Source organism: Streptomyces sp. NPDC055506, assembly GCF_053643595.1.
Window position 1 is genome coordinate 1 of record NZ_JBSHKH010000008.1, and the last position, 56947, is coordinate 56947.

Annotated in this window: 48 protein-coding genes (1 of these 48 cut by a window edge); 33 read left to right on the forward strand and 15 right to left on the reverse strand. The window is 71.4% G+C overall.

Annotated elements, in window-relative coordinates:
• Positions 1-296 precede the first annotated feature (296 nt).
• Positions 297-1616, forward strand: coding sequence for a hypothetical protein (locus tag ACWIF2_RS05135; protein WP_454358682.1), 1320 nt, complete (start codon positions 297-299; stop codon positions 1614-1616).
• Positions 1617-1704: 88 nt separating this feature from the next.
• Positions 1705-2910 (forward strand): metallophosphoesterase, encoded by a 1206-nt coding sequence (locus ACWIF2_RS05140; RefSeq protein ID WP_454358683.1) that lies wholly within the window; start codon positions 1705-1707, stop codon positions 2908-2910.
• A gap of 58 nt (positions 2911-2968) precedes the next feature.
• On the opposite strand, the gene ACWIF2_RS05145 is transcribed toward ACWIF2_RS05140, so the two are convergent.
• The gene (locus ACWIF2_RS05145) at positions 2969-4726 is read right to left on the reverse strand and encodes a lysyl oxidase family protein (RefSeq protein ID WP_454358684.1); all 1758 of its coding nucleotides are present in this window, start codon (positions 4724-4726) and stop codon (positions 2969-2971) included.
• 494 nt (positions 4727-5220) lie between these two features.
• Here ACWIF2_RS05145 and ACWIF2_RS05150 point away from each other — a divergent pair, with 494 nt between their 5' ends.
• Genes ACWIF2_RS05150 through ACWIF2_RS05165 form a run of 4 tightly spaced genes read left to right on the forward strand, consistent with a single transcriptional unit; the run spans position 5221 to position 8916 of the window.
• Positions 5221-6087: an ABC transporter permease gene (locus ACWIF2_RS05150; RefSeq protein ID WP_454358685.1), complete on the forward strand. Its 867-nt coding sequence runs from the start codon at positions 5221-5223 to the stop codon at positions 6085-6087.
• A 59-nt stretch (positions 6088-6146) separates the two neighbouring features.
• Positions 6147-7199 carry a taurine ABC transporter substrate-binding protein gene (locus ACWIF2_RS05155; RefSeq protein WP_454358686.1) on the forward strand — a complete coding sequence of 351 codons (1053 nt, stop codon included), beginning with the start codon at positions 6147-6149 and terminating at the stop codon, positions 7197-7199.
• On the forward strand, positions 7186-8004 hold the full coding sequence (locus ACWIF2_RS05160; RefSeq protein WP_454358687.1) for an ABC transporter ATP-binding protein: 819 nt from the start codon (positions 7186-7188) through the stop codon (positions 8002-8004). The genes ACWIF2_RS05155 and ACWIF2_RS05160 overlap by 14 nt, the downstream gene beginning before the upstream one ends.
• Positions 8005-8031: 27 nt before the next feature.
• Positions 8032-8916, forward strand: a complete 885-nt coding sequence (locus tag ACWIF2_RS05165; protein ID WP_454358688.1) for a TauD/TfdA dioxygenase family protein — start codon at positions 8032-8034, stop codon at positions 8914-8916.
• A gap of 72 nt (positions 8917-8988) precedes the next feature.
• On the opposite strand, the gene ACWIF2_RS05170 is transcribed toward ACWIF2_RS05165, so the two are convergent.
• Positions 8989-10263, reverse strand: a complete 1275-nt coding sequence (locus ACWIF2_RS05170) for a sulfite oxidase (protein ID WP_454358689.1) — start codon at positions 10261-10263, stop codon at positions 8989-8991.
• Between the two features lie 490 nt (positions 10264-10753).
• Between ACWIF2_RS05170 and ACWIF2_RS05175 the strand changes: the two genes are divergently transcribed.
• The 3 genes from ACWIF2_RS05175 to ACWIF2_RS05185 are packed head-to-tail and all read left to right on the forward strand — an operon-like array spanning position 10754 to position 13159.
• The gene (locus ACWIF2_RS05175) at positions 10754-11569 is read left to right on the forward strand and encodes a DUF1684 domain-containing protein (RefSeq protein WP_454358690.1); all 816 of its coding nucleotides are present in this window, start codon (positions 10754-10756) and stop codon (positions 11567-11569) included.
• Entirely contained in the window at positions 11566-12633 is a 1068-nt protein-coding gene (locus ACWIF2_RS05180) for an LLM class flavin-dependent oxidoreductase (RefSeq protein ID WP_454358691.1), read from the forward strand. Before ACWIF2_RS05175 ends, ACWIF2_RS05180 begins: the two co-directional genes overlap by 4 nt.
• 4 nt (positions 12634-12637) lie before the next feature.
• Positions 12638-13159: an AAA family ATPase gene (locus ACWIF2_RS05185; RefSeq protein ID WP_454358692.1), complete on the forward strand. Its 522-nt coding sequence runs from the start codon at positions 12638-12640 to the stop codon at positions 13157-13159.
• Here ACWIF2_RS05185 and ACWIF2_RS05190 read toward each other — a convergent pair.
• Positions 13112-13918 carry a GNAT family N-acetyltransferase gene (locus tag ACWIF2_RS05190; protein ID WP_454358693.1) on the reverse strand — a complete coding sequence of 269 codons (807 nt, stop codon included), beginning with the start codon at positions 13916-13918 and terminating at the stop codon, positions 13112-13114. The genes ACWIF2_RS05185 and ACWIF2_RS05190 overlap by 48 nt on opposite strands.
• Before the next feature lie 483 nt (positions 13919-14401).
• Between ACWIF2_RS05190 and ACWIF2_RS05195 the strand changes: the two genes are divergently transcribed.
• From ACWIF2_RS05195 to ACWIF2_RS05225, 7 genes are read left to right on the forward strand one after another with little or no spacing between them, the layout of a single operon-like run.
• The gene (locus tag ACWIF2_RS05195) at positions 14402-15418 is read left to right on the forward strand and encodes an ABC transporter substrate-binding protein (protein ID WP_454358694.1); all 1017 of its coding nucleotides are present in this window, start codon (positions 14402-14404) and stop codon (positions 15416-15418) included.
• Positions 15419-15423: 5 nt separating this feature from the next.
• On the forward strand, positions 15424-16266 hold the full coding sequence (locus ACWIF2_RS05200) for an ABC transporter ATP-binding protein (protein WP_454358695.1): 843 nt from the start codon (positions 15424-15426) through the stop codon (positions 16264-16266).
• A complete protein-coding gene (locus ACWIF2_RS05205; protein WP_454358696.1) occupies positions 16263-17222 on the forward strand; it encodes an ABC transporter permease in 960 nt (319 codons plus the stop codon). Before ACWIF2_RS05200 ends, ACWIF2_RS05205 begins: the two co-directional genes overlap by 4 nt.
• Before the next feature lie 49 nt (positions 17223-17271).
• Positions 17272-18627 (forward strand): LLM class flavin-dependent oxidoreductase, encoded by a 1356-nt coding sequence (locus ACWIF2_RS05210; RefSeq protein WP_454358697.1) that lies wholly within the window; start codon positions 17272-17274, stop codon positions 18625-18627.
• Positions 18624-20228, forward strand: coding sequence for an FAD-binding protein (locus tag ACWIF2_RS05215; RefSeq protein WP_454358698.1), 1605 nt, complete (start codon positions 18624-18626; stop codon positions 20226-20228). The genes ACWIF2_RS05210 and ACWIF2_RS05215 overlap by 4 nt, the downstream gene beginning before the upstream one ends.
• Complete coding sequence (locus ACWIF2_RS05220) at positions 20225-20593, forward strand: 4Fe-4S dicluster domain-containing protein (protein ID WP_454358699.1); 369 nt, start codon at positions 20225-20227, stop codon at positions 20591-20593. The genes ACWIF2_RS05215 and ACWIF2_RS05220 overlap by 4 nt, the downstream gene beginning before the upstream one ends.
• A gap of 54 nt (positions 20594-20647) precedes the next feature.
• The gene (locus ACWIF2_RS05225) at positions 20648-21553 is read left to right on the forward strand and encodes a TauD/TfdA dioxygenase family protein (protein WP_454358700.1); all 906 of its coding nucleotides are present in this window, start codon (positions 20648-20650) and stop codon (positions 21551-21553) included.
• A 31-nt stretch (positions 21554-21584) separates the two neighbouring features.
• On the opposite strand, the gene ACWIF2_RS05230 is transcribed toward ACWIF2_RS05225, so the two are convergent.
• The gene (locus tag ACWIF2_RS05230) at positions 21585-26813 is read right to left on the reverse strand and encodes a family 43 glycosylhydrolase (protein WP_454358701.1); all 5229 of its coding nucleotides are present in this window, start codon (positions 26811-26813) and stop codon (positions 21585-21587) included.
• A 211-nt stretch (positions 26814-27024) separates the two neighbouring features.
• Entirely contained in the window at positions 27025-27270 is a 246-nt protein-coding gene (locus ACWIF2_RS05235; RefSeq protein WP_454358702.1) for a nuclear transport factor 2 family protein, read from the reverse strand.
• Positions 27271-27389: 119 nt separating this feature from the next.
• Here ACWIF2_RS05235 and ACWIF2_RS05240 point away from each other — a divergent pair, with 119 nt between their 5' ends.
• The 7 genes from ACWIF2_RS05240 to ACWIF2_RS05270 all read left to right on the forward strand — a co-directional run bounded on the left by ACWIF2_RS05240 (position 27390) and on the right by ACWIF2_RS05270 (position 35324).
• Positions 27390-27476 (forward strand): putative leader peptide, encoded by an 87-nt coding sequence (locus ACWIF2_RS05240; RefSeq protein WP_454358795.1) that lies wholly within the window; start codon positions 27390-27392, stop codon positions 27474-27476.
• Between the two features lie 167 nt (positions 27477-27643).
• Positions 27644-28840, forward strand: coding sequence for an acyl-CoA dehydrogenase family protein (locus ACWIF2_RS05245; protein ID WP_454358703.1), 1197 nt, complete (start codon positions 27644-27646; stop codon positions 28838-28840).
• A gap of 14 nt (positions 28841-28854) precedes the next feature.
• Positions 28855-30486 (forward strand): ABC transporter substrate-binding protein, encoded by a 1632-nt coding sequence (locus ACWIF2_RS05250; RefSeq protein WP_454358704.1) that lies wholly within the window; start codon positions 28855-28857, stop codon positions 30484-30486.
• A complete protein-coding gene (locus ACWIF2_RS05255; RefSeq protein ID WP_454358705.1) occupies positions 30483-31436 on the forward strand; it encodes an ABC transporter permease in 954 nt (317 codons plus the stop codon). The genes ACWIF2_RS05250 and ACWIF2_RS05255 overlap by 4 nt, the downstream gene beginning before the upstream one ends.
• Before the next feature lie 2 nt (positions 31437-31438).
• On the forward strand, positions 31439-32287 hold the full coding sequence (locus tag ACWIF2_RS05260; protein WP_454358706.1) for an ABC transporter permease: 849 nt from the start codon (positions 31439-31441) through the stop codon (positions 32285-32287).
• Positions 32287-33936 (forward strand): dipeptide ABC transporter ATP-binding protein, encoded by a 1650-nt coding sequence (locus ACWIF2_RS05265; protein ID WP_454358707.1) that lies wholly within the window; start codon positions 32287-32289, stop codon positions 33934-33936. The genes ACWIF2_RS05260 and ACWIF2_RS05265 overlap by 1 nt, the downstream gene beginning before the upstream one ends.
• Positions 33933-35324 carry an LLM class flavin-dependent oxidoreductase gene (locus ACWIF2_RS05270; protein ID WP_454358708.1) on the forward strand — a complete coding sequence of 464 codons (1392 nt, stop codon included), beginning with the start codon at positions 33933-33935 and terminating at the stop codon, positions 35322-35324. The genes ACWIF2_RS05265 and ACWIF2_RS05270 overlap by 4 nt, the downstream gene beginning before the upstream one ends.
• Before the next feature lie 292 nt (positions 35325-35616).
• Here the strand turns inward: ACWIF2_RS05270 and ACWIF2_RS05275 are convergent, their stop codons facing one another.
• The gene (locus ACWIF2_RS05275) at positions 35617-36027 is read right to left on the reverse strand and encodes an MmpS family transport accessory protein (RefSeq protein ID WP_454358709.1); all 411 of its coding nucleotides are present in this window, start codon (positions 36025-36027) and stop codon (positions 35617-35619) included.
• Between the two features lie 141 nt (positions 36028-36168).
• Here ACWIF2_RS05275 and ACWIF2_RS05280 point away from each other — a divergent pair, with 141 nt between their 5' ends.
• On the forward strand, positions 36169-37356 hold the full coding sequence (locus ACWIF2_RS05280) for a polyamine ABC transporter substrate-binding protein (RefSeq protein ID WP_454358710.1): 1188 nt from the start codon (positions 36169-36171) through the stop codon (positions 37354-37356).
• A 36-nt stretch (positions 37357-37392) separates the two neighbouring features.
• On the opposite strand, the gene ACWIF2_RS05285 is transcribed toward ACWIF2_RS05280, so the two are convergent.
• Complete coding sequence (locus ACWIF2_RS05285) at positions 37393-37956, reverse strand: cysteine hydrolase family protein (protein WP_454358711.1); 564 nt, start codon at positions 37954-37956, stop codon at positions 37393-37395.
• 456 nt (positions 37957-38412) lie between these two features.
• Positions 38413-40875 (reverse strand): SpoIIE family protein phosphatase, encoded by a 2463-nt coding sequence (locus tag ACWIF2_RS05290; protein ID WP_454358712.1) that lies wholly within the window; start codon positions 40873-40875, stop codon positions 38413-38415.
• Positions 40876-41120: 245 nt separating this feature from the next.
• Here ACWIF2_RS05290 and ACWIF2_RS05295 point away from each other — a divergent pair, with 245 nt between their 5' ends.
• The 6 genes from ACWIF2_RS05295 to ACWIF2_RS05320 all read left to right on the forward strand — a co-directional run bounded on the left by ACWIF2_RS05295 (position 41121) and on the right by ACWIF2_RS05320 (position 47901).
• Positions 41121-42470, forward strand: a complete 1350-nt coding sequence (locus ACWIF2_RS05295) for an MFS transporter (RefSeq protein WP_454358713.1) — start codon at positions 41121-41123, stop codon at positions 42468-42470.
• Positions 42471-42492: 22 nt separating this feature from the next.
• The gene (locus tag ACWIF2_RS05300; RefSeq protein ID WP_382487643.1) at positions 42493-43152 is read left to right on the forward strand and encodes a response regulator transcription factor; all 660 of its coding nucleotides are present in this window, start codon (positions 42493-42495) and stop codon (positions 43150-43152) included.
• Positions 43153-43179: 27 nt separating this feature from the next.
• Entirely contained in the window at positions 43180-44571 is a 1392-nt protein-coding gene (locus tag ACWIF2_RS05305; protein WP_454358714.1) for a sensor histidine kinase, read from the forward strand.
• Positions 44568-45572, forward strand: a complete 1005-nt coding sequence (locus ACWIF2_RS05310; RefSeq protein WP_454358715.1) for a TAXI family TRAP transporter solute-binding subunit — start codon at positions 44568-44570, stop codon at positions 45570-45572. The genes ACWIF2_RS05305 and ACWIF2_RS05310 overlap by 4 nt, the downstream gene beginning before the upstream one ends.
• Positions 45573-45627: 55 nt before the next feature.
• A complete protein-coding gene (locus ACWIF2_RS05315) occupies positions 45628-46572 on the forward strand; it encodes an RNA polymerase sigma-70 factor (RefSeq protein WP_454358716.1) in 945 nt (314 codons plus the stop codon).
• 102 nt (positions 46573-46674) lie between these two features.
• On the forward strand, positions 46675-47901 hold the full coding sequence (locus ACWIF2_RS05320) for an NAD(P)/FAD-dependent oxidoreductase (protein WP_454358717.1): 1227 nt from the start codon (positions 46675-46677) through the stop codon (positions 47899-47901).
• A gap of 22 nt (positions 47902-47923) precedes the next feature.
• Here ACWIF2_RS05320 and ACWIF2_RS05325 read toward each other — a convergent pair whose 3' ends face one another.
• Complete coding sequence (locus tag ACWIF2_RS05325) at positions 47924-48355, reverse strand: TetR/AcrR family transcriptional regulator C-terminal domain-containing protein (RefSeq protein ID WP_454358718.1); 432 nt, start codon at positions 48353-48355, stop codon at positions 47924-47926.
• Positions 48356-48712: 357 nt separating this feature from the next.
• Entirely contained in the window at positions 48713-50086 is a 1374-nt protein-coding gene (locus ACWIF2_RS05330) for a hypothetical protein (RefSeq protein ID WP_454358719.1), read from the reverse strand.
• An 81-nt stretch (positions 50087-50167) separates the two neighbouring features.
• Between ACWIF2_RS05330 and ACWIF2_RS05335 the strand changes: the two genes are divergently transcribed.
• Positions 50168-51400 (forward strand): molybdopterin-dependent oxidoreductase, encoded by a 1233-nt coding sequence (locus ACWIF2_RS05335; RefSeq protein WP_454358720.1) that lies wholly within the window; start codon positions 50168-50170, stop codon positions 51398-51400.
• A 316-nt stretch (positions 51401-51716) separates the two neighbouring features.
• On the opposite strand, the gene ACWIF2_RS05340 is transcribed toward ACWIF2_RS05335, so the two are convergent.
• The 3 genes from ACWIF2_RS05340 to ACWIF2_RS05350 are packed head-to-tail and all read right to left on the reverse strand — an operon-like array spanning position 51717 to position 53781.
• Complete coding sequence (locus tag ACWIF2_RS05340) at positions 51717-52490, reverse strand: class I SAM-dependent methyltransferase (RefSeq protein WP_454358721.1); 774 nt, start codon at positions 52488-52490, stop codon at positions 51717-51719.
• Entirely contained in the window at positions 52487-53104 is a 618-nt protein-coding gene (locus ACWIF2_RS05345) for a TIGR04282 family arsenosugar biosynthesis glycosyltransferase (protein ID WP_454358722.1), read from the reverse strand. The genes ACWIF2_RS05340 and ACWIF2_RS05345 overlap by 4 nt, the downstream gene beginning before the upstream one ends.
• Positions 53101-53781: a glycosyltransferase family 2 protein gene (locus ACWIF2_RS05350; protein WP_454358723.1), complete on the reverse strand. Its 681-nt coding sequence runs from the start codon at positions 53779-53781 to the stop codon at positions 53101-53103. Before ACWIF2_RS05350 ends, ACWIF2_RS05345 begins: the two co-directional genes overlap by 4 nt.
• Before the next feature lie 122 nt (positions 53782-53903).
• Here ACWIF2_RS05350 and ACWIF2_RS05355 point away from each other — a divergent pair, with 122 nt between their 5' ends.
• Positions 53904-54635, forward strand: a complete 732-nt coding sequence (locus tag ACWIF2_RS05355) for a response regulator transcription factor (protein WP_454358724.1) — start codon at positions 53904-53906, stop codon at positions 54633-54635.
• Positions 54632-55744, forward strand: coding sequence for a sensor histidine kinase (locus tag ACWIF2_RS05360; RefSeq protein ID WP_454358725.1), 1113 nt, complete (start codon positions 54632-54634; stop codon positions 55742-55744). The genes ACWIF2_RS05355 and ACWIF2_RS05360 overlap by 4 nt, the downstream gene beginning before the upstream one ends.
• 63 nt (positions 55745-55807) lie before the next feature.
• Here ACWIF2_RS05360 and ACWIF2_RS05365 read toward each other — a convergent pair whose 3' ends face one another.
• Entirely contained in the window at positions 55808-56809 is a 1002-nt protein-coding gene (locus ACWIF2_RS05365; RefSeq protein ID WP_454358726.1) for an NAD-dependent epimerase/dehydratase family protein, read from the reverse strand.
• A 104-nt stretch (positions 56810-56913) separates the two neighbouring features.
• Positions 56914-56947, reverse strand: the end of a protein-coding gene (locus ACWIF2_RS05370; RefSeq protein ID WP_454358727.1) for a glyoxalase. The gene runs 593 nt beyond the window's last position; the window shows 34 of its 627 coding nt (coding positions 594-627); the start codon falls outside the window, past its right edge; it ends in the stop codon at positions 56914-56916.

Consider the following 56947-nt stretch of genomic DNA (forward strand, 5'->3'; position numbering starts at 1 on the left):
GTCCCGGGGCCGGCCGCACATCGCCGCCGCGCGGACTCCGGTCCGTGCGGCGGCGATCGCGTGTTCCCACCGGGGTCGGAGGACGAGGCTCCTGACACAGTCGCGCCACGCCGGCGGGTCGCCTTGGCCAGCAGCAGGGCGGTGCAGGCGGGGTATATGGGGCCAGCGATCTCGAAGCGGCCCTGGCCGCCTTGCGTGAAGCCGTGCACACCACTCCGCCGGGACACCCCTCTGAGAGTGTCCCCCTGCGCAACCTGGGCGCCGCCTTCGCCACCCGGTGCATACGGGGCAAACGGATGCCGGACCTCGACGAGGCCGTGCGGCTCCTGAGACGGTCGATCCCACTCGCACCAGCCGACCACCCGGAACGCGCCCGATACCTGGTCAGCCTCGGTGGCGCGCGGGGGAAATGGTACGCGGTCACGCACAGGCCCGAGGACGCGGCCAAGGCGGCGGACGTGCTGAGCGAAGCCGCCCTGATGGGTTCGGCGGCCGCCTCCTGCCGCATCGACGCCGCGGCCAGATGGTGTTCCCTGGCCGCCGAACGTGAGGACTGGCCGACCGCGGTGCATGCCGCCGAGACGGCGGTCGGTCTGCTCTCACTGCTCGCGTGGCGTGGAGCGGAACAGGCGGACAGCCAGCACCACCTGAGAGACTTCACCGGCCAAGCACGCTTCGCCGCGTCCTGCGCTCTGCAGTCCGACAGCCCGGCACGCGCGGTGGAACTGGCCGAGCAGGGACGCGGCGTGATGTGGTCCCGCCTCCTGGACACGCGGGCCGACCTCAGCGCGCTGCGAGCGACCGCACCCGGCCTCGCGGCCCGGCTCGATCATCTCCGCACGCTTCTCGACGCGCCCGCCCAGCCTTCATCCCTTCCGTCTCCCCGACGGCCTCGTGGGGAGACGGCACCACCGGACCGTTCCGCGCTGGCCCGGGAATGGGACGACCTGGTCGAGCAGGTCCGGCAGATCGACGGGTTCACGGATTTCCTCGAGCGGCACGGTATCGACCGGCTGCTCGCCCTGGGAGACGAAGGCCCCGTCGTCCTGGTCAACATCTCCTCACTGCGCTGCGATGCGCTGATCGTCACCGAGGGGCGGTTGCGCGTCACGCCGCTGCCGAGAGTCACGGAGAATGAGCTGGTCGAGCAGGCCAACAGATGCCTGGTCCGCGAGCGGAGCGACGTGGGCCAGCTTGCGCAGCCCTGGGCCGTGACAGTCGGCGTGCTGCTCCTGCTTGCGCTGCTCGCGGGTCTTGCGGGGGCACTTCTGCTGGTGCGGGCGGCTCACGGCCGGCCGACCGTCGTGCCCATGAGCGCGGTGAAGAGCCGCGCGGTCGCCGATCACCTGGAGGCCCGCTCCGCCGCCGCGCTCAGACGCGGCATCGCGCTCACACTCCTCTGCGTCGGACTGCTCGTCACCGCTGTCGCAACGACCTGGTACGGGCCGCCGCATGAGGGTCCCGCGATCCGTGTCGACTCGCCTTCCGGCTCCGTCTGTGGCTCGGTGGTGCGCCTCGACGCGGGCACGATGGTCCTCGACACCAAGATGGGCGAGGTGAAGGTCGTACTCGACCACGCGTCAGCCCTCAGCCCGGTCAAGGCGTGTCCGCCCTGACGCCTCTCCCCGTGAACGCCCGGTCCGGCCGGCCCCAGGGCGACCGGATACAGTGCGCGAGACGGCAGCCTGGTCAGAGGGGGGAAGCGTGACCGACACCAGCAATACCCGACCCACCGACGGCGACGCGCAAGCTCCGCGAGAGAGCCGACTGCACCGCCTGATGCGCTACCTCCCCCTGATCGCTCCCGTCCTTCTGTGGACCGTGCCTTGCTGGGTGCTCCTGTACACCGGCCAGCACTGGCCGCTGCCCGTCACGCTGGCCGGCACCGCCCTGTTCGTCCTCGGCCTCGTCGGTATGCCGCTCGCGATGGTGCGCGGCCACGGCCGACGCCAGCAGGACCGGGCGGCGATCCTCGGTGACACCCTGCTGGGCACGAGCTGGGTTCTGTTCACCTGGTCCGTGCTGCTCGGCGTCTTCCTGCGGCTCGCCCTGACCGTGGCCGGCGTCGGCGAGAGCCAGGACCGGGCCCGGATCGTCACCTGGGCCGCCCTCGGCGTGACCGCCGCGCTGCTCGCCTGGGGGTACACCGAGGCCCGCCGCGTGCCACGGGTGCGCCGACTGGACGTGCGACTCCCACGGCTGGGTGCCGGGTTGGACGGCACCCGCGTCGTCCTCATCACCGACACCCACTACGGCCCGCTCGACCGCGCCCGCTGGTCGGCACGGGTGTGCGAGACGGTGAACACCCTGGACGCCGACCTGGTCTGCCACACCGGCGACATCGCGGACGGCACGGCCGAACGCCGCCGCGCCCAGGCCGCCCCACTCGGAACCGTGCGGGCCACCAGGGCCCGGGTCTACGTCACCGGCAACCACGAGTACTACAGCGAGGCCCAGGGCTGGGTCGACCTGATGGACGAGCTGGGCTGGGAACCGCTGCGCAACCGCCATCTGCTGCTCGAACGCGGAGGCGACACCCTCGTGGTCGCAGGCGTGGACGACGTCACCGCCGAGTCCTCCGGCCTGGCAGGCCACCGCGCCCACCTCGCCGGAGCCCTGCACGGCGCCGACCCCGACCACCCCGTCCTGCTCTTGGCGCACCAGCCCAAGTTCATCGACCGGGCAGCAGCCGCCGGCATCGACCTCCAGCTCTCCGGCCACACCCACGGCGGCCAGATCTGGCCCTTCCACCACCTCGTCCGCATCGACCAGCCCGCCCTCGCCGGCCTCAGCCACCACGGCCCCCGCACCCTGCTCTACACCAGCCGCGGCACCGGCTTCTGGGGCCCGCCGTTCCGCGTCTTCGCCCCCAGCGAGATCACCCTGCTCGTGCTCAGAGAATGCCGCTGACGGCCGTGTCCCCGCCCAGATCCCGGGCGGGGCCACGGCCATCAGTCGCGGGGCGGGGTCAGTTGGCGTTCACGAGGTCGTGCGCCGGCACGGTGACCGTCCGCTTGCCCGGCGTGCCGCCGAGCACGATCTTCCGCAGGGCACTGTTGTTGTCGAGGTTGGTTTCCTTCAGCCGCTTCTCCGGGTTGGCCAGTACCTGGATGTAGTAGGTGCCGTTGGGCACGCCGGTGATGTCGAAGGACTGGCCCGGCAGGTCCTGGGTGTAAGTGTCACCGGAGCCGACGTCCAGCACCTCGCGGACGGAGATCGAGTTCTCCTCACCGCAGGCGGTGGCCAGGTCGGTGTTGTACGGGTGCCAGTTGGCGTTCTTCACCGTGTAGTCGATGGCGTCGGTGTTGGCCAGGCAGAACGCTTCCTTGCCGCTGCGCACGGCCTCCTTCTTGTCGGCCTTCAGCAGCCGGTAACTGGCGAAGTCGGTGAAGTGCCAGTGCACATGCCCCGGGCGCGGGTCCCACTCCATGGTGCCGGTCGGGGTGTAGCCGACCTGCTTGCCCTTGGCGTCGTAGAAGTACTGGAAGGCGTCCATCTTGGCCTTGCCGGGCGAGCGGAACCCGTCCACCACGAGCTGCGCCGGGCCGGCGTTCCAGACGTTGGCGCTGAACGCCAGGTAGTCCTTGCCCGGGACGTCCTCGCCGCCGTCGCCGATGGTGATGCCGTAGGCCGGCAGCGAGCGCAGGTCCGGCTTGGGGACGTCCGGGACGGAGGGCTTACCGGCGGGCCGCTTCGACAGCGGTTCGAGGGCGGGCGCCTGGCGCGAGCCGTCGGTCTGGCCGCCGCTGTCCCTGGCCTGCGGAGACTGCGCGGACATCTGCTTCTTCTTCAACGCCCACGGCAGGGCCGGCGGCGCGGCCTTCAGCGGACCGTGGCCCACGTTGTACGAAGGACCCGCACCGCTCGTCACCGGCGCGGCGGCCTCAGCGGGCGTCGGGGCATGCCCGGGCCCGTGACCGGCGTGCGCGGTCGGCGCCTGGTGTCCGGCAGCGTGCCCGGCGTGCTCGCCGGCCGTCGCGGAGCGGGGCGCAGCCTCGGTGGCGCTCTCCGGGTCCTCGTCGCTTCGTTCCACCACGGTCACCTTGACCGTGGCCGGTTTGTCGGCGATACCGAACAGGTCGCGGTACTTCTTGGCAACACCGACCTTGGCCGTGTACGTACCGGCCGGCAGCTGGACCGGCTCGGTGTAGGAGCCCGCGTAGGTGTTGGCCGCCCAGCCCTTTTCGACGCCCCACACGGAGCCGAGAGTGAAGGGGTTGGTGGAGCAGCTCTCCGGATACTTGGAGGTGGAGGGTGCGTCGGGCCGTACTCGGCCGCTGGCGTTGTTCGGGCAGAAACTCTCGCTGCGGGTGAGGACCTTCTTGCCGGCTTTGTCGGTGAGGGTGATCTCCGAGAAGCCGGGCAGCCCGGAGAAGTCCTTCACCGTGCCCGCGGGCAGCTTCTTCGCCTTGGCCTTTCCGGCCTCGTACACGGTCTGGGTGACAGTCACCGGGTCCTTGTAGGACTTCCGGGTCACCTTGAGCTCCAGCGGCGTCCCCTCGGAGATGAGGTAGGTGCCGAGGTCCAGGTACACACCCGGCTCCTCCTTCCAGGTGGTGAGCGTCACCGAAGTGGTCGCCGCGACGAGGCTCAGCTCGGGGCCCGTCGCGGCCTTCGCAGGCTCCTGCGCGGCGGCCACGATGCCGGCCGTGACGGCCGTCACGGCGATGGCCGTGGTGCCGGCGAGCAGCGTACGCCGCAGCCGAGCGGTGCGTCTTCTGGTCATGGTTCCCTCGTCCTCCGGTGCTGTGAGAAGGAAGCAGCAGGCAGGCGTTTACTTCGCCCGCGCTGTGAGAGAAGCGAACCGGTTGCTCGGTTGTCCGGAAGACGGAAAGGGGTGGGGTGTTGACCGAATGCCGTCGTAATGACCGGATCCGGCCGTCGGTGCGACGATAAGGGCGTGCCGGTCATGGCCTGCTCCTGGGTGGTGTTCCAGAGAGTGGACGCCTGTTGGTGCAGGGCTGCGGCTACGGTAGAAATGGCCCCATGATCTCCGAGTCCTTGGTGCGACGCCTGGTCATCGACCTGTGCCGACGCCCGGCCTCGTGTTGTCGCTGACCCAGCTTTCTTGACGCGCCCTGCGTCCTGCCGTGCCGTGACCGCACCCGCACCAGGGCGCGCTCCCCCTCTTCGTTCGGCATGACTCTCGCTCGGGGCCGGCCATCCCTGCCGTTCGGCGGCAGCTGCGCATGTCCCGGCGCCCCTTGGAGGACGCCCCCCATGTCCACAACTCCCAGTCTGCTCAAGCCTGTTGACTCGGCCGACGTGCCGCCCGAACCGGGCGCTCCGACGCGGGGCGGGTGGACGCGCCTGCGCCAGGTCGCGCTGCCCTTCGGCTCGCTCCTGCTCTTCCTCGTCCTGTGGCAGCTGCTGGCGGCGACCGGGACGTGGAGCGAGACACTGGTTCCGCCACCGGCCAAGGTGTGGGACGCGTTCATCGAGGTCTCCACCACGCACGGCGGCGTACGGGGCTACAACGGCACCATGCTCGTCGAGCACCTGGGCATCAGCCTGCGGCGCATCGCGCTCGGCGCCGGAATCGGCATCGCCGCCGGGGTCGTGTTCGGGCTGCTCATGGGCACCGTCGGCTGGGTGCGCTCGCTGTTCGAGCCCTGGATCACCTTCCTGCGGACGCTGCCGCCGCTGGCGTACTTCTCGCTGCTCATCATCTGGCTGGGCATCAACGAGGAGCCGAAGGTCACGCTGCTGGCCGTGGCCGCCTTCCCGCCCGTTGCGGTGTCCACCACCACGGCCGTCGCGGCCGTGCCGAAGAGCCTGATCGAGGCCGCCCGTGCGCTCGGCGCGTCACGGTGGGACGTCGTCAGGGACGTCGTCGTCCCGTCCGCTCTGCCGGAGACGCTCACGGGAGTCCGGCTCGCCGTGGGGGTGGCCTACTCCTCCCTGGTCGCCGCCGAGTTGGTCAACGGTCTGCCCGGGATCGGCGGCATGGTCAAGGACGCGGCCAACTACAACAACACGCCTGTGGTGCTCGTCGGCATCATCGCCATCGGCATCTCCGGCCTGGTCATCGACGGTCTGCTGCTGCGACTCGAACGCGCGGTCGTTCCGTGGCGCGGTCGCGCGTAGTCCCCTCGCTCCCTCCCTCCCTCCCTTTTCCCTCCCCTCTGCACAGAAACGGCTTCGCCATGTCCCCTGCCCCGCAAGGTCCGTCCCGCCGTCTCCTCCTGGCCGGTGCCCTGGCCACCGTGTCCGCGGCCGTCACGGGCTGCTCCTCGGGCAGCGAGGCGTCGGCGTCCGGCGGCTCCAAGCAGCTGCGCATCGGCTACTTCGCCTTTCCCAGCGGCGACTTGCTCGTCAAGAACAGAAAGCTGCTGGAGAAGGCGCTGCCGGACTACAAGATCACCTGGATCAAGTTCGACTCAGGCGCCAGTGTCAACCAGGCCTTCATCGGCAAGTCCCTCGACATCGCCGCGCTGGGCTCCAGCCCGTTCGCCCGCGGGGTGTCCGGCAGCTCGCCCATCCCGTACAAGGTCGCGTGGATCCTCGATGTCGCGGGCGAGAACGAGGCCCTCGTCGCGCGCAAGGCCACCGGCATCTCCGATGTCGCCGGCCTCAAGGGCAGGAAGATAGCCACTCCCTTCGCCTCCACCTCGCACTACAGCCTGCTGGCGGCACTGAAGGCGGCCGGCCTGGGGGCGTCGGACGTCGAACTCATCGACCTCCAGCCGCAGCCCATCCTCGCCGCCTGGCAACGCGGCGACATCGACGCCGCCTATGTCTGGCTGCCGACTTTGGACGAGCTGCGCAAGACAGGCACCCAGCTCACCAGCAGCAAGGAGATCGGCGCGGCGGGGAAACCGACCCTCGATCTGGCCGTCGTATCGGACGACCTGATCGCCAGGGACCCCAAGGCGATCGACGCCTGGCGCAAGGCGGAGGCCGAGGCGCTGCGTCTGATCAAGTCCGACCCCGACGGGACGGTCAAGGCCGTCGCGGCCGAGCTCGGCATCAGTGCGGCGGATGCCGAGGCACAGCTCGCGCAGGGGGTGTTCCTCACCCCGGAGCAAGTGGTCTCCACCGACTGGCTGGGCACCGACGGCAGCCCCGGCAAGCTGGCCACCTACGTCACCGACACCGCTCGGTTCCTGGCCGAACAGAAGCAGATCGGCGCCGCGCCGTCCGAAGACCTCGTCCGCAAGGCGTTCTACCTCAAGGGGCTGCCCGATGTCCTCAAGTGAGATCACCGAGGCCACGGCAGAGACGGACACCGCGCGCCCCGGATCCGTCCGCCTCGACCACGTCACCCACCGCTACGGCCGGGGCGGCAAGGCCTTCACCGCCGTCGGGCCGGTCGATCTGACCGTCCCGGCCGGGGAGTTCCTGGTACTGGTGGGTGCCTCCGGCTGTGGCAAGAGCACACTGCTGCGGCTGATCGCCGGCTTCGAGCAGCCCACGCAGGGGTCGGTGCGCGTCTCCGGCAGCCGGCCCCGGCCCGGCGAGGCGGCCGGTGTGGTGTTCCAGACGCCGCGGCTGTTCCCCTGGCGGACGGTGCGGGGCAACATCGACCTGGCGCTGCGGTACGCGGGTGTGCACCGCGCCCGATGGCCCGAGCGGCGTGCGGAGTTGCTGGCCCGCGTCGGCCTCGAGGGCACCGAGAAGCGGCGCACCTGGGAGATCTCCGGGGGCCAGCAGCAACGCGTCGCCATCGCCCGTGCCCTCGCCGCCGAGAACCCGCTCCTTCTGCTCGACGAGCCGTTCGCGGCGCTGGACGCGCTGACCCGGGAACGGCTGCAGGCGGACGTCCGCCGGGTGGCCGACCGAACCGGCCGGACCACGGTGTTCGTGACGCACTCGGCGGACGAGGCGGTGTTCCTCGGCTCCCGCATCGTGGTGCTGACCAAGGGTCCCGGGACGGTGGCCCTGGACCTGCCGGTCACCCTGCCGCGCGGCGATGTCGACGCCGATGAGCTCCGCGACTCGGACGAGTTCGCCGAGCTGCGCGCGCAGGTCTCCCACACCGTCAAAGCCGCCGCGGCGGCCTGATCCCCGTACACAGGAAGGGACACACTCATGAGCGTCCTCAGCGAACGGCCCGCCGTCACCCGGCTGCCCCTCACCGCACTCGGCCCCGGCTTCGGTGCCGAGATCCACGGCATCGACCTCGGACGTCTCGACGACGACCAGGTCCTCGCCCTCCGCGAGGCGCTCGTCGCGTACAAGGTGCTTTTCGTGCGCGGCCAGCAGGGCCTCGACGACGCCGCGCAGATCGAGTTCGGCAGACGTCTCGGGGAGGTCACCGTCGGGCACCCGGTCCACGATTCCGGTGACGTGGCCCCCGAGGTGTACTCCCTGGACAGCCAGGACAACGGGTTCGCCGACGTGTGGCACACGGACGTGACGTTCGTACGGCGGCCGCCCGCGATCTCCGTCCTGCGAGCCGTGGTGCTGCCGCCCAACGGTGGCGACACCAACTGGGCCGACAGCCAGCTCGCCTACGAGTCGCTGTCGCCGGGCCTGCGGGCGTACGTCGACACGCTCACCGCCGTCCACGACGGCAGCCGCGAGTTCGGCTACTACCTCGCCCAGCACAGGCAGGGCCGGGGCAACCTGTGGGACGGGGAGGTGTTCACCGAACTCACCCCGACGGAGCACCCGGTGGTGCGGGTGCACCCCGAGAGCGGCCGCAAGGGCCTGTTCGTGAACCCCGGCTTCACCTCGCACATCGTGGGCGTCTCGGAGCACGAGAGCCGCGGCATCCTCGACATCCTGTACGCCCACCTCACCAAGCCCGAGCACGTCGTACGGAATCGCTGGCAGCCGGGCGACGTCGCGTTGTGGGACAACCGCAGCACGGCCCACTACGCCAACCGCGACTACGGCGACCAGCATCGCGTCATGCACCGCATCACGCTGCGCGGCGACACTCCGGTCGGCCCCGCCCTCACTCACCGCTGACCCGCGCGTCACGCGGCCGCGTGGGCGGGTACCGGCTGTGCCGGCCCGCCCACGTGATCACACAATGGTCCGTCACACCACGCTGACCGGGTGCCGCGCCGCCGCGTCGAACAAGTAGCCCTGTGTGTTGGGCACCGCGACGTCCGGCTGGGTGCGGCCGGCCGTGTCCGTGGCGCGGGCCAGCAGGTGGGTGGCGCCGGGAGCGTCGGGCTGCCAGCCGGCGGACCAGCGGGTCCAGGTGCCGGTGCGGGGCCTGTCGTGCAGGCGGGCGGGACGCCAGTTCGCCCCGTCGTCGGTGCTGACGTCGACCCGGGCGACGGCCCCCGCGCCCGACCACGACCGTCCGTGCAGTACATACCTCCGCCCCGCGGTGAACGAGGCCCCGCTCGCCAGCTCGAAGGCGCTCTTCGTGGCCTGCCGGGTCAGCGGCGCGCTGCCGCCCTCCGGATGGGAGGGACCGAACAGCCGGTAGAAGGTGGTGTTCCAGGGTGAGAAGAGCGGCTGCGCGGACACCTCGATGTCGCCGACCCACTTGATCGACGCGATCCCCACCCAGGACGGCACCAGCACCCGCACCGGATACCCGTGGTCGTACGGGAGCGGCTCGCCGTTCATCTCGTACGCGAGCAGTACGTCGTCCAGCGCCTTGGACAGCGGCAGCGGACGGCGTACCCGGCCCAGGTTCTCGCCTCCGCTGACGTACTCGGCGTCCAGACCACGCGGCTGGACATCCACGGCGTGCGGGGACAGTCCGGCCCGGCGCAGTACGTCGGCCAGGCGCACTCCGCGCCAGCGTGCGACGCCGATCGCTCCCAGGGTCCACGAGGTGCCGCTGACCGTCTCGCCCTGCTGGGTCGTGTAGTAGGAGCGGCCGTTGCCCGCGCACTCGACGAATGCGGTCCGGGTGACGGCCGGCAGGGCGCGCAGATCGTCGTACCCGAACTCCACCGGCCGGTCCTCGCCGGGGGCGCCGCGCAGACCGCTCCCCCACAGCCGCAGGCGCCAGTCGCCGGCCTTCAGCACGGGGGTGGCGGTGTGGTTGCGTACGAAGAACAGTTCGTTGGGGGTGTGGTATCCGGTGCCGCGCAGCGCCTCCCAGCGGGTCTCGGCATTGGTGCCGCGCTGGATGAACCACTCGGGTGGCAGGGGCTTGACGATGGGTGCGTCGGCGGCACGGGCGGGCCGTGGCGCGCCGAGTGCGGTCCCGGCGGCGGTGGCGGCGAGCAGGGTGAGCAGCCGACGGCGCGTGACCCCGTCGGCCCTGGCCTCTCCGGCGAGCCACTGGCGCAGCCTTCGGCGGTCGTAGTCGGTTTCGTGGCGGTGACCGGCGGGGGCGGGAGAAGACATGGCGGGTCCTCGTCATGGGGCGAAGGAGCACGACAGGGCTACAGCACAACGGGTATGGGCGGCACGGTCGTTGACGGAGTCGTCGGGGAGCGCGCGATCAGCCGGTCGCCCGACACAGCGCGGCGGCGACGCGGACGAGGTCCACGGCACGGCGGCGGGTCAGCGGCTCCGGCAACGGCATGGCGGGATGCAAGCACGTGGGCCGGAGGGTGTCAACGGAGCGTCCTCGCCCGGCCGATCTGGTGGGTTGCCGCCCGGGTGTGGTTACCTGATCCCATGACCGTGCTCGTGACCCGCCGCCACGTCGATTACGTGCGTGTCACCACCACGGGCTGTTCCGCCGTGAGCTGACGCCTCGCTCCGGCTTCCGACCCGTTTCCTCCACCGCATCACACTGACCGTTGCCCTGCGCGAGTACGGGCGCGGCTGCCTGTCCAGCGGTGTCCGCACCTTTGCCGTCTTCTCTGCCCTCAGCACAGGGAGTACCGCCATGAGCCAGCCCGTCAACGCCTTCGCCACCGCATGGGAGGCATGGCATCAGCGGAGGGACTCCGCCCTCGCCCATGAGCACGGATTCCTCGCCGTCACCGGCCTGTACTGGCCGTCCACCGACCCCCAGCGCTTCCCCGGCGCACCCGGCACCTGGTCGACGGGCGACGACGGCGTCACCGTCGTGCTCGGGGAGGGGGAGGAACTCGTCATCGACGGCACCACGGTGCACGGACGGCACACGTTCGGTGTCATCCCGGAACGCGGTGGCATCACCGCCGTCTGGGGCGACGCGGTGATCGAGATCGCCAAGCGCGGCGGGCACGACGTGATCAGGCCACGGCACCCGGAGCATCCGCTGCGTACCGAGTTCACCGGGACGCCCGCGTACGCACCGGACCCGCGGTGGGTGGTCACCGGCACGTACACGCCGTTCCCGGAGCCTCGGCCGACCACCGTGGGTGCCGCCGTGGAGGGACTGCGGCACGTCTACGACGCACCCGGCAGGATCCGCTTCCGGATCGACGGCCGGGCGCTGGGCCTGACCGCGTTCAACGGGCCCACACCCGGAAGCCTCCTGGTGCTGTTCACGGACGCGACCTCCGGCGTGACCACGTACGCGGCCAGTCGCACCCTGCAGATCGACGCACCCGGACCCGACGGCACCGTGGTGCTGGACTTCAACCGTGCCACCAACCTTCCGTGCGCCTACACCGATTTCGCGACCTGCCCGCTGCCGCCCGGAGAGAACCGGCTCCCGGTCGCGATCGAGGCCGGTGAGCGGATCCCGCACGAGCGGAAGCCGGTCGCTCGGTGAGCTCCTCGCGCCTCCCCCGGATCCGCTCACTGTCGTTCCTGACGCCGGGCAACTACACGGATGACGATCCGTACGCGGGTCTCGAGGCCACCCTGCGGCTGTTCGAGTACGGCGAGCGCGCCGGGTTCGACGGTGCCTGGGTGCGGCAGCGGCACCTGGAGCACGGAGTGTCCTCGGCGGCGGTGTTCCTCGCCGCCGCGGGCCAGCGCACCGAGCGCATCGAGCTGGGCACCGCCGTGATCCCGATCGGGTACGAGAACCCGTTCCGGCTCGCCGAGGACCTCGCGCTCGCCGATGCGCTCTCCGGCGGGCGGCTGCAGGTCGGGTTCAGCACGGGAATGCCGCATGCGGAGCTGATGGCCCATCTGGTCCATGACGGCGACTGGCGGACCCTCGACCTGTCGTACGGCCGTATCGCCCGGGTGCGCGACCATCTGTGCGGACGCCCCCTGGGCAGTGCGGACACCCTCATCCAGACTCCGGGTGGCGCCCAGCGGCCCCGTCTGCAGCCGTACAGCCCCGGTCTGGCCGACCGCACCTGGTACGGAGCCGGCAGCCTGCGATCGGCACGCTGGGCGGGCGAACAGGGGCTGAGCATGCTGAGCGGGAACATCGTCGCCGGCGAGGGCACCGACGACTTCTCCACCGCGCAGTCGGCACTGGTCCACGAGTACCGTCGCCTGCTCGGGCCGGAGCGACCGGGACGGGTGGCCATCGGCCGGGTGATCGTGCCCTTCGACAGCGCGGACGCGGCGACCCGGCGGCGCTACCGCGCCTATGCGGCGAGCCGCCACGAGCGGACCCTCGCACCGCAGGGGGCCAAACGCACCCTGTTCGCCCCCGACGTGGTGGGGACGTCGGAGGAGATCCTGGAGCTGCTGAGCTCCGACGCCGCGCTCGCGGAGGTGTCGGAGCTGCGCCTGGAACTGCCGTACGAGTTCGAACCGGGCGACTACGAGCAGATCCTGCACGATGTGCGCCATCACATCGCGCCCCGGCTGGGCTGGCGGCCCGCTCGGGACCACGGTCGGCGCAACGTCGCCCCGTCGCAGACGGCAGGATGACTCCGTGCTCGTCGTGATCGGCGGTCTGCCCGCCGCCGGAAAGACCACTCTCGCCCGCCTGCTGGCGGCGGAGATCGGCGCGGTCCACCTGCGCGTGGACACCGTCGAGCAGGCACTGGCCCTCTCCGGCCTGGCCCGGCATCCGGTCGGTCCGGCGGGCTACGTCGTCGGGTACGCCCTGGCCGAGGAGCAGCTGCGGCAGGGGCTGACCGTGATCGCGGAGTCGGTGAACCCGCTGGCGGTGACGCGGGACGCCTGGCGTGGTGCGGCCGCACGGGCGGGTGTGCCTTGCGTCGAGGTGGAGGTCGTCTGCTCCGATCCGGTCGAGCACCGGCGGCGGGTGACGTCGCGGTCGGTCGACATCCCGGACCTGCCGCTGCCCGACTGGCAGCAGATCCTCGACCGGGAGTACGAGCCGTGGGACCGGGACCGGGTCGTCGTCGACACCGCGGGACAGGATCCTGCCGCGTCGGCGGCCCTACTGCTGGGAGCCGTGTTGTCGGCGGCCGCCGGTGAATCCGGGTAGCGAGCCCCGGGCTTCACGAGGATCGGTGCCCGTCGGCCGGCCCGGGCTGCGGACCAGCAGGATGGGAGAGCGGCGGCGCAGGGTGAAGCCGATGGACTCGTACAGCCGGATCGCCTGCACGTTGCCGGCTGCGGCGTGCAGAAACGGGACGTCGCCGCGGGCGCGGATGCCCGCCGCGACGGCGCGCACCAGGCGAGTGCCCAGACCGCGGCCGCGATGCTCCGGGTCGGTGCAGACGGCGCTGATCTCCGTCCAGCCGGGCGGCCGGATGCGCTCGCCGGCCATGGCGATCAGCCGCCCCTGGTGCCGGATGCCGAGATAGGTGCCCAGTTCGACGGTGCGTTTCAGGAAGGGGCCCGGTTTCGTGCGGGCGACCAGGTCGAGGATCTCGGGGACGTCGTCGGGTCCGAGTCGTACCGCTTCCGGCGCGGGCCGGGCACGCAGTGCGGTGTCGACGAGCTGCACTCCCAGACCGCCGCCGACGACATCCCACCCGGACGGGACCTCTTCGACCGGCTTGACCCGTACGACGGTCCCGGGGCCGACGAGCGCGCGCAGGTCGGCCCAGGCGGCCGGGTCGGCCGGATCCGCGAGGGCGGCGAAGTCGTAGACATCGGCGGGGTAGCGGGCGGCACGGCCGAGCCGTTCGGCGAAGGGGGCGTGCGGGCCGGCCAGTGCGGCCCAGACCGCGTTGTCCAAGGGATGCGTGCTCGGGTCGGCCAGGCCTTCGCCACCACGAACGTCGATCGAATGTGCCACGAAGCCATGTCTAGCAGGCAGTTCAGGGATGGATCATTGCAGCGGCATGAATTTCGGGCTCGCCGGTAGGCCGGCTCCGGCCGGGCAATTGTGAACGGTGTGCTTCACTCCCATGTCGGGCAGTTCAGAAGATGAGACGTATGCGCAAGCGACATTGACGTGGCCGGTTTTCGCTGCAACTCTCTTGGCTGTGAGCCATTCCGAGAAACTAGCCGCGCGCCTGCACGTCGACTTGCGACGCCAGGCCAGCGCCATCTGTGCCGTCGGCTTCTGAGGCCCCGACGGGCATCTCTCACGCGCTCCATTTTCATATTCAACTGTCGCGTCATCCGCTGCTGCCGTAGACGCTGAACTCCTCGTAGCTCTTTCTGCCGAGGCCCCTCTTCCGCCGTCCGTCGCGGCTTCGCGTGCTGTCCTGTTCAAGAACCGCACGCGGGCCTGACCATGGGCGGATTTCCCCATTCCCCTGAACAGGACCCCTTCATGGCCACTACGGCATCGAACCGACGTCAGTTCCTTTCCCTGCTCGGTCTTTCGGCGGTGGCCGTGAGCTGCGGTACGACCGCCGGCGCCTCGTCCGGCAAGGGCGGGACCAAGACACTGCGCTATCAGGGCTGGGCCGGCCAGGTCACTCTGCCGGAGCTGGCCGAGGACCTCGGCTATCTGGAGGACGTGAAGCTGGACTGGGTCGGCAACACCATCAGCGGGCCGCAGGACATCCAGTCCGCGGCGACGGGCCAGGTCGACTTCGGCGGCGCGTTCAACGGAGCGGTCGTCAAACTCGCCGCGAACAAGGCCCCCGTCAAGGCCGTCATCAGCTACTACGGCGCCGACAAGTACGCCTACAACGGCTTCTACGTCCTCGAGGACAGCCCCATCCGCTCGGCCCGGGACCTCATCGGCAAGAAGATCGGGATGAACACCCTCGGAGCCCACTCCGAGGCCATGCTCGACATCTACCTCCAGCGGGGCGGCCTGTCACAGTCGGACATCGGCAAGGCCGAGCCCCTGGTCGTCCCGCCGGTCAACACCGAGCAGACCCTGCGCCAGAAGCAGATCGACGTGGCCGTACTCGGCGGGCTGCTGCGCGACAAGGCCCTGGCCACCGGAGGCATCCGCCCGCTGTTCACCGACTACCAGTTGCTCGGGGCGTTCAGCGCCGGCACCTATGTGATGACCGACCGCTTCCTCAACCAGAACCCCGACACCGCGCGCATCTTCGTCACCGGCATCGGAAAGGCCATCGACTGGTCCCGTTCCACTCCCCGCGAGGAAGTCATCGCCCGGATGACCGACATCGTGAAGAAGCGCGGCCGCAACGAGGACCCCGCACCCCTGAAGTACTGGCGGTCCTTCGGTGTCGCCGAGAAGGCGGGCCGTATCACCGGCAAAGAACTCAAGCTGTGGGTCGACTGGCTGACCGAGCGCGGCGACATCAAAAAGGACCAGGTCACCTTGTCGGACCTCTACACCAACAAGTTCAACGCCAGCGGGAGCTGACCCCCATGCCGGAATCCAAATCCACCACACCCAAGATCGAATTCGAGAACATCACGAAGGAATTCACCGTCAAGGACCGGAAGGGCGTTCGGCAAACGACCCGGTTCACCGCCCTCGACGGAATCGATCTCCGGATAGCGGACGGCGAATTCATCGTCCTCGTCGGTCCCAGCGGCTGCGGAAAGTCGACCCTGCTGGATCTGCTCGGCGGCCTCACCCGGCCCACCGGGGGACGCATCCTGCTCGACGGGCGCCCCGTCACCGGGCCCGGCCTGGACCGAGGCATCGTCTTCCAGCAGTACGCACTGCTGCCCTGGCGCACGGCGCAGGGCAACGTCGAGTTCGGCCTGGAGGCCACCGGCGTCCCGCGACGCCAACGCGCCCAGCGAGCCCGGGAGTTCCTGGACCTCGTCGGCCTCACCGGCTTCGAGGACCGCCACCCGCACGAGCTGTCGGGAGGGATGCGGCAGCGCGTGGCGATCGCCCGCAGCCTCGCCTACGACCCCGATGTGCTGCTGATGGACGAGCCGTTCGCCGCGCTGGACGCCCAGACCCGCGAATCGCTCCAGGACGAGCTGCTGCGCATCTGGCAGCGCACCGGAAAGACCGTCGTCTTCATCACCCACGGCATCGACGAGGCCGTCTACCTCGGACAGCGCGTCGCCGTCATGACCTCCAGGCCGGGCCGCATCAAGCAGATCGTGCCGGTCGCCCTCGGCTCCCGGGACGCGACGGACGACCTGCGCTCCAGTCCCGAGTTCGCACACCACCGCCACGAGATCTGGTCACTGCTGCACGACGAGGTCGCCAGGGCCCAGCAATTGGAGAAGGAGGCGGCTGCCGCATGAGCCCCACAACCGGAACGACCGCCGTGACCACGACGCCGGACGCTGTGAGCATCACCGGGCCCGCCCCGGCCCCTCCCGCTGCCGAGTCCGCTGCAACGTCCGCCGCGTCCGCACCAGCGGGCGCATCGCCGGGGGCGCAGCGGCACCTTCGCTCAGCGGCTGCCCGCGCCCGCCGGGCGACCCACCGGCTGCCGGGTCTGCTGGTGAGCGGAGCCACCAAGTCCGCGGCGATCGTGGCCCTGTTGCTGCTCTGGGAGACCGCGCCGCGCCTGGGGCTGGTCGACCGGACGTTCCTGCCGCCGTTCAGCGAGGTCGCCCGCGCCTGGTGGGAGCTGGCCGTCGACGGTCAGCTCGCCGACAACGCCCGTGCCAGCCTGGTGCGTTCGCTCAGCGGGTTCGGGCTCGCCGTGCTCGTCGCCGTGCCGCTCGGTCTGCTGATCGGCTGGTACCGGCCGGTGGCCGACTTCCTCGGCCCGCTGCTGGAGGTCTTCCGCAACACCGCCGCACTCGCCCTGCTGCCGGTGTTCGTCCTGCTCCTCGGCATCGGCGAGACCTCGAAGATCTCCATCGTGCTCTACGCGTGCACCTGGCCCATTCTGCTCAACACCATCAGCGCGGTCCGAGGCGTCGACCCGACGCTGCTGAAGCTGGCGAAGTCGATGGACCTGTCCGCGCCCAGGCTGTTCCAGAAGGTCATCCTGCCCTCCGCCGTACCGGTCGTCTTCACCGGCATCCGACTGGCCGGAGCGGTCTCCATCCTCGTGCTCGTCGCCGCCGAGATGATCGGCGCCAAGGCAGGTCTGGGCTATCTGATCAACGCATCGCAGTACAACTTCGCCATCCCGCAGATGTACGCGGGCATCATCACCATCTCCGCCATCGGAGTGGCCTTCAACCAGCTCCTGGTCGCGGTGGAGCGACGGCTCAGCACCTGGCGCCTCCCGGCCGACGGCTGACCTCGGCCCGCGTTCCCCCCCGTCACACGCCCCCGATCCGAGGAACCTCATGACCGCGACCAGCCCAAGACGCCTGCATCTCAACGCCTTCCTGATGAACGCCGGCCACCACGACGCCGCCTGGCGCCACCCCCGTACCCAGCCCGAACGGGTCACCGATCTGCGCTACTTCCAGCAGCTCGCCCGGACCGCCGAGCGCGGCCTGTTCGACTCCGTCTTCCTCGCCGACGGCCTCGCCCTGTGGGGGAAGGTCAGACACAACGCCCTCGGCGGCTTCGAACCGCTCACGCTGCTGTCGGCCCTGGCGGCGGTCACCGACCACGTAGGCCTGATCGCCACCGTCTCCACCACCTTCAACGAGCCCTTTCACACCGCCCGCAAGTTCGCCTCCCTGGACCACATCAGCGGCGGCCGGGCCGGCTGGAACATCGTCACCTCCGGCACGGTGAACGAGGCCCGCAACTTCGGGCAGGAGGAGCACCTGGAGCACCGGCTGCGCTACGAGCGGGCGCGGGAGTTCGTCGAGGTGGCCACCAAGCTGTGGGACAGCTGGGAGGACGACGCGATCCTGCTCGACCGGGAGCGCGGCGTCTACGCCGACACCGCCAAGGTGCGGGAGATCAACCACCGCGGGGAGTACTTCGGGGTGCAGGGTCCGCTGAACGTCCCCCGCACCCCGCAGGGTTACCCACTGCTGGTGCAGGCAGGCTCGTCGGAGGACGGCAAGGAGTTCGCCGCCCGGCACGCCGAGGCCGTCTTCACCGCCCAGCAGACCCTCGCCGACGGGCAGGCCTTCTACAAGGATCTCAAGTCACGGCTCGTCCGCCACGGGCGCACCGAGGAGCAGCTGCTGGTGCTGCCGGGCATCGCCCCCGTCATCGGCTCGACGGAGGCCGAAGCCCGCGCACTGGAACAGGAGCTGACGGATCTGCAGGTGCCCGAGTACGGGCTCACCCAGCTGTCCGCGATGCTCGGCACCGATCTGACCGGGCTGCCGCTGGACGGGCCGCTGCCCGAGCTGCCCGAGGAGCGGGACATCAACGGCAACAAGAGCCGTTTCACGCTCGTCGCCGAACTCGCCCGCCGCGACGGCCTGACCCTGCGCGAGCTCATCGCCCGCCTCGGTGCGGGCCGTGGCCACCGGGTGTTCGCCGGCACCCCGGAGCAGGTGGCCGACCAGCTCGAGGAGTGGTTCACGCAGGGCGCCGCGGACGGATTCAACATCATGCCGCCCCATCTGCCGGGCGGTCTGGAGGACTTCGTCGATCACGTCGTACCGATCCTGCAGCGGCGCGGCCTGTTCCGCACCGAATACACCGGCAGCACCCTGCGTGAGCACTACGGCCTGCCCCGCCCCGCCAACCGGCTGGTCGCGGCGGCCGTGGGAGAAGGGCGGTCCGTATGACCGGGCTCGAACTCACCACCGACGTCCTGGTGGTCGGCGGCGGCCCCGCAGCCACCTGGGCCGCGCTCAAGGCGGCTCAGGACGGGGCGGACGTCGTCCTCGCCGACAAGGGCTACTGCGGCACCAGCGGCGCCACCGCCTCCGCCGGAACCGGAGTCTGGTACGTCGCCCCGGAGCCCGCCGCTCGGGAAGCCGCCATGGCGAGCAGAGAGGCACTGGGCGGATATCTGGCCGACCGGCGCTGGATGACCCGGGTGCTGGACCAGACGTACGCGGGCGTGAACGAACTGGCGGCCGCAGGACGCTACCCGTTCCCCACAGGACCGGACGGGAAGCAGCTCAGGAACGGCCTTCAGGGGCCGGAGTACATGCGCAGGATGCGTATCCGCGTCCAGCGCGCCGGGGCACGCGTCCTCGACCACAGCCCGGTCACGGAGCTGCTCACCGATCCGTCCGGGGCGGTCGCCGGGGCCAGGGGGCACCGGCGCCAGGCCGGGGAGCCGTACCGGGTACGCGCCGGGGCGGTCGTCCTGGCCACGGGCGGCTGCGCGTTCCTCAGCGGCGCGCTCGGCTGCAACGTCAACACCGGCGACGGAGCGCTGTTCGCCGCCGAGACGGGCGCGGAGCTGTCCGGAATGGAGTTCTCCAACGCCTACGGCATCGCGCCCGAGGGGACCTCCGTCACCAAGACGGCCTTCTACTCCTTCGCGACCTTCTACCACGAGGACGGCACGGTCCTGGAGGGCGCGGCCAGCCAGGGCGGCCGGTCCGTGATCGCGAAGGCACTGCTCAGCGAGAAGGTGTACTGCCGCCTGGACCGGGCCGACGCCGCGGCCCGGAAGGCGATGCGACTGGCCCAGCCGAACTTCTTCCTCACGTTCGACCGGCTCGGCATCGACCCGTTCACCCAGCTCTTCTCCGTCACGCTCCTCGCCGAGGGCACCGTGCGCGGTACCGGCGGGATCCGCGTCACGGGCGACGACTGCTCCACCACCGTCCCCGGGCTGTACGCGGCCGGCGACGCGGCGACCCGCGAGCTGATCTGCGGCGGCTTCACGGGCGGCGGCAGCCACAACGCCGCCTGGGCCATCGCCTCCGGCACCTGGGCGGGCCGGGGCGCGTCCCGCCATGCCCGCACCCTCGGCGGCCGTGCCGGTACCAGGCGCCTGGTGGCAGCGGGCGGAGCGGGGCTCCGGCCCACCGGGACTCCGGGTCCGGCCGACGGGTTCCGTGCGATCGTCGCCGCGGTCCAGGGCGAGGTGCTCCCGTACGAGAAGAACTATCTGCGCCACGGCGACCGGCTCACCGCCTCGATGAGGGTGCTCGACAGTGTGTGGGAGGAGTCGCGTGCGGCTCTGCACGCCGGGGGCGGGGACACCGTCCGGGCCAGGCAGGCAGCGGCCATGGCGGCTCATGCCCGCTGGATGTACGCCTCGGCGCTGGCGCGCACGGAATCCCGCGGCATGGCAAGACGGCTCGACCACCCGGCGCAGGACCCGGAGCAGCATCACCGCATCGTCACGGGTGGCCTCGACCGGGTGTGGACCCGCATCGAGCCCCTGCCGGCCGCACCGGCTGCACCGCTGGGGGTGGCCTCGTGATCGAACTGGTCTCGGCGGAGCGCTGCATCACCTGCGACAAGTGCATCAAGGTCTGCCCGACCAACGTCTTCGACCGCGGTGAGGACGGCATCCCGGTGCTCGCCCGCCGCGACGACTGCCAGACCTGCTTCCAGTGCGAGGCGAACTGCCCGGCCGACGCGCTGTACGTGGCCCCCCTGACCAGCCCGCTGGCCGACGACTCCGCCGCGCGGGACGAGGAGAGCCTGGACCGCACCGGCCTGCTCGGCAGCTACCGCCGGCACATCGGCTGGGGGCAGGGCCGCACGCCCGGCGCGCTCCGGGCTGTCGGCCCTTCCCTCGGGCCTCCCGGGTCCAAGGGAACTTCTCCGCCCATCACTTCCTGACGACCGCCCGCTGATGACCTCTCCCTGGTCACTTCCCGAAAGGAACACCCACTCATGACCACCAGCACCGGCTTCGACATCCGCAGGATCGGCGGCCGCATCGGCGCCGAGATCCTCGGCGTGGACCTCTCCGGCGACCTCGACCCCGCCCTCGTCACCGAGATCAACTCCGCCCTCCTGGAGCACAAGGCACTCGTCTTCCGCGACCAGAACCTCGACGACGCGGGCCAGCTCCGCTTCGCCTCCCTCTTCGGCGAGCTCACCACCGCACACCCCACCGTGCCCTCCGTCGAGGGCCGGCCCCAGATCCTGCCCGTCGACGGCGACGAAGGCATCCGCGCCAACCACTGGCACACGGACGTCACCTTCGTCCGCACACCGCCCAAGGCCTCCACCCTGCGCAGCATCGTCGTCCCGCCCTACGGCGGCAACACCCTCATCGCCAACTCGGCCGCCGCCTACCGGGATCTGCCCGAGCCGCTGCGCGAGCTGGCCGACAAGCTGTGGGCCGTCCACACCAACGACTACGACTACGCCGCCCCGAAGAACGACAAGGCCGCCGAACACCGCAAGCGGTTCGTCTCCCGCAAGTACCGCACCGCCCACCCCGTCGTCCGCGTCCACCCCGAGACCGGCGAACGCGGCCTGTTCATCGGCGGCTTCGCCCAGAGCATCGTCGGACTCGGCCCCTCCGACTCCCGCGACCTGCTGCGCCTCTTCCAGGCCTACGTCACCCGCCCCGAGAACATCGTGCGCGTCACCTGGACACCCGGCGACCTCGTCCTCTTCGACAACCGCATCACCCAGCACTACGCCCCCGACGACTACGGCGACCTCCCCCGCCTCCTCCATCGCGTCACCGTCGCGGGGGATGTCCCCGCCGGCATCGACGGCACCCTCAGTCACGTCGTCGAGGGAGACGACGCCTCCCACTACACACCCACGGTGGCCCAAAGGTGAGTGGCGATATGCCTGATCTTCGAGGCCGCCCCTAACGCCGCCGGCTTCCGATGGTGACGATGCCCTTCGTTCTGGCGCCGGTCTTGTTGTCGTAGAGGACATCGCCGGTGGACTTCTTCCAGATCTTGATGCGGAAGGTGTCCGGGCCGTCGGTGGCGGTGATTCTGAAGGCGTAGCCGCCCTTGCCGTCCACCGTGCCGGTGCCCTGGTAGACGGCCTGGGAGTCGTGCACCACGAGCCAGTCGGAGCCCGTCGAGCGGAAGGTGAGCCGGGCCGGGCCGAAGACGAACGTGGCCTTGCCGGTGGGGGCGGCGGCTCCCTTCCGGTACTCGGCGCCCAGGGTGAAGGCCGCCTTTCCGGTCAGTCCCGGCCTGGCCGGAACGGCACCGGCCGGAGAGGTGATCGTGCCGACGCCGGCCGCGGGTCCGGCGGCACGGTCGTAGACGATCAGCTCCGCGAGCGTGGTGGTGTCCGTGCCCTCGTCGTCGTCGGTGACCGTGAGGACCGGTCGGTGGATGCCCGCGTCGTCGTAGACGTGTGCGGCGCGGCAGCCGGAGTCGGTGACCGTGCCGGTCGTCGGCCGGCTGCCGTCCTTCCAGTCGACCGTGCAGCTGTGGCGGTCGGCCGTGCCCGGGTCGTCGAAGGAGGCCGTGACCACGGCGGGCTTGCCCGCCGGGAGGGGCGAGCCGGGGCCCTGGGCGGAGGTGATCGTCGGGGCGGCGTTGGAGACCTTGACGGTCGCCGTGTCGGTGCCGCGTCCGCCGGCCAGGGTGACCTCGAAGGTGCCGTCGTCGGTGCAGGTGAGGGTCGTGCGGGCTGCCGCGGGGTCCTTGACGGCGCACGGGGCGCCCTCCTGGACGGTCCACTTGGGGGCGCCGGCCCCGGAGACGGTGCCGGCGAGCTGGATCGCCTCGCCCTCGGCCCCGGTGGCGTCCGGCCCGGCGTGGACAACGGTGACCGGGTCGATGCCGCCGAGGGTCGGGACGACCTTCTTGATCAGGCCGTCGGAGTCGAACTCCAGCTTGTCGATGGTGGTTTCGCGGTGTGTGCCGTCACCCCCGGGGATGGCGAAGCGGTGGTAGGCGATGTACCAGTCGTCGGTGTTCGGGACGTGCACGACGGAGTGGTGGCCCGGGCCCTTGATGCCGAGGGACAGGTCCTTCTCCAGGATCACGCCCTGCTTGGTCCACGGGCCGGTGGGCGAGGGGCCGGTCGCGTAGGCGACGCGGTAGTTCTCGTCCCGGGTGTCGTTCTCCGACCACATGAAGTAGTAGGTGCCCTTGCGCTTGATGACGAAGGTGCCCTCGTTGTAGCCGCTGGGGGTGATGTCCTTGACCTGCGAGGTGTCGATGGAGGTCATGTCGTCGCCCAGCGGGACGACATAGGCGCGGCCGTTGCCCCAGTAGAGGTACTTCCTGCCGTCGTCGTCGGTGAGGACCGCCGGGTCGATCATCTGGCCGCGGAAGTCACCGGCCTTCAGCAGCGGCTTGCCCAGGGCGTCCTTGAACGGCCCGGTGGGCGAGTCGGACACCGCGACGCCGATGTTGGCGTCGGCGCAGAAGTAGAAGTAGTACTTGCCGTCCTTCTCGGTCATCGCCGGTGCCCAGGCCCGGCTGTCCGCCCAACTGACGTCCGGCCCCAGGTCGAGGATGACGCCGTGGTCCTTCCAGTGGACCAGGTCCGTGGAGGAGTAGGCCTTGAACTGTGTGCCGCTCCAGCCCTCGAAGCCGTCGGTCGTCGGATAGATGTAGAAGGTGTCGCCGAAGCGCTCGATGTTCGGGTCGGCGTTCAGACCCGGCAGGACCGGGGTCTTCATGATCAGCGCCGAGACCTTCCAGGTGCGCTTCTTGCCGTCCGACCCGGTGACCTCGTACGTCACCGGTTTGGTGAAGTCGCGCACGCTGCCGGAGGCGGGGCTGATCGTGGCGCCCTCGGCGAGCGTGAACTCCGGTGCCAGCGCGGTGAGATCGGTGCCCGCCTTCATCGGCAGGGTGATCGTGCCGGCCGCGTTGTCGACGAGCGCGTCGACCTTGAGCGCCGGGTGCGTCACCTTGGCGATGCCCGTGGTGTTGCCGCTGAGTTCCATGACCTCGGTGCCGGTGAGGGCACGGTCGTAGACGCGGAAGTCGTCGACCTCACCGCCGAAGTACGGGTCGGCCGCGTAGAGGGACCGGCCGATGTAGCCGCTGTAGTCCTTGGCCGCGCTGTACAGCTCGGACGGCTTGATGGTGGTCGTGGTGCGGGCCGCCTCGATGCCGTCGGCGTAGAGGACCATCGTGCCGGTGGCACCGTCGAGCGTCACCGTGACGTGCCGCCACTGGCCGGGGGTGAGCTGCGAGCCGGCCGTGAGCTTCGACTCCGCCGACCAACTCGCCTTGGTGATGGCCGAGTAGAGGCTGGAGCCGCCGTTGGACGGGGTGGCGAACAGGTACTTGTCACTGTCGGGGCCGAGCCCGAACAGCCACTGGAAGCTGCTGCCGCCCTTCCACTTGGCGTACGTCGACACGGTCACGCTGTCGGCGTTCTTCAGGACACCGTTCGGGATCTTCACGTACGGCGAGGTCGACGAGTCGCCGGACATCTTGAACGAGCCGCCCTCGACACCGGTGCCGAAGTCGGGTGTGCGGACGTAGGTGCCGTGGTAGCCGTGCCCGCTGGAGTCACGGGCGATGCTGCCGCCCGTCTCGTCGAAGTCGTAGTGCAGGAGCAAGCCGGCCGGGACGTCCGGCCCCTCCTCGGACACGGTCACCTCGGCCCGGACCGGGATCGCGGCGCCGTCCGGCAGACTGCCGGTCACGGTGAAGGTGCCGGCCTGGGCGTACTTCGACGCCGGTACGTCCTCCCAGGTGACCGTGACGGGACGCTTGACGCCGTCGGCGTACTCGGCGATCACCGTCGCCGGCAGGACCGGGGCGTCGCCGACCCGGGTCTTGACCGACACGTCCTCGACGCTCTTCACGATCTGGTCCGGCTGGTAGGCGCGCAGCAGCCGGTCGTACTCGGACTGCGTGACCGGCAGCACGGTGCCGTGGCGGGGCTTGGCCGACAGGTCGTAGCCGGTGGAGGGGGTCCAGGTGCCGGAGTCGAGGTCGGTCGTCTCGAACGGGATGTAGCCGCGGCCGCCGAACTCGTCGAGGAACGCGTACCACTTCTCCTCGGTGTTGGACTTGAACACCAGCGGTCCCTCGGCGGCGTTCATCGCGCCCTTGCCGATGCCCTCGGCGACCGGGGTCCAGGACGGGTTCAGGATCGAGTCGCTCTTCTCCTCGAAGATGAACTTGCTGTTGGGGGTGGAGGAGGTGTTGTTCCGCTCGTCCTTGGACAGGCGGTAGTACGTGTCGTCGTGCCGGATCATCGTGGAGTCGATGACCGAGTAGCCGCGGTCGATCCAGACCTTGGGCTCACTGAAGGTGTAGAAGTCGCGGGTGGTCGCGTACATCATGCGGTTGTACGTGTCGCCGGAGTGGTCGGCGTTGTCGTACAGCTTCGACGCCCAGAAGACGACGTACTCGCCGCGCTCGGCGTCGTAGAACGCCTCCGGCGCCCAGGTGTTGCCGGCGCTGTCGGGTGAGACCCTGACCAGGCGCTGGTTCGTCCAGTGCACCAGGTCGGTGGACTCCCAGACCATGATGGACTTGCTGCCGGTGCGCTGGGAGGCGTCCCAGTCGCCGTTGCCGTAGATCCTGAGGTCGGTGGCGATCTGGTAGAACTTGTCGCCCTCCGGGGAGCGGATGATGAACGGGTCGCGCAGGCCCTTCTCGCCGAGCGTGGAGGTGAGGACCGGCTTGCCGTCGTTCAGCTCACGCCAGTGCAGCGGGTCGTTGCCCTTGCTGAGGGCGGCGTAGAGCTGTTCGCCGTCGGAGGTGCCCTCGCCGGTGAAGTAGCTGAACATGTAGCCCTTGAGGGCCGCTTCGGCGGGCAGTTCGGGCACCTTGGCCGTCATGACGCGGGTGGCCTCGGCCTCGCCCTTGGTGACGGTGGCGGTCAGCTCGACGGTGGTGGCGCCGTCGCCGTGCGCGGGACGGTGGACCTCGCCGCCGGCGGAGACGACGTCCGGCTTCGCGGAGGACCAGGTGACGGCCGTGCCGTACTTGCCGCTCTCGGGCAGGGTGAGGTTGCCGCGCGCGTCGTCGAGGTTGTGGACCGTGAGCGCCTCGGCGGCCTCCCGGGCGGCGGCGTCGTCGCCGAGTGCGGGCCGGACCGTGATGTCGAAGGTCTTGGTGCCGGTCACGGTGCCCTTCTTCAGGGTCGCCGTGAGCGTGGCGCGCCCGTCCGGTGAACCGGCCTCGGGGCGGGTCACCTTGCCGGTGTCCGACACCACGGACGGGTTGTCGCTGTCCCAACTGATGGAGGAGCCACCTGCCGAGCCGGTCCTGGGCAGGTCCAGGTCGGAGGTGACGCCGCTGGTGTCACCGAGGCTGAGGGCGTCCTTGTCGTCGGCGACGCCCTGGGTGGCGACGGGGAGGGAGAGCTGCTCGACCTCCGAGCCGTCCAATGCCCGGTCGTACACACGGAAGTCGCGTATCCGGCCCTTGAAGAGCTTGTCGCCGTCGTAGACGGACTTGCCGATGTAGTTGGCCTTGGTGGTGCCGGAGCCGATGGCGCCGGGCGTGGTGGTGACCGAGGTGTTGCGGCCGACCTCGACGCCGTCCTCGTAGAGCACGCCCGTGGAGCCGGTCTGGGCGTAGGTGATGTGCTTCCACACGCCGCGGGTGAGGTTGTGGGAGTCGGACGGCTTGGTGGTCTGCTCGGTAGACCAGTTGCCCGTCGCGACGGAGGTGCGGAAGGAGTTGCCGGTGGTGAACAGGTAGCCGTCGCCGGTGCCCGCGCTGGTGTTGCCGAAGCCGTAGAGGAAGTAGGGCGTGCTCTGGGCGGAGTCGATCAGTACGTCCATGGAGACGGTGATCGCGTCCATGCCCTGCATGACGTCGTCCGGCGCCTTGATGTAGGTGTCCGAACCGTTGAAGGCGAGCCCCTGGCCGGATGCCGACCAGTCGGCGGTGCCGCTGACCGTGCCGTTCCGGCCGTTGCCGGAGGCGTCCGTCACGGTGCCGCCGGAGCCTGCGTCGAGCTTGTACCACAAGGCCAGGCCGTCGGTGATGTCCACGGCTTCGGCCGCCGGTGCCGCCGGTTCCGCTTGCGCGGGAGCGGTGGGTCCGGCGAGGGTGAACAGCATCGACGCGGCGGTCAGTCCGGCGAGCCGGCCCGCCCAACGTCTCGCGCGGCTGTGCGGTCGTGCGCATCGTGCGACGTGCGTCATGTCGAGGTTCCCTGCTGAGGCATGGCTGATGACGGGCAAGGCGGAACGCAGAACGAGGAGCCGACGAAGCGACGGCAAGCTCTTGCCGTGGGCCTGCCGTTACACGCAGGTAACGTGTGTTGCGAGAGTCTCAGCCGACGCCCAGGGCAGCGTCAATAGGTTTCGAACAATGTCCGACAGGTCGAACGCATCCGTCCCTCCCACGGTGGCGCTAGAACATGGTGTTGTCGTTCCTGGAGGTGGGCGGGATGACCTGGAGGACGTCCCAGTGTTCGACGATCTTGCCGCCCGCGTCGAAGCGGAAGATGTCGATGCCCGCGTACTCCTCTTCGGGCCAGATCTGGTGGCAGTGCAGGACGACGTGGTCGCCTTCGGCGAAGGCGCGCTTGAACGCGCTTGCCGGGATACTCTGCCGCCACGCGTTGGCCGTGGCCTTGTTCCTCTCCGGGTCGCTCATGGTTCCTCCGTAGGGTCGGGCGCCGGGTGCGGCGGCCGCGGTCCGTGGAAGGGAATCCCGATCGCCGCTTCGTCAAAGCCGTCTCGACCGCGATGACAGCGTCTGGTTCAATGTCGATCATGTTCGACCGGCAAGAGCTCACACAGCGACGTCACGTCGATCTGTCGCGTGTCTCGAGTGCCGTCTGTCGCTGCGCCGCCGCGTAGGTCGCGCGTCGCCTTCCTGACAGGCCCGAAGGGCTGAGCACCGCCCTCTCCCCAGGCCCGGCCGCGCCCATCTCCGCGCTCTCCCCCTTCAGTTTGCGGCTCTACGCCGTGCCGTCTTCCGCCCCCGCGCGCTCGCCGACACGCGCCCCGCCCCCGGAGGCCTCTCCATGCCCTCTCGCGTTCCTACGCACGCCCTCTCCGTGGCACCGCCCGAGCTCCTCGACCGCATCCGCGCCGACGCCGCAGCGCTGGAGGCGGCGCGAGAACTCCCCTACAAGAGCGTCGACTTGGTTCGCGACAGCGGGCTCGGCGCGTTGCGGGTGCCCCGGGAGCACGGTGGCGCGGGCGGGACGCTCGTCGACCTGTTCCGCCTCGTCATCGATCTGGCCGAGGCCGATTCGAACGTGGCGCAGGCGTTGCGCCCGCACTTCGGTTTCGTGGAACTGCTCCTCAGCCAGGGCACCACTGACGAGCGTGCCCGCTGGTATCCGGCGGTCGTCGCCGGTGAGCTGTTCGGCAACGCGGCGTCCGAGCGCGGCACCGCGCACCCCGGCGAGATTCGCACCCGTATTGCACGGGACGGCGCGGCGTTCCGCGTGGACGGCACGAAGTTCTACTCGACCGGCGCGCTCTTCGCCGACCACGTCGTCGTGATCGCGCTCGACGACGAGGACCGTCGCGTCCGGGTCGTGCTGCCGCGCTCGCGCGAGGGCGTCGAGCTGGTCGACGACTGGGACGCGCTCGGCCAGCGCACCACCGCCTCCGGTACGACGCGCCTGCGACAGGTGGTCGCGTACGACGACGAGGTGGCGGTCGACGCGACCGGCCGGCGGCGTCGGACCCATCTGGGCCCGTACTACCAGCTGTTCCTGGCCGCCGTGCACGCCGGCATCGCCAAGGCGGCCTTGGCGGACGCGGTGACGTACGCCCGCGAGAAGGCGCGAGCCGTGCAACACGCGGGAGTCGAAAGCGCCGTTGACGATCCGCTGGTGCAGCTCGCCGTCGGCGACATCGCGGCCGGGGCGCTGGCCGCCGAGGCGGTGGTGCTGCACGCCGCCGGCGTGATCGACGCGGCGCTCGCGGTCCCTTCCGACGACGGCATCACCGGCGCCCCGGACGCCCTGCACGCGGCGGCCGCCACGGTCGCGCAGGCCCAGGTGACCGCCGCCCGGGCCGCGTTGAGCGCGGGTGAGCGCCTCTACGACGTCGGCGGGGCTTCGGCCACGCTCCGCGAGCACCACCTCGACCGGCACTGGCGCAACGCCCGCACCGTCGCCTCCCACAACCCGATCGCGCACAAGTCGCGGGTGTCCGGCGACTGGCTGCTCAACGGCACCCCGCCCCCGCTCAACGGCTTCTTCTGACCCTCGGAGTCCCCGTGAAACCGCCCTCCCGTCTCCTCCTCGCCCTCCCGCTGCTGCTCCTTGCCACCGCCTGCGGGACCGGCGAAGCCGCCACGTCCGTCACCGCGCGACCAGCCCCGGGCGGCACCCTCACCTATGCCACCGACCGCGAACCCACCTGCCTGGACCCGCATGTGGCCGGCGACATGCCGCAGGCGTACGTGGCCCAGCAGGTCCTGGACTCGCTCGTCGCGCTCGACGCCGAGGGCAGGGCCCGGCCGTGGCTGGCCACGTCCTGGGACATCGCGAAGGACGGCCGGACCTACACCTTCCACCTTCGGCGCGATGTCCGATTCACCGACGGCACCCGTTTCGACGCGGCGGCCGTCAAGGCCAACTTCGACCACATGGTCGACCCCGACACCCAGTCCGGTACGGCGGGCGGCTATCTCGCTCCCTACCAGCGGACCGACGTGGTCGACGAGTTCACCGCGCGCGTCCGTCTGGACCGCCCGTACTCGCCGTTCCTGAACATGCTCGCGCAGGCGTTCCTCGGCATCCAGTCGCCGAAGGCCCTCGCCCGGAGCAAGGAGGCGAACTGCGCGGCGCCCGTCGGCACCGGCCCGTTCATCGTGCGGAAGTGGAACCGGCAGTCGGACGTCGTCCTGGTTCGCAATCCGCGGTACAACTCACCGCCGCCGTACGCGAAGCACTCCGGGCCGGCGTACGCGGACAAGGTGATCTGGCGGTTCATCCCGGAGCCGGCGACACGGTTCGCCGCCGTGCAGTCGGGGCAGGTCGACGTGATCGACGCGCTGCCGCCGGAGGACCAGCGGACCGCCGAACACGACGACCGTCTGAAGGTCGTCGTGCGCGACCGCCCGGGCAATCCGACGAACCTCGCCCTGAACACCTCCCGCGTGCCCTTCGACGACCTGCGCGTCCGCAAGGCGTTCCTGTACTCGGCGGATGTCGCCGACGGTCTCAAGAGCGTGTTCTTCGGCCAGTACCGGCGGGCGGGCGGCCCGCTCAGCTATGTGACACCTCACTACTCGGACGCGTACGAGAACGCCTGGCCCTACGACCCGGGCAAGGCCAACGCCCTGTTGGACCAGGCGGGCTGGCGCAAGCGCGACAGCGACGGCTACCGCGTCAGGAACGGCGTACGCCTCACCGCCGAGGTACTCCTCAAGTCGGACATCACACCGAACCAGCTGGCCCTGATGGAGCAGATCCAGGCCACCGCCAAGGACGCCGGCTTCCAGCTGAAGCTGCTGCGACTGGACGCCGCGAGCGTCAACAGCCGTTATCAGGCGGGGAAGTACGACCTGCGCGACGGCTACTGGAACACCAACACGCCCGATGTGCTGCACACCGTCTTCGGCAGCGAGTACGCCGTGAAGAACGGTATCCACTCCAACGCGACGTACGCGAAGGACCCTGCCCTCGACAAGCTGTTCCGGGCCGCTCAGGCGACCACGGACCCGGCCGAGCAGCAACGGCTCTACGGCGAGGCGCAGCGGCTGATCTCCGCGGGTGCCTACCAGCTGACCCTCTACCCGCAGACGACCCGCCTCGCCGCGCACAACGGCTCGGTGCGCGGCGCCGTCCTCGAACCGGCCCTGTCCCTGCCCTACCTCTACGACGCATGGGTGAGCTCCCGATGACGACACCTCCCCTGTACCGCCGGGTCCTGGTCCGCGTGGCGGGCGCCGCACTCGTCCTGTGGGCGGCGGCCACGGTCACGTTCCTCGCGCTGCATCTGGTGCCGGGCGACCCGGTGCTCGTGCTCCTCGGCGGCGGCTCCGGAGCCAATCCGACACCGGAGACGATCGCCGCGACACGCCACGCGTACGGCCTCGACCAGCCGCTGTACGTCCAGTACGCGCAGCATCTCGGGCGGCTGCTCACCGGCGACCTGGGTGTGTCGACCTCCTTGAAGGAGTCGGTGGGGACGGTCATCACCGAGCAGTTGCCGTCGACGCTCCAGCTCACCGCCCTGGCACTGCTGTTCGCATGGTTGATCGGCACGGCCGTGGTCCTCCTGTCGACCGGCGAGGGGGCCGTCGGCCGGGCCCTCGGCTCGGGTCTGGAGACGGTAGCGGCGGGGCTTCCGCACTTCTGGCTGGGGGTCGTGCTGCTGTATGTGTTCGCGTTCCGTCTGGGCTGGTTCCCGGTCGCGGGCGGCACCGGGTTCACCGGCCTGGTGCTGCCCGCGCTGACCCTGGCCGTGCCGCTTGCCGGGTATCTCGGGCAGGTGACGCGGGTCGCGCTCCTCACCGCCCTCGACCAGCCGTTCGTCACGTCGGCACGGCTGCGCGGCATGAGCGCGGGGGCCGTGCGCGCCCGGCGTGCCCTGCGCCACGCGCTGCTGCCGCCGCTCACCCTGTCCGGCTGGGCGGTCGGCGCGCTGTTCTCCAGCGAGGTCGTCGTGGAGGCGGTGTTCGCGCGCCAGGGCGTCGGCCGGGCGCTCCTGAACGCCGTGATCGCCCGTGACCTGCCGCTCGTCACCGGGATCGTGCTGCTCATCGCCACGGTGTACGTCCTCGTCAACCTCGCCGTCGACCTGCTGTACGCGGTGGTCGACCCGCGCGTCCGCACCCCCCGGGAGATCTGACCGTGACCGCCCTGACCACGTCCCTGGCCCCGGCTCGTACCCGGCCGCGGGTGCGCCCCGGACTGTTCGCCGCCGGCCTCTTTCTCACCCTGGTCGTCGTCGCCGCGCTCGTCCCGGGCCTGCTCACGTCGTACGCGCCGGACGCGATCAAGCCCGCCGACTTCTTCCGGTCCCCCTCCGCCGAGCACTGGTTCGGCACGGACCAGAACGGCCGCGACGTGTACACGCGCGTCGTGTACGGCGCGGGGCAGTCCCTTCTCATCGGCCTCGGCGCCACCGCGATCTCCCTGAGCCTCGGCATCACGCTCGGCCTGGGCGCGGCGCTCGGCGGGCGCCGGGTGGACTTCGCCGTCGGCCGCGTCCTCGAAGTCCTCTTCGCCTTCCCGGGGCTGCTGCTCGCGCTGCTCTTCATCGCCGTGTTCGGCACGGGCGCGGTGACGGCGGCGATCGCGGTCGGGATCGGCGAGGCCGCCGGGTACGCGCGGCTCATCCGCTCGCAGGCCACCACCGTCGTCCGCTCCGGCTACGTCGAGGCGGCGCGCGGCCTCGGGCACTCCCCCGCGCGCGTCGTGCGGCGCACGGTCCTGCCCAACGTGCTGCGTCCGCTGGCCGCCCTCGCGACCCTCGGCATCGGTCAGTCCGTGGTGTGGGCGTCGTCGCTGTCGTTCCTGGGCCTCGGCGCGCAGCCGCCGGCGGCGGAGTGGGGCGCGATGCTCGCGGACGGCCGCACCTTCCTCCAGTACGCCTGGTGGACGTCGTTCTTCCCGGGCCTGTTCATCGTCCTGACCACCTTGTCCACGACCGTTCTCGGCCGCCGTCTGCAGGCGTGGCTCGACGGGAGGAGCAACTGATGGCTTCCAACGCCCCAGACAACGATGACGCGTTGATATCCGCGCGGAACCTGACCGTGGGCTTCGGCGGCCGCGAGGTCGTGCGGGGTGTCTCCCTCACCGTGCGGCGCGGCGAGACCGTCGCCCTGGTCGGCGAGTCCGGCTCCGGCAAGAGCGTCACGGCTCGCACTCTGGTCGGCCTGACCGGCGCCGGTGCGCGGGTGACGGCGGACGGGCTGACCTGGCAGGGCGAGGACGTACGCGGATGGGGTGAGCGGCGGTGGCGCCGGGTGCGCGGCCGGGGCATCGGCTTTGTGCTCCAGGACGCGCTCGTCTCGCTCGACCCGCTGCGCCCGGTCGGCAAGGAGATCGAGGATGCCCTGCGGCTGCACGGCTACGGCGACCGGGCCACGCGGCGCGCCCGTGTCCTCGACGTCATGGCGCAGGTCGGCCTCCCGGATCCCGAGCTACGTGCCGCCCAGCGTCCGCACGAGCTGTCCGGCGGGCTGCGCCAGCGCGCCCTGATCGCCGCCGCGCTCGCGCTCGACCCCCCGCTGCTCATCGCGGACGAGCCGACGACGGCCCTGGACGCGACGGTGCAGGCCCAGATCCTCGACCTCCTGGCGGCGGCCCGCAGCCGGGAGCGCGGTCTGCTCTTCATCACCCACGACCTGGGGGTCGTACGACGGCTCGCGGACCGGGTGGCGGTGATGCGAGGCGGTGAGATCGTCGAGGAGGGAGAGGCGGGCGCCGTGCTGGAAAATCCGCGACACCCGTACACGAGGACCCTGCTGGCCGCGGACCCGGCCCGTCATCCCAAGGGCACGCGCCTCACGCCGGGGCCCGCCACCGCCCCACGCCGGACCGGCGATTGCCCCGAGGGGAACGTGCTCGCGGCCGAGGGGATCCACAAGGCCTTCGGCGGCCGGGACGCCGTGCGCGATGTGTCGTTCACGCTCGCGGCCGGCCGCACCCTGGGCATCGTGGGCGAGTCGGGCTCCGGCAAGTCGACGACGGCCCGGATCGCGCTCGGCCTGACCGGCCCCGACGCGGGCACGGTCACCCTGCACGGTGAACCGTGGAGCGAGCTGACGGAGCGGGAGCGGCGGCCGTGCCGGCACGGCATCCAGCTCGTGCACCAGGATGCGCTCTCCGCGTTCGACCCGCGCTGGACCGTGCGCCGCTCGCTGATCGACGCCGTACGACTGCGACGCGCCGGACACCCGGTGGCGACGGCCGACGAGGCCGCACACCGGGTGACCGAGCTCGCCGCACAGGTCGGCCTCCCCGAGGACACCCTCGACCGGCATCCGCTCTCCCTCTCCGGAGGCCAGCGGCAACGAGCCGCGCTGGCACGGGCGTTGGCCCCGTGCCCGACCGTCCTGGTCCTCGACGAGCCGGTGTCCGCGCTCGACGTCTCCGTGCAGGCCCAGGTCCTCGACCTGCTCGCCGAACTGCAGGAGTCCCTCGGGCTGGCCTACCTGTTCATCTCGCACGATCTCGGCGTCGTACGGCATGTCAGCGACGACGTCCTCGTGATGAAGGACGGCCGGGTCGTGGAGTCGGGGCCCGCCGAGGACCTGTTCTCCGCACCTCGACACGCCTACACCCGCGCCCTGCTGGATGCCGTGCGTCCGCACCCCGCCGCCACCGCCGGAGCCCCCCGATGACCGACACCTCCGCACCCCGTCCGCTGCGCTTCAACGCCTTCGCCATGAACTGCGTCTCGCACATCAACCACGGCCAGTGGGTGCGCGACGACACCAGCCAGACCTCGTACACCGATCTGGAGACATGGACGGAGCTCGCGCGGACCCTGGAGCGCGGGTACTTCGACGCGCTCTTCCTCGCCGATGTCATCGGGACGTACGACACCTACCGCGCCTCCCGCGACACCGCGGTGCGCGAAGGGCTCCAGATCCCGGTCAACGACCCTTCGTTGCTGGTCGCCGCCCTCGCACACGCCACCGAACATCTGGGCCTCGCCTTCACCCAGTCGGTGCTCCAGGAACCCCCGTACAACTTCGCGCGGCGCCTCACCACGCTCGACCACCTCACCAAGGGCCGCGTCGCGTGGAACATCGTCACGTCGTATCTGGAGTCGGCGGCGCGGGGGCTCGGCCTGGACGGGCTTCCGCTCCACGACGAGCGGTACGAGCGGGCCGAGGAGTACACGGATGTGCTCTACCAGCTCCTGGAGGGGAGTTGGGAGGAGAACGCCGTCCTGCGTGACCGCGAGCGACGTATCTACGCGGACCCGGCCCGTATTCACGACGTCCGCCACGAAGGCCGCTTCTACCGTGTGAACGGCCCTCATCTGTCGGAGCCTTCCCCGCAGCGCACGCCGATCCTCTTCCAGGCCGGATCGTCCGAGCGGGGACGGGAGTTCGCGGCCCGGAACGCGGAGGCCGTGTTCCTCGGGGCCGTGTCACCGGAGGGCGCCCGGGCCCAGGTCGAGGACGTCCGGGCGCGGGCGATGGCGTACGGCAGGGACGGCGGCGACATCCTCTTCTTCCAGGGGCTGACCCTGATCGTGGGCAGCACCGAGGAGGAGGCGGAGCGCAAGCTCGCCGACTACCGGGAACACACGAGCCTCGAGGGCTTCGCCGCGCACCTGTCGGGATCACTGCAACTCGACCTGTCGCAGGTCGACTTCGACGCTCCGGTCGGCGAGATCGACACCAACGGCGTGCAGGGCTTCGTGCGCTCGCTGGTGGAGGGGGCGCCGGACAGGACGTGGACGTTCGGCGAGGTGCTGCGGGCGCGCGCCTGGACGCGGCCGGTCGCCGGGGTGCCGGAGCGGATCGCCGACGAGCTGGAGCGCTGGCGGGACGCCGGCGTCGACGGGATCAACCTCGCCTACGTCACCAGCCCCGGCACCTTCACGGACTTCGCCGACCATCTGGCTCCGGTGCTGCAGAAGCGGGGCCTGCTGAAGACGGCGTACGAGCAGGGCACGCTGCGCCAGAAGCTGTTCGGCCACGGCGACCGCCTGCCCGCTTCCCACCCGGCGGCCCGCCACCGCCGCGCTTCGACTCCGTCAGTCACTGCCGACTAGGAGTCCGAGATCGAGGACGCCGCTCTCGACCTGCGACGACTGGGCGGCGCGATACGAACCGGGCCAGGAGTCCGCCCTCGCCGAGACGTACCGCACGACCTGCGCGCGCCTGCGGGAACTCGTCGCGGACTACTGACCGCGCACCGCATCACACCACACCACACCACACCACACCAGGGGGAGCCTCTCCGTGCACGCCCTCGTCCTCCTGCGAGGCGACGGCCGCTTCGCATGCCCCATGGAAGATGGGTGCGGGACCTCCTGGTGGGGTCCCGCCGAGGCCTCCCCAGAGTTAGCCCGTGACCGGGGACTCCGCGGTGCAACCACCCGCGGTCACCAGGCCCTTGGAGCTCTGCTCCTCGATCACCTTGCCCTCGTAGGTGATCTTGCACGCGACCTGGGCGCCTTCGGGATCCGCTGCGACCGGCATGACCGCCGCTGGCATGATGCCGCGCAGCTTGACCGTCTTCGTCCAGGGCAGCTCGGGCTTCGACACCGACTCGATCTTCGGCGCCGTGGCCTTGCCACCGCCGCCGTGGAACTCGATCGAGTCCACGTTCTTCCCCGTCACCTCGTAGGTGACCTCGTACGTCTCGTCCACGGCCTTGTCGACCTGGTCGACCGCCTCGGAACAGGAACTGAGGCCGAGCGCGAGGCCGGCGACGGCGACGGAGCAGACGGCCGCGCGGATGGTGCGGTGCATTGAGATCCCCCCGGATCATGGTGGTCGAGCCCGTAGCCAATCGCAAAGAGAAAGTAAGGTCAAACCGTTATGTGACTCACGAATCGGCTTCCGGACGCGGTGTCGATTGTTCGGTCCCGCAAGGCGCGGCATGCTGCCCGAATGCCCCTGAAGACGATGCCTCCGCTCTCCCGCCGCACCCTGCTGCGCGCGCTCGGCTCCGGCGCGGTGCTCGGCGGACTCGCCGGGTGCGGTGTGCCGGCCGCGTACGTGCGCCCCGGCGACCGTGCCGCGGCCGACCTCTCCGCCACCGATCGACGGCTGATCTGGGCGAACTGGCCGTTGTACATCGACACCGACGACGAGAACCAGGCGCGGCGACCGACGCTGGAGGGCTTCGAGCGGCGCTCGGGCGTATCGGTGGACTACGTCGAGGAGATCAACGACAACGACGAGTTCTTCGGCAAGATCAGCCCTGCGCTGATGAACCATCAGCCCACCGGCCGCGATCTGATCGTCATCAGTGACTGGATGTGCGCGCGGTTCGTACGGCTCGGCTGGGTCCAGGAGATGGACCGGGCGCGGCAGCCGAACGTCACCAGGTATCTGGACCCGCAGTTGCGTTCACCGGCCTTCGATCCCGGCCGCAGGTGCACCGTGCCGTGGCAGTCCGGGATCACCGGAATCGCGTACAACCGTCGCAGGACGGGCCGGGAGATACGGCAGGTCTCCGATCTGTGGGCGAGCGACCTGAAGGGCCGGGTCACCCTGCTGTCCGGTCTGGACGAGGCGTTCGCGCTGCTGATGCAAGGCAACGGCGTCGACATCACCCGGTGGACGGCCGACGACTTCCACACGGTCTGCGACCAGGTGGAGGAGCAGGTGAGCCGGGGACAGATCCGGCGCTTCACCGGCAACGACTACATCAAGGACCTGTCGAGCGGGGATGTACTGGCCTGTCAGGCGTACTCGGGCGATGTGATCCAGCTCCAGGCGGACGACCCGGACATCGAGTTCGTCGTCCCCGAAGGCGGCGCCGAGCTGTGGGCCGAGTCGCTGATGGTGCCCAACCTCGCCCGCCACAAGGCGAATGCCGAGCGGCTGATCGACTACTACTACGACCCCGGGGTCGCCGCCGAACTCGCCGCCTGGGTCAACTACGTCTGCCCGGTCCCGGCCGCCCAGGACGTCCTCGCCTCCGCCGAGGACAAGGAGACGGCCGCCCTCGCCGAGAACCCTCTGATCTTCCTGGACACGGAGCTGCGCAGCCGGCTCGCCGTCGCGCGTGACATCACATCGACGGAGCGGGTGGAGTTCGGAAAGCGGTGGAACGGGATCGCGGGGTTGTAGGGGCGGGCAGAGGGCACGGAACACCGCCGGCCGGTCTCACTCTGGTGTGATGGCTTTGAGCCAGTCCTCGACGGCGAGGACTTCCGCCCACTGCGGGAACAACTTCTCAGTGAGCATCGTGTGCACCTCGGGGTCGGTGTCGAGACAGGCATCCGCGAGGACGGTGAGGCCGAAGTCCAGGTCGATGGCGTGCCACAGAGTGGACAGCACCACGGCGCTGGTGGCGATGCCGGTGAGAACCAGGCTGTCGATGTCGCGAGCCCTGAGCACCAGGTCGAGGTCGCTGCCCGAGAACGCGCTCCCCCGCCTCTTGGTCACCACCACGTCGCCCTGCCGGGGCGCGACGTCGTCATGGATCTCGGTACCGGGAGCACCCTCGGTGAACAGGCCGGCCCGCAGGACATTCTCCATCACCCTGTTACGCGGGCTGACTTCCGGGTCGCCGGGCCGTAATCCCATCACCACATAGATCACGGGGATCCCGGCAGCCCTGGCACCGTCGATCGCCCTGCGCAAGCGCGGCAGATACCCAGAACCGTCATCAGCGATGGCCACGACGTCCCGCTGGACGTCCATCACCAGAAGTGCGCTGCTCGCCATGCTTGCCAATCCTCCTCCGTAGGGAAACAAGAGCAAGTCTGGTCGATGGACCGAGCCGCGGCGGAGGAACGGAGATCCTGGCAGTCACGCGGGAGCTGACCCGCGAGCCAGTTCGTAGGCGAAGTCGACCGTGGGCTGCGCCGACGGCGTCCGCCTTGGCGCGGACCACCTCGGTCCTTCCCGGTTCGGCGTCCACGGCCCAGACGTCCGCGAACCGGTCGCGCAGGGGGAAGGCGAGTCGGCCGGTGCCGCAGGCCGGCATGGCGTCCGCATCGGCGCGACGGTACAGCCAAGTCTGCTCGAAAGCGTATGGCTCGCCGAGCCTTACATGGACCTCCATTACGACTCGGGCCACTGGACGCACCGTCTCAGCGGGACATCCAGCGGTCCATCTCCCGCGCGCGGGTGTCCAACGCAGTGACGACAGCATCTGAAGCGGTCCGAGCCGGCTCCGGATCAGCTCGTGGCCGGGCCCGAGTCGCCTGTCGACAGGGCCTGTTCCGCCCAGATGGTCTTCCCGCGGCGGGCGTGGCGGGTGCCCCACCTTCGGCTGAGCTGGGCGACCAGGAGCAGGCCGCGGCCGCCTTCGTCGTAGGTGAGGGCGCGGCGGAGGTGCGGTGCCGTGCTGCTGGTGTCGGACACCTCGCAGATCAGGTGGCGGTCCAGGATCAGGCGCAGTTCGATGGGCGGCTCGGCGTAGCGGATGGCGTTGGTGATCAGTTCGCTGACGACGAGTTCGGTGACGAACGCGTCCTCCTCCAGATTCCACTCCTGCAACTGCCGGGTGACGCTGCGCCGGATCCGGGCGACCTCGGACGGTTCCGGTGGTACGTCCCAGGTGGCCACATGGCCCGAGTCCAGGGCCTTCGTCCGGGCCAGCAGCAGCGCGACGTCGTCGGCCGCGCGGTCCGGGAGCAGCGCCTGCAGCACGTCGTCGCAGGTGCTCTCCAGCGAGGATCCCGCTCGGGCCAGCGTCTTGAGCAGGTCGTCGACGCCCTGGTCGATGTCGCGCCCGCGCGCCTCGACGAGACCGTCGGTGTACAGCGCGAGCAGGCTGCCTTCGGGCAGCTCGATCTCGGTCGCCTCGAACGGCAGTCCGCCAAGACCCAGAGGCGGCCCGGCCGGAAGGTCGAGCAGAAACGGTTCACTGCCAGGGATGAGCAGCGCCGGCGCCGGATGGCCCGCGCGCGCCACGCAGCAGCGCCGGCTGACCGGGTCGTAGACGGCGTAGAGGCAGGTGGCGCCGATGTCGGCGGCGGCGCTGCCGGGCGCGTCGTCCTCGCCCTCGGCCGAGAGCCGGTCCACCAGATCGTCCAGGTGCGTCATGAGCTCGTCGGGCGGGAGGTCGACGTCCGCCAGGGTGCGCACGGTCGCCCGCAGCCGCCCCATGGAGGCCGAGGCCTGGATCCCGTGCCCTACGACATCGCCGACGACGAGGCCCACCCGGGCGCCGGAGAGCGGGATGACGTCGAACCAGTCGCCGCCCACACCGGCCTGCGCGCTGGCCGGCAGATAGCGCGAGGCGGTCTCGACCGCGGGCTGCCGGGGATTCCCCTGCGGCAGCAGACTGCTCTGCAGGGTCAGCGCCGTGGTGCGCTCCCGGGTGAAGCGGCGGGCGTTGTCGATGCTCAGCGCGGCCCGGGCGGTGATCTCCTGCCCCAGGAGCAGGTCGTCCTCCGTGAAGGGTTCCGGACTCCGGTGCCGGGTGAAGGTGGCCACGCCGAGCGTGATGCCGCGGGCCCGCATCGGCACCGCCAGGACCGAGTGGAAACGGAAACGTCGCACCCGTTCCGCCCGCTCCGGGGCCTGGCTCTCCCACTTGGCCACGCCGGCCGGGGTCACCTCGTGGATCAGGGGTTGTCCCGAGGCGAGGACCTCGGCCGCCGGTGACACATTCGGGTAGACGGCGACCGTGCCCAGTGGCACCACGGCTTCGGGGCAGCCCGGCAGTACCGACTGGTTGGCCACCCGGCGCAGCATGACCGGACTGGGCAGGGTCATGGCGCGCAGTTCCTGGTCGTCCTCGATGTCGGGGAGCAGGTCCACGGTGACGAAGTCCGCCAGCCGGCCGACGGCGACATCGGCCAGTTCCTGAGCGGTCTGTGCCAGGTCGAGGGTGGTGCCGATACGGACGCCGGCCTCGGCGACCAGGGCGAGGCGCTGCCGGGCCAGGTGCTCCTCGGTCATGTTGTGGGCGGACAGGAGGATGCCCTGGATCAGGCCGTCGGGGTCGTGCACCGGCGCCAGGGTCACCGTCCACAGGCTCTCCCGCCGGTCGCCGGAGAGTTGCAGGGCGGCCCGCAGGTGCTGTCGTTCGCCGGTCAGCAGGACCTGCCGCATCAGGTGCTCGGTGCGCTCGCTCTCCGCGTCGAGGACGATCTCCGACACCCGTAGCCCGCGCATCTCGGCCTCGGTCAGGCCCATCACGCGTTCCATGTCCGCGTTGGCCCGCAGCAGCCGCAGCCGCGTGTCGTAGAGCGCCGTGGTGCACGGGGACTGGGTGAGCGACCACCCGAGCAGACCGTCCTCGTCGATCTCGGTGCGGGAGAGGGCGAGCGGCGAGACGAGAAGCCACTCATGGCCGCTGCCGTCACCGGAGGGGTCCCGCTCACGGCGGTGGGCCAGCAGACCGACCCGGACGAGGTGGCCGTCCCGGTGGCGGAGGTCCACCGAGCCGGTCCACCGGCGTAGCCCCGTGATGGAACGCAGCGTCTCGGTGGGCGGCGCGCCGGCGAGCAGAACGGTCGCGGAGCGGCCCGTGACCTCCGGTGCCCGGTACCCGAGCAGCCGTCGTGCGCCTTCGCTCCACCCGGTCAGCCTGCCGTGTGCGTCCACGACCGCCCTGGCCGTTGCCGCCTCGCCGTCGGGCCGCACCGGCTCCGCCACCGGATCGTCCCCGGTGGTTCCCGGTTGCGTCATCGCGCCATCCCGCCCAAAGCAGCACCGGACCTTGATCGCTATGCACGGTATTGAGTGCAAACCAGGATAATTGAGTATTCATTCGTGGTCACCAGCTCAGCGGATCTCCGTGCTCACCGTCACCATGTCGATCATGTGGCTCGGGGAAGCCCTAAGGGACTGTAAGGACTTGGCTCCCGACATTGAGCGGCCCTGTTCGCGCCGTCGACTCTGTGTGCTTCCGGGCCGCAGACAAGGGAGTTCCGATGGCCACACAGACCACCGCCGAGCGTGCGCGAAAGCCGCGTAGTGGCGAACGCAGAGTCGTCAGCAACATCGTGCGCGGATCGATCGGCAATCTGATCGAGTGGTACGACTGGTACGCGTACACCGCCTTCAGCGTCTATTTCGCGTCGGTCTTCTTCCCCTCCGGCGACCAGACCGCCCAGCTGCTGAACACCGCCGCGGTGTTCGCCGTCGGCTTCCTGATGCGGCCGATCGGCGGCTGGGTCCTGGGCCGCTACGCCGACCGCCGTGGCCGCCGCGCGGCGCTGACGCTGTCGGTGACGCTGATGGCGGCCGGTTCGCTGATCGTCGCGCTGACCCCGTCGTACGGCTCGATCGGGGTGGCCGCGCCGGTCCTCCTGGTCCTGGCCCGGCTGTTGCAGGGGCTGTCGGTGGGGGGTGAGTACTCGACCTCCGCCACCTATATGTCCGAGGTGGCCACGCCCGGCCGCCGCGGCTACTACTCCAGCTTCCAGTACGTCACCCTCATCGCCGGCCAGCTGACGGCGCTCGGTCTGCAGATCGTGCTGCAGCAGGTGCTCAGCCCCGCGCAGATGGATTCCTGGGGCTGGCGGATCGCGTTCGTCGTCGGCGCCGCGGGGGCGGTGATCGTGCTGTGGCTGCGGCGCGGCATGGACGAGTCCGAGAGCTTCGAGCGCGCCGCGTCGGAAGGCGACAAGAAGCAGGACGGCCCGGCGCGCGGCAGCCTGCGGTTGCTGCTGTCCTACCCGCGCCAGTGCCTGGTCGTCGTGGGGCTGACCATGGGCGGCACGCTGTTCTTCTACACGTACACGACCTATCTGCAGAAGTTCATGGTCAACACCAGCGGCATCCCCAAGCCGACGGCCGCCTGGATCAACTTCTTCGCGCTGCTCGTGTTCGTCCTGCTCCAGCCGGTGATGGGGCTGCTCTCCGACCGGGTGGGGCGGCGTCCCCTGCTGATCGCGTTCGGGGCGCTGGGCACCGTCGTGGTGGTGCCCTCGCTCACGCTGCTGTCGCACACCAGCGACCCCGTGTACGCGTTCCTGCTGATGGTCGGGCCGCTGGCCGTCAGCTCCCTGTACACCTCGATCAGCGCGGTGGTGAAGGCGGAGCTGTTCCCGACCTCGATCCGGGCGCTCGGCGTCGGCCTGCCGTACGCGCTGACGGTGGCCGTGTTCGGCGGTACCGCCGAGTACATCGCGCTCTGGTTCAAGAAGGCCGGACACGAGAACTGGTACTTCTACTACGTGACCGCCTGCGTGCTGATCTCGCTGCTCGTCTACATTCGGATGCGCGAGACCTCCGACGCGTCGCCGCTGGACGAGGACGTTTCCCGGTCTCGCGACTGACGAGGCGGGAGAGGAGGCGACCGTGCGGGTGCTGCTGGCCGAGGACGACGACGGTGTGGCGGGCGCGCTGACCGAGGCCCTGTACGACAACGGCCACGCGCCGGCCAGGGTGAAGCGCGGCGAGGACGTCCTCGCCCGCCACCGGCAGGCGGACCTGCTGCTGCTCGACCTCGGCCTGCCCGACCTGGACGGTCTGGAGGTGCTGCGCAAGCTGCGCGCCGTCAGCCCGCTGCCGGTGGTGGTGCTCACCGCGCGGGGCGACGAACGGTCGGTGGTGCGCGGCCTGCGGCTGGGCGCCGACGACTACCTGGTCAAACCGGTCCGGCTGGCCGAGCTGCTGGCCCGCATCGAGGCCGTCACCCGGCGGGCGGCGGCGTCCTCGGCCCCGGCCACGCGCACGGTGCGGGCCGGGGACGTCGAGGTCGATCTGGACGCCCGCCGGGTGCTGGTCGGCGGCGCGGAGGTGCGGCTGACCACCAAGGAGTTCGAGGTCCTCGCCGCGCTGGCGGCCCGGGCCGGCACGGCGGTCAGCCGCCAGCAGCTGATGGACGAGGTGTGGGGGGACGCGTTCCTCGCCGTGTCCCGCTCGCTCGACGTGCACCTCACCCAGGTGCGGGCCAAGCTCGGCCGCCCCGAGGTGCTGACCACCATCCGCGGCTTCGGCTACCGCTTCGGCGACTGAGCCCGGTTCTCACGGCAGGCCCTGTTCATGCGCACCCGCGTCCTCACCGTGGTCCTGGCCTTCGTGGTGCTCGCCGTGGCCGGCTTCGCCGTCCCGCTGCTGGCCGTCACCTCGGCGCAGCGCACCCAGCAGCTCGTCGCGGCGCGCACCGCCGACCTCGACCGTTTCGCCGGGCTGGCCGAGCAGGCGGCCGAGAGCGACGACACCGGCGCGCTCACCGCCGACGTGCGCCGCTACACCGAGCTGTACGGCGAGGCCGTCGTGGTCGTCGACGCCCGCCGCGCCCCGGTGGTGCAGACGGGCGGCCTGCGCGCGGCCGACCCCGCCGTCGCCCGGCTCGTGGACGCGGCGCTGCGCAACCAGCCCGTCTCCCCCGGCGGAACGCTGCGGCCCTGGTCCCGGGCCGACCGGCTGCTCGCCCGTCCCGTGGGCACCGGCACCAGGGTGTCCGGTGCCGTGGTGCTGCGGGCCTCGGTGCGGGTCGCGGCGGACGACATCGCCCTGCGCTGGGCGCTGGTCCTGGCCGGCGCCGGGCTGCTGGCCGTGGCCTGTGTGCTGCTCGCGCGCCGGGCCACCCAGTGGGTCGTACGGCCGCTGCACCGCCTCGACCGCGCGGTCGGCACCCTGGCCGCCGGGCTGCCGCCCGAGCACGCCCGGGCCGGCGGCCCGCCGGAGCTGCGCCAGCTGGCCACCGGCTTCAACCGCATGGCCGACGGCGTCACCACCGCGCTGGAACAGCAGCGCAGGCTCGTCGCCGACACCTCGCACCAGCTGCGCAACCCGCTGGCCGCCCTGCGGCTGCGCATCGACTCGCTCCAGCCTCACCTGCGCACCTCCGCCACCCGCACCTACACCGGGGTGACGGGCGAGCTCGAACGCATGGAGCACCTCCTCGACGACCTGCTCACGCTGGCGAACGCCGAGCACCGCGCGGGCGAACTGGCCGTCTCGGACGCACGGGAGTCGTGCTGCGACGCGACGGCGGTCGCCGCGGCCCAGGCCCGGCTGTGGCAGCCCGTGGCCGAACGGGCCGGAGTCCGCCTGGAGTTCGTCCCCGGCCCCGCCGTGCTCATGGCCTGCCCGGAGGGAGAGCTGGCCCAGGTGGCCGACATCCTCTTCGACAACGCGATCAAGTACGCGGGGGACGGCGCCCGCGTGGAGGCACGCTGCATCGGCGAGGGCCCGGACGCGGTGCTCGAGGTGCGGGACGACGGGCCGGGCCTCGTGGCCGGCGAACTCTCCCGGGCGGGCACCCGCTTCTGGCGCTCGGAACGCCACCGCGAGGTGCGCGGCAGCGGACTCGGTCTGGCGATCGCCGAGCGGCTGGTGGCCGGTCACGCCGGACACGTCGAGTTCACCGCGGCCGAACCGCACGGCCTGCGCGTCCGGGTCGTCCTCCCGAAGGGGCACCCGGCATGACCGGCTCCGCCCGTTCCATGAGCCGCCGCACCGCCCTGCGCGCCGCACTCGGCGTGGCGGGCACCGGCTTGATCGCGGGCTCCGCGGCGGCCGACGCACGGCACGCGGACCGCGGGCCGGAGGGAGAGCTGCGGATCGCGACCGGCGAGACCGACGGCTTCTACACGGCCTTCGGCCGGCTGCTCGCCGCCCAGGTCACGGCCGTATACCCGCGGCTGTCCTGCGAGGTGGTCACCAGCGAGGGCAGCGTGGACAACGTACGGCTGCTCCAGGCTCGCCGAGCCGATGTGGCGCCGGCCCTGTCGGACATCGCGTGGGCGGGGTACGGCGGCACCGCACCGTTCGGCCGCCGTGTTCCGCTCCGCGCGATCGGCCGGGTCTACGAGAACTACGTGCAGCTGGCTGTGCGCTCCGACGGCCCCGTCCACACGGTGACCGACCTGGCGGGCCGCACCGTCTCCCTGGGCGCGGCCGCGTCCGGCGGCGCGGTGCTCGGCGACCGGCTGCTGCGCGTCGCGGGCCTGACCCCCGGCACCGACGTACGGGTCCGGCATCTGCTGATGCCGGAGGCGGCCCGTGCGATGCGGGCCGGAACGATCGACGCCCTGCTGGTCGCCGGGGGCGTGCCGCTCCCCGTGCTCTCCTGGCTCGACACGCACCCCGGTGTCCGCCTGCTGCCCCTGTCCGGCCTGCTGCCCCGGCTGCGGGCAGACATGGGTTCGGCAGGGTCGGGGCTGGAGTCGGTCTCGGTGCCGGCCGGGGCGTACCGGAAGTCCCCCGAGGTCCCCACCATCGGCGTCGCCAACCTTCTGCTCTGCCGCCCCGACCTCCCCGCCTCCGTCGCCGCCGCCCTCACCCACGTCCTGGTCCGCCGCGCCACCCACCTCGTCCCCACCCCGGCCCTCGGCACCCAGTTCCTCGACGCCCGCAGCCTGATCTCCACGGGAGCCGTCCCGCTGCATCCCGGGGCGGTCGCCGCCTATCGCGAACTGCACGGCTAGCGGCGGCGCTTGGCTCCCGTCCCTCAGCGGTCACGTCCGGGCTAAGATCCCGGTCATGGCCCTGACCATGAGCGACGTGGACCGGTTCGAAGCCGCCAGGCCCCGCCTGGAGGCCATCGCCTACCGTCTCCTGGGTTCCGCGAGCGAGGCCGAGGACGCCGTGCAGGAGACCTTCCTGCGCTGGCAGGCCGCCGACATCGACCGCGTCGAGGTCCCCGAGGCCTGGCTCACGAAGGTGCTCACCAACCTGTGCCTCAACCAGCTCACCTCGGCCCGCGCGCGGCGCGAGACCTACGTCGGCCAGTGGCTCCCCGAGCCGGTGCTCGCCGGGGACCCGATGCTCGGCCCGGCCGACACCGCCGAACAGCGCGAATCGGTCTCGTACGCGGTCCTCGCCCTGCTGGAGCGCCTCTCCCCCAACGAGCGGGCGGTGTACGTCCTGCGGGAGGCGTTCGCGTATCCGCACCGGGAGATCGCCGAGATCCTCGACATCACCGAGGCCGCCGCCCAGCAGATCTTCCACCGCGCCAAGAAACACGTCGCGGACGGCAGGGCCCGCACCGAGGTCGACGAGGCCGCCGCCCGGCGGATCGTCGACGAGTTCCTCGCGGCCGCCACCAGCGGCCGGACCGAGCCGCTCGTGCGGCTGCTCACCCAGGACGCCATCTCGGTCGGCGACGGTGGCGGGAAGGTCCCGGCTCGCGCCAAGGCCTTCGAGGGTGCCCTCGCGGTCGCGAAGTTCATGCGGGGTCTGTTCAAGCCCGGCAAGGCCAAGCGCGACCTGGTCGGCGGATCGCCCGACGTCTACGCCACGACCGCCAACGGCGACCCCGCCCTCGTAGTGGTCCTCGACGGCCGGGTCATCGGAGTGATGTGCCTGGAGATCACCGCCGAGGGCATCGCCGGGTTCCGCAACCAGGTCAACCCCGACAAGCTCGAACGCGCGACCAGGCGGTGGGCGGCCACCGACCACGGCGATCCCCTGCTCACGGTCTTCTGACACCGCCGACGACGATGTGACGTGCTTCACACCACGTTCCTGTCAGGGAACGGCGGGCCGCCCGGTTCAAGGGGCGAGTCCCGCTCGAGACAGGAGCCCGAAATGCAGCACCGCATCGTCGTCCTCGGAGCCGGCTACACCGGAGCCATCGCCGCCGGCCGCCTCGCCAGGCGGCTGCACCGCGAAGACGTCACCATCACCCTCGTCAACGCCGAGCCCGACTTCGTCGAGCGGGTCCGGATGCACCAGCTCGCGGCCGGCCAGGATCTCAGGCCCCGGCCCTTCAGCGAGATGTTCGCGGGCACCGGCGTCGAACTGAAGCTCGCGAAGGTCACCGGCGTCGACGTCGACCGCAGGACCGTCGCCGTCGTCGACGCGAAGGGCCCCGGGGAGCCGGAGACCGAGGAGCTGGAGACCGAGGAGCTGGAGTACGACACTCTCGTGTACGCCCTCGGCAGCGGCTGGAACGACCAGGGTGTCCCCGGCGTCGCCGAGCACGCCCACCAGATCGCGGGCCGCCCCGGGGCACTGCGGTTGCGCGAGCGCTTGGCCCGCCTGGATGCCGGAGAGTCCGTGGTCGTGGTCGGCGGCGGGCTCACCGGCCTGGAGGCCGCGACCGAGATCGCCGAGGCCCGACCGGACCTCGACGTCGCCCTCGCCGCCCGCGGCGAACTCGGCGACTGGCTCTCCCCCAAGGGCCGCCGGCACCTGCGGAAGGTCTTCGGCAAGCTCGGCATCACCGTCCACGAGAACTACTCCGTCACCGGCGTCGAGGCCGACCGCGTCACCACCGCCGACGGCGAGCCGATCCCCGCCGCGGTCACTGTGTGGACCACCGGCTTCGCCGTCCATCCGCTGGCGCAGGCGACCACCCTGGATGTCGACGGCACCGGGCAGATCCTGGTCGACGGCACCATGCGCTCGGTCTCGCACCCGGACGTGTACGCCGTCGGCGACGCGGCCCTGGCCATGGGCCCCGGCGACAAGCCGCTGCGGATGTCGTGCGCCTCCGGCACCCCCATGGCATGGCAGGCCGCCGACGCCATCGCGGCCCGTCTGACCGGCGGGAAGCTCCCGAACGTGCCACTGCGCTACTTCAACCAGTGCATCTCGCTGGGCCGCAAGGAAGGCCTGATCCAGTACGTCACCGCCGACGACCGCGCCGTCCGGGCGGCCCTGACGGGCCGGTTCGCCGCCGTCTACAAGGAACTGATCTGCAAGGGCGCGGCCTGGGGCGTCGCCAACCCGCTGCTCGGCCTGCCGAGCCGTCGCCGCCGCGTCGTGAGGCAGCCGGCCCTGGCGGATTCGCCGGTCAGGGCAGCGGCCTGACGCGCACGGCAGCCCGACGGCCTCATGCCCCCGAGGCCGTCGAGCAGCATGACGAGCCCTCCCAGGGCAGCTCGGTGATGGCTGTCGTCCCCGGCCCGGACAGGGGCCCGAGGTGCTCCAGCTGGATCGCTCCGATGATGTATCCGAGCAGGCCGCGCAGGGCGACAACCCGGCGGTCGCCCTCGATCCCCGCCTCGGTGAGGATCGCGGTCACGGTCTCCGACCAGCGCAGCACTCCGAGGGAGTGGTGCCGGTGGGTGATGGTCAGGGGGACGACCGCCGGATGAGCGCCCACGGTGTCGCGCAGGCGCCGCGCCACGACCTCGATCCGCTCCCACCATGACGCGTCGGGATCGGGGGCCTCGGCGTTCACGGCGTTCAGTACGAGCTCGACGACGAGCCGTTCGAGCTCCTCGCGGACGTGCACATACCGGTAGAGCCCCATGGTGCTCATGCCGAGCTCCCGTGATACGGCGACACGGGGAGATCGAGGCCGTGGGTGTACGCGAGGTCGTGGTCTTCCGCTCGCCCACTGCGGAACTGTCGCCCCACACGACCGATCTCCCGTTCGCCTCGCCGACCCCGGCAGGAGGCTGTACACGGAGTTCGGTGTGGAGCGGTCGCCCCATGCCCTGCTCAGTCCGCGAGCCTGGGGGCCGATCGTCCGGGCGGTCCTCAGCGGTGTACGGGAGGTTGCCCGCGGACGGGAACGCCTGCCCTCGACCAGCCCGCACGGCGGCCGCCTCGGCCTGCCCGCCGACTTCCTCATCGCACCCGACGGCCGCGTCGTCGCACACGAGGGCGCATGCGGTCACCACCCGGTGAAGAGCAGATGGTTGAGCAGCAGCGCGAGCAGTGCCTGCGCGCTGAGCCAGGCGCGTGGGCGGGGCAGGAGCGCGCACGCCGGGAGGAGCCACACCGCGAAGGGCAGCCAGATGCGTTCCGTCTCCGCCTTGCTCATTCCGGACAGGTCGGCGACCAGCAGGGCGAGGAGCGCTGCGGACACGAGGAGGGCGAGACGGGCCTCGGCGGCCAGCTCGGGGGTGCCGGCGCGGCGGTGGAGCAGCACCGCACCGGTCCGGCGCAGGCCCGCCGCCGTCGCCAGGCCCGTGATGAGCACCGTGCAGGCCAGGTTGGCCCACACCCAGTAGCCGTAGGGACGGATGCCACCCGCGCCCTGGTGGTAGCGCGTGACCAGCAGGTGGTACGCCTCCCACCAGTCGAACCCGGCAAGCGTGAACGCCGTGGCGACCACGGCCGGTCCGGCGAGCAGGGGAACCAGCAGGGCGGGGCGCTCCCGGATCCCGTGCCGGCCGAGCACCAGGACCGCTGCCGCGATCAGCGCGACGAGCGTGAGGCCGTACGACAGGTAGCAGGTGAGCCCGAACAGCAGACCCGACGCGCCCGCCCACCAGAGCGACTGTCGCGTGAGCGCCAGTGCCAGCAGCGCCACCGCCCACGCCGCCACCGCCGCGAAGTACGCGTCGGCCGAGGTGCCCATCCACACGGCGGCCGGGGCCAGGACGAGGTAGGGGGCCGCCCTGCGGGCGAGCGCCTCGCCGGCCAGGAGACGGATCGTGACCAGTACGGCGACGCAGGCCGTCGCCCCGACGGTGACGCACCACATGCCCGCCCAGCCACCGCCCCGCAGCCCGGTCCGGTCCAGCAGGACGAAGGTGAGTGTGGCCGCGGGCGGGTGGCCGGCGACATGGGCGGGCCAGTTGTCGGGCGAGTCGAGAAGGATGTGATGGGTGAAGTCCCGCAACGCCGCCGGGATGTCGTCGAAGCGGTCGATGACCTGGAGGTACTCGTAGCGGCTGGTGAGCCTGTGCGCGATGCCCCGATGCCAGCCGTCGATCAGGGCGAGGGAGCAGATCCATGCCATGGCCGTACCCCAGACGGCGGGCAGCAGAGCGCGCCAGGGGAGGCGGGCCGCGAGGGTGGGGCCGTAGGCCACGGTGGCGATCGCGACCACGAGGGCCGCGGGAGTGCCGGGGCCCCGATGCGGTCCCCAGGACGCCAGGAGGGGCGGCCAGTCGACGAACAGGGTGCGGCTGGTGCCCTGGATGTGACGGCCGATCAGTACGGCCGCCGTCACGAGCAGTACGGCGGCCCCGGCGGCGTACAGGTCACGGCGGAGGGATCGATTCACAGTCGGAACGCTAGGTCGACGGAGTGGGCGCATGCCGCTGTCCGGGCCGGACGTCAGCGTTTCGTCATGGGTCGCGCACCCTTTGCCGGGGTGGTCCGGGCCTACCGTCGGGACATGCGAGACGACCCACTGCTTCCTTCCTCACCGGGCTTCTGGCGCAGTCCCCTGCGCGGCCCCTGGTTCACCTCGGTGCTGGGCCTCGTCCTGCTGGTCGGCATCACCGTGCTGTTCGTGACCGGACTGGTCTCGTACGCCGCCTACAACCCGGGCCTGTCGGCGGTGAACGACAAGACCCCGGACAAGGGGATCCTCGGCTTCTACCTGTTCGCCTGGCCGACGGACCCGCACTGGCTCTACCGGCTCAACCAGGGCGTCCACGTCACCCTCGGCGTGACCCTGATCCCTGTGCTGCTGGCCAAGCTCTGGTCCGTGGTGCCGAGGCTGTTCGCACTGCCGCCGGCCCGCTCGCTCGCGCACGCCCTGGAGCGGATCTCGTTGCTGCTCCTGGTGGGCGGCGCGCTGTTCGAATTCGTGACCGGTGTGCTCAATGTGCAGCTCGACTACGTCTTCCCCGGTTCCTTCTACCCGCTGCACTTCTACGGAGCATGGGTGTTCTTCGCCGCCTTCGTCGCCCACGCCGTGCTGAAGATGCCCACGGCCCTGCGCAATCTGCGGCACCTTCGACAGGAGAAGAACGACCTCGTGACTCCGCGTCCCGACGGGCCGACCGTCTCCCGGCGGGGTGCCCTGTGGTTCGTCGGGGGCGGCTCGCTGCTGCTGTTCGCGACGACGGCCGGGCAGAACGTCGACGGTCCGCTGCGACGCACCGCCCTCCTCGCACCCCACGGCGGCGGTGAACCCGGCAGCGGCCCGAACGGGTTCCAGATCAACAAGACCGCCGCGTACGCCGGGATCGACGCGGCCGGGACGGGCGAGGACGCGTGGCGGCTCGTCGTGACGGGGCGAACGGGAACCGTCCGCCTCAGCCGTGCCCAGCTCGCCGGACTCACCCTGCACAGCTCGGCGCTGCCCATCGCCTGTGTGGAGGGCTGGTCGACGTCGGACCAGTGGTGGCGCGGAGTGCGGCTGCGCGACCTCGCGGCGCTCGTCGGGTACGACGACGACCCGCCGGACGTGTTCGTCGAGTCCCTTCAGGCACGCGGCGCCTTCCGCAAGGCCGCGCTGCGCGCCAACCAGGTGGCCGACGCGCGCTCCCTGCTCGCCCTGTACGTCAACGGCGAGACCCTGTCCCTCGATCACGGCTACCCGGCGCGGATCATCGTGCCCGCGGCGCCAGGTGTGCTCAACACCAAGTGGGTGGCCCGGATGACGTTCGGAGAGCTGTGATGCGACGGCCGCGGATCCCGCTCGGAAGCCCCTTCCAACTGCTCCTGCTCGCCTGCTCGTTCGCGCTCGCCGCCTATGCGGGGGTACGGCTGCTCGCGGACGACTGGTTCGGCGTGGCCCTGTGGTTCGTGGGCGCGGCAGTGCTGCACGACCTTGTGCTGCTGCCGTTGTACGCGGCCCTGGACCGGGCGGTCGTACGAGGGCTCGGCGCGGTCCGCCTCCGGGAGTGGACGATGTACGTGCGCGTACCGGCCGCCCTCTCCGCTCTGCTGCTTCTCGTGTGGTTCCCGCTGATCAGCGGCAGGGTGGAGGGGCGTTACCGGTCCGCCACCGGCCTGCCTGCGGACGTGTTCCTCGCCCGCTGGCTGCTGATCACCGCCGTCCTTTTCGGCGGCTCGGCGCTGCTGCTGGCGGTGCGCCTGTCGCGGGTGCGCAGGGCGGTGAAGCGCCGTCCGCCGGCCGTCCACTGACCGGCCCGCGTCCAGCCATGGGCGTACCGGAGCAGGGCGGGCGTGCCGAGTCGCGCCCAGGGAAAGGGGTCGTCGGGGTCGTCGGCACCGTGTGGGTGCGTGAGGTCGACGACCCGTACCTGGGCGCGTTCGTCGATGTCCACCGGGGCGGTCTCGGCGATCAGCAGGCCGCCGGGGCACAGGAGCTCGGCCACCCGGTCCAGCAGGGCGCGCGGGTCGCCGCCGATGCCGATGTTGCCGTCCATGAGCAGGACGGTGTCCCAGCGGCCCTCGCCGGGCAGCGGCTCGAACACCGAACGCCGCAGCGCCTGGCCTCCGAGCCGCACCGTTCGGCCCACGGCGGCCTCGCTGACATCGATGCCGAGGACGGCCCGGCCCCGGGCGGCGAGCTCCGCGACCAGCCGCCCGGGCCCGCACCCCACGTCCAGCACGGTCCCCTCGCACCGGTCCAGCACGTCCCGGTCGACGGCGTCGGCCAGGGCGCACCAGCGTTCCACCTCCAGAGGCAGCAGCCAGCCGTCGGAGCGGCGCAGGAACAGGGGCCCGTGGCCGGCGCGCAGGGCAGCGGCGTAGGGGTCGGCGGCCGCCCAGGCGAGGGCGGTGGCGGGCGCGGCGCTCATCGGGGGACGGCCGGCGCGTACCGGGCCAGCCGTGCGGCGAACCGGCCGTGCGGGGCGAGCGCGGCGACCGCCTCGGCGTCGGCGGCGGTGTCGACGTCCCGCAGCCGAGGGAGGTCGCGTACGCGCAGCCCGGCGGCGACGAGCCGCTCGCGCTGGACGGCGCCGGTCTCCGGTGTGGACATCGGGACGCCGCGCAGCAGGGCGGGATCGGGACCGGCCAGCCCGAGTGCCCAGAAACCGCCGTCCTCCGCCGGGCCGAACCAGGCGTCGCCCTCGCCGAAGTCGACGGTGAGCAGTTCGGGTGTCACCTGGGGCGTGTCCATACCGATGAGCAGGGCCGGTCCGGTATACCGCGCGAAGGCATTCGCCAGCCGCTCGTCCAGCCCGCCCGCGCCCTGCGGCACGATGTCGAAGCCGGGCGGCAGCCAGGGGCCGGGAGTGCCGTCGAGAACAAGAACGCGCCGGGAGGCGGGCGTGGCCGCCACGGCGTGCAGGGTGTCCGCGAGGGCGGCCTCGGCCAGCTCCGCCGCCTGACCGGGCGTGAAGGGCGGGGTGAGCCGGGTCTTCACCCGGCCCGGCAGCGGTTCCTTGGCGATGACGAGGAGCGTGGTCACCGTTCGGTCCTTCCGTCTGCCAGGACGCGGCTCATGTCCCGTACGGCGTGCCAGGTGCCGCGCCACGTGCCCGTCACCTTCGAGGCCCCGGTGCGCGGCAGATACGGCACGTCGTACTCGGCGATCCGCCAGCCGGCGTCGGCCGCGCGGACCACCATCTGCAGCGGATAGCCGCTGCGCCGGTCGGTGAGGCCGAGGGCGAGCAACGGCTCGCGGCGGGCGGCGCGCAGGGGACCGAGGTCGCGCAGACGGAGCCCGGTGCGGCGGCGCAGCATCCGCGCGAGCGCGAGGTTGCCGGCACGGGCGTGCGCGGGCCAGGCGCCCCGGCCCTGCGGGCGCCGCCTGCCGAGCACGAGGTCGGCCTCGCCCTCGCGCACCCGGCGCACGAACGGGACGAGGAGCGACGGGTCGAGGGAGGCGTCGCAGTCGCAGAAGCACACCACGTCGGCGGTGGCGGCGGTCAGCCCGGCGTGGCAGGCCGCGCCGAAGCCCCGGCGCGGCTCGCTCACGACGGTCGCGCCGAGCGCGCGGGCGACCTGGGCGGAGCCGTCGGTGGAACCGTTGTCGACGACGAGTGCGCGCCAGCCCGGCGGGATCCGTTCGAGGACCCAGGGCAGGGCCTGGGCCTCGTTCAGGCAGGGCAGCACCACGTCGACGTAGGAAGGAGTCGTCGTCACGGTTTCACCCTACGAACGCGAATCAGGCATAACGGACTGCCGCTCCTTACGAAACGCGGACGTCGGCGGCCCGGCGGCCTCCGGGCACGGCATCGTCGGCGGCCCGGTGCCAGGCTGGAGGCATGCAGCAGCCCCATCAGCACGAGGAGACCCCCGACGGGCCCCCGCGGATCCTGGTCGTCGACGACGATCCGACCGTCGCCGAGGTCGTCGCCGGATATCTGGACCGCGCCGGTTACGTCGTCGACCGCGCGGACGACGGCCCGACGGCCCTCACCCGTGCCGCCGCCCAGTGGCCGGACCTGGTCGTCCTCGACCTGATGCTGCCCGGGATGGACGGCCTGGAGGTGTGCCGGCGGATGCGGGCACACGGGCCGGTGCCGGTCATCATGCTCACCGCCCGCGGCGACGAGGACGACCGCATCCTCGGCCTGGAGGTCGGCGCCGACGACTATGTCACCAAGCCCTTCAGCCCTCGCGAGCTGGTCCTGCGCGTGGAGTCGGTACTGCGCCGCAGCAGACCCGCCGCCCCCGGGCACCGGCTGGGGGCGGCGGGTCTGACCGTCGACCCGGCGGCCCGCCGGGCCACCAGGAACGGCACCGAACTCGCCCTCACCCTCCGCGAGTTCGACCTGCTCTCCTTCTTCCTGCGCCACCCGGGGCGGGCCTTCGGCCGTGAGGATCTGATGCGCGAGGTGTGGGGGTGGGACTTCGGCGACCTGTCGACGGTCACGGTCCACGTCCGCCGTCTGCGCGGCAAGGTCGAGGACGACCCGGCCCGGCCCCGGCTGATCCAGACCGTGTGGGGCGTGGGCTACCGCTTCGACCCCGCCGGAGAGGAGGCCGGATCGTGAACGACACCCTCCTCATCGCGCTGTACGCCTTCGCCGGAGCCGCGGCCACCGGCCTGGCCGGGGCGGGCGCACTGCGCCTGATCCGGCGCCGCTCGCTCACCGCCTCGCTCGCCGTGGTCGCGGCGGTCGGCGTCGTCGCGATGCTCGCGGGCACCCTCGCCGTAGCCTGGGCGATGTTCCTGTCGGCGCACGACCTGAGCGTCGTCACGACCGTCGTCGCCATGGCGGCCGTCGTCTCCCTCGCCACCGCGCTGCTGCTGGGCCGCTGGGTTGTGGCCCGCAGCCGCGAACTCGCCGTGGCGGCACGCTCCTTCGGCGACGGCGGGAAGTTCGCTGCCCCCGACGGGCCGACGACCGCCGAACTGGACGACCTGAGCCGCGAGTTGGCCGCCACCAGCGCCCGCCTCGCCGAGTCCCGGGATCGGGAACGCGCCCTGGAGACCTCCCGGCGCGAACTCGTCGCCTGGATCTCGCACGACCTGCGCACCCCGCTGGCCGGTCTGCGCGCCATGTCGGAGGCCTTGGAGGACGGCGTCGCCGCCGACCCCGACCGCTATCTGAAGCAGATCCGCACCGAGGTCGAACGCCTCAACGACATGGTCGGCGACCTCTTCGAACTCTCCCGCATCCACGCCGGCACCCTGCCCCTGAGCCCCACCCGGATCTCCCTGTACGACCTGGTCGGCGACGCGCTGGCGGGAGCCGACCCGCTCGCCCGGGCACACGGGGTGCGGCTGGTGGGCGACCGTGTCGAGCCGGTACCCGTGGAGGTGGACGGCAAGGAGATGAGCCGGGTGCTCGGCAACCTGCTGGTCAACGCCATCCGCCGGACCCCGGCCGACGGTACGGTCGCCATCGCCGCCGAACGTTCCGCCGAGGGCGTGGTGCTGTCGGTGACGGACGCCTGCGGAGGCATCCCCGAGGAGGACCTGCCGCGTGTCTTCGACACCGGCTGGCGCGGCACGCACGCCCGGACGCCCCCGGCCGGAGCGGGCCTCGGCCTCGCCATCGTCCGGGGGATCGTGGAGGCCCACCAGGGCCGGGCCACCGTACGCAACATCCCCGGCGGCTGCCGATTCGAGGTGGTGCTGCCCGCCGCCGCTTCCTGAACACGGGCAGCACCACCGGTCTTTCGCGAGCCGGGGCCCCCGGGAGGCTGTGACGACAGGACGTCACGCGTCCCGCATCCCGGCCCGTGCGAACTCCGCCATGCCCTCCTCGAACCCGACCTCCGGTTTCCACCCCAGCCCGTCCCGCAGCCGCGACGAGTCCGCGGTGATGTGCCGTACGTCCCCGAGCCGGTAGTCGCCGGTGACGACGGGATCGGGCCCGCCGTACGCGGCGGACAGCGCCCGTGCCATCTCGCCGACGGTGTGCGGGTCGCCGCTGCCGGTGTTGTACGCCGTCAGCACGCCTCGGGGCGCCTCGGCCTCCAGCGCCACCGCGCCCGCCTCCGCCACGTCGCGGACGTGCACGAAGTCCCGCCGCTGCCGCCCGTCTTCGAACACGCGCGGGGCCTCGCCCCGGGCGAGCGCGGAGCGGAAGAAGGAGGCGACTCCGGCGTACGGGGTGTCGCGGGGCATGCCGGGCCCGTACACGTTGTGGTAGCGCAGCGACACCGCCGACCCGCCCGTGCAACGGGCCCACGCGGCGCCGAGATGCTCCTGGGTCAGCTTCGTCGTCGCATACACGTTCCGTGGATCGGCCGGGGCGTCCTCGCCGACCAGCCCGGGGACGAGATCCGCCCCGCAGACCGGGCACGCCGGTTCGAACCGGCCCGCGTCGAGGTCGGCGACGGCACGCGGCCCGGGCCGTACGTCTCCGTGCCGGGGGCACTCGTACCGCCCCTCCCCGTAGACCACCATCGATCCGGCCAGCACGAGACGCCGTACCCCTGCCTCCGCCATGGCGGCGAGGAGCACGGCCGTCCCGAGGTCGTTGTGCGAGACGTACGCCGCCGCGTCGGCGACCCCGTCCCCGAGCCCGACCATCGCGGCCTGGTGACACACGGCGTCCACACCGGCCAGGGCGCGGCGGACGGCCGCCGGATCCCGCACATCGGCGGCGGGCTCCTCCCGTACGTCGAACACGACCGCCTCGTGCCCACGCTCCCGGAGCACGGCGACGACATGGGACCCGATGAACCCGGCACCGCCGGTGACCAGTACGCGCATACGGCCACGCTAGGCCCGCACCGGCGCGGCGCCACGGGACCGCGCCGGCACGTCACGACTCCGTAAGGTCGCGCGCCGTGCGTCGGACCCGGACAACGCCGGGTTCACAGCGACGCGTTCTCCGACGCCGTCGCCCAG

What these genes read in the sequence shown, in the direction of transcription:
- ACWIF2_RS05290 (WP_454358712.1), bottom strand. Translation starts at nt 40,875, where the DNA reads ATGACGCAACCGGGAACCACCGGGGACGATCCGGTGGCGGAGCCGGTG.
- ACWIF2_RS05255 (WP_454358705.1), top strand. Translation starts at nt 30,483, where the DNA reads ATGACGACACCTCCCCTGTACCGCCGGGTCCTGGTCCGCGTGGCGGGC.
- ACWIF2_RS05265 (WP_454358707.1), top strand. Translation starts at nt 32,287, where the DNA reads ATGGCTTCCAACGCCCCAGACAACGATGACGCGTTGATATCCGCGCGG.
- ACWIF2_RS05305 (WP_454358714.1), top strand. Translation starts at nt 43,180, where the DNA reads ATGCGCACCCGCGTCCTCACCGTGGTCCTGGCCTTCGTGGTGCTCGCC.
- ACWIF2_RS05280 (WP_454358710.1), top strand. Translation starts at nt 36,169, where the DNA reads ATGCCCCTGAAGACGATGCCTCCGCTCTCCCGCCGCACCCTGCTGCGC.
- ACWIF2_RS05355 (WP_454358724.1), top strand. Translation starts at nt 53,904, where the DNA reads ATGCAGCAGCCCCATCAGCACGAGGAGACCCCCGACGGGCCCCCGCGG.
- ACWIF2_RS05285 (WP_454358711.1), bottom strand. Translation starts at nt 37,956, where the DNA reads ATGGCGAGCAGCGCACTTCTGGTGATGGACGTCCAGCGGGACGTCGTG.
- ACWIF2_RS05310 (WP_454358715.1), top strand. Translation starts at nt 44,568, where the DNA reads ATGACCGGCTCCGCCCGTTCCATGAGCCGCCGCACCGCCCTGCGCGCC.
- ACWIF2_RS05230 (WP_454358701.1), bottom strand. Translation starts at nt 26,813, where the DNA reads ATGACGCACGTCGCACGATGCGCACGACCGCACAGCCGCGCGAGACGT.
- ACWIF2_RS05315 (WP_454358716.1), top strand. Translation starts at nt 45,628, where the DNA reads ATGGCCCTGACCATGAGCGACGTGGACCGGTTCGAAGCCGCCAGGCCC.
- ACWIF2_RS05195 (WP_454358694.1), top strand. Translation starts at nt 14,402, where the DNA reads ATGGCCACTACGGCATCGAACCGACGTCAGTTCCTTTCCCTGCTCGGT.
- ACWIF2_RS05270 (WP_454358708.1), top strand. Translation starts at nt 33,933, where the DNA reads ATGACCGACACCTCCGCACCCCGTCCGCTGCGCTTCAACGCCTTCGCC.
- ACWIF2_RS05330 (WP_454358719.1), bottom strand. Translation starts at nt 50,086, where the DNA reads ATGCGCCCACTCCGTCGACCTAGCGTTCCGACTGTGAATCGATCCCTC.
- ACWIF2_RS05200 (WP_454358695.1), top strand. Translation starts at nt 15,424, where the DNA reads ATGCCGGAATCCAAATCCACCACACCCAAGATCGAATTCGAGAACATC.
- ACWIF2_RS05340 (WP_454358721.1), bottom strand. Translation starts at nt 52,490, where the DNA reads ATGAGCGCCGCGCCCGCCACCGCCCTCGCCTGGGCGGCCGCCGACCCC.
- ACWIF2_RS05145 (WP_454358684.1), bottom strand. Translation starts at nt 4,726, where the DNA reads ATGACCAGAAGACGCACCGCTCGGCTGCGGCGTACGCTGCTCGCCGGC.
- ACWIF2_RS05240 (WP_454358795.1), top strand. Translation starts at nt 27,390, where the DNA reads ATGTTCGACCGGCAAGAGCTCACACAGCGACGTCACGTCGATCTGTCG.
- ACWIF2_RS05170 (WP_454358689.1), bottom strand. Translation starts at nt 10,263, where the DNA reads ATGTCTTCTCCCGCCCCCGCCGGTCACCGCCACGAAACCGACTACGAC.
- ACWIF2_RS05320 (WP_454358717.1), top strand. Translation starts at nt 46,675, where the DNA reads ATGCAGCACCGCATCGTCGTCCTCGGAGCCGGCTACACCGGAGCCATC.
- ACWIF2_RS05210 (WP_454358697.1), top strand. Translation starts at nt 17,272, where the DNA reads ATGACCGCGACCAGCCCAAGACGCCTGCATCTCAACGCCTTCCTGATG.
- ACWIF2_RS05365 (WP_454358726.1), bottom strand. Translation starts at nt 56,809, where the DNA reads ATGCGCGTACTGGTCACCGGCGGTGCCGGGTTCATCGGGTCCCATGTC.
- ACWIF2_RS05155 (WP_454358686.1), top strand. Translation starts at nt 6,147, where the DNA reads ATGTCCCCTGCCCCGCAAGGTCCGTCCCGCCGTCTCCTCCTGGCCGGT.
- ACWIF2_RS05275 (WP_454358709.1), bottom strand. Translation starts at nt 36,027, where the DNA reads ATGCACCGCACCATCCGCGCGGCCGTCTGCTCCGTCGCCGTCGCCGGC.
- ACWIF2_RS05205 (WP_454358696.1), top strand. Translation starts at nt 16,263, where the DNA reads ATGAGCCCCACAACCGGAACGACCGCCGTGACCACGACGCCGGACGCT.
- ACWIF2_RS05295 (WP_454358713.1), top strand. Translation starts at nt 41,121, where the DNA reads ATGGCCACACAGACCACCGCCGAGCGTGCGCGAAAGCCGCGTAGTGGC.
- ACWIF2_RS05160 (WP_454358687.1), top strand. Translation starts at nt 7,186, where the DNA reads ATGTCCTCAAGTGAGATCACCGAGGCCACGGCAGAGACGGACACCGCG.
- ACWIF2_RS05225 (WP_454358700.1), top strand. Translation starts at nt 20,648, where the DNA reads ATGACCACCAGCACCGGCTTCGACATCCGCAGGATCGGCGGCCGCATC.
- ACWIF2_RS05165 (WP_454358688.1), top strand. Translation starts at nt 8,032, where the DNA reads ATGAGCGTCCTCAGCGAACGGCCCGCCGTCACCCGGCTGCCCCTCACC.
- ACWIF2_RS05335 (WP_454358720.1), top strand. Translation starts at nt 50,168, where the DNA reads ATGCGAGACGACCCACTGCTTCCTTCCTCACCGGGCTTCTGGCGCAGT.
- ACWIF2_RS05325 (WP_454358718.1), bottom strand. Translation starts at nt 48,355, where the DNA reads ATGAGCACCATGGGGCTCTACCGGTATGTGCACGTCCGCGAGGAGCTC.
- ACWIF2_RS05215 (WP_454358698.1), top strand. Translation starts at nt 18,624, where the DNA reads ATGACCGGGCTCGAACTCACCACCGACGTCCTGGTGGTCGGCGGCGGC.
- ACWIF2_RS05150 (WP_454358685.1), top strand. Translation starts at nt 5,221, where the DNA reads ATGTCCACAACTCCCAGTCTGCTCAAGCCTGTTGACTCGGCCGACGTG.
- ACWIF2_RS05175 (WP_454358690.1), top strand. Translation starts at nt 10,754, where the DNA reads ATGAGCCAGCCCGTCAACGCCTTCGCCACCGCATGGGAGGCATGGCAT.
- ACWIF2_RS05235 (WP_454358702.1), bottom strand. Translation starts at nt 27,270, where the DNA reads ATGAGCGACCCGGAGAGGAACAAGGCCACGGCCAACGCGTGGCGGCAG.
- ACWIF2_RS05245 (WP_454358703.1), top strand. Translation starts at nt 27,644, where the DNA reads ATGCCCTCTCGCGTTCCTACGCACGCCCTCTCCGTGGCACCGCCCGAG.
- ACWIF2_RS05135 (WP_454358682.1), top strand. Translation starts at nt 297, where the DNA reads ATGCCGGACCTCGACGAGGCCGTGCGGCTCCTGAGACGGTCGATCCCA.